The organism is Anaerovibrio lipolyticus DSM 3074, from assembly GCF_900141865.1.
Classification (GTDB): Bacteria; Bacillota; Negativicutes; order Selenomonadales; family Selenomonadaceae; genus Anaerovibrio; species Anaerovibrio lipolyticus.
This window is the reverse complement of sequence record NZ_FQYW01000008.1, coordinates 115,344-164,029: the sequence shown is the minus strand read 5'-3', so window position 1 is coordinate 164,029 and position 48,686 is coordinate 115,344. Positions and strand designations below refer to the sequence as shown.

At 44.1% G+C, this 48,686-nt stretch carries 71 protein-coding genes and 1 pseudogene (1 of these 72 only partly in view); 71 read left to right on the top strand and 1 reads right to left on the bottom strand.

Going from position 1 to position 48,686, the window contains the following annotated elements; genetic code table 11:
- The 66 genes and pseudogenes from B6K08_RS14260 to B6K08_RS05505 form a co-directional block, all read left to right on the top strand.
- Positions 1-231, top strand: a pseudogene (locus tag B6K08_RS14260) (transposase domain-containing protein); the annotation flags it as partial.
- Positions 232-353: 122 nt separating this feature from the next.
- Positions 354-1,163, top strand: coding sequence for a PcfJ domain-containing protein (locus B6K08_RS05810; RefSeq protein ID WP_080325665.1), 810 nt, complete (start codon positions 354-356; stop codon positions 1,161-1,163).
- 36 nt (positions 1,164-1,199) lie between these two features.
- Entirely contained in the window at positions 1,200-1,994 is a 795-nt protein-coding gene (locus B6K08_RS05805; RefSeq protein ID WP_080325664.1) for a hypothetical protein, read from the top strand.
- Positions 1,995-2,019: 25 nt separating this feature from the next.
- Positions 2,020-2,268, top strand: coding sequence for a hypothetical protein (locus tag B6K08_RS05800; protein WP_080325663.1), 249 nt, complete (start codon positions 2,020-2,022; stop codon positions 2,266-2,268).
- Complete coding sequence (locus B6K08_RS05795) at positions 2,265-2,501, top strand: RNA polymerase sigma factor (RefSeq protein WP_080325662.1); 237 nt, start codon at positions 2,265-2,267, stop codon at positions 2,499-2,501. The genes B6K08_RS05800 and B6K08_RS05795 overlap by 4 nt, the downstream gene beginning before the upstream one ends.
- Positions 2,502-2,727: 226 nt before the next feature.
- On the top strand, positions 2,728-3,216 hold the full coding sequence (locus tag B6K08_RS05790; RefSeq protein ID WP_159446714.1) for a hypothetical protein: 489 nt from the start codon (positions 2,728-2,730) through the stop codon (positions 3,214-3,216).
- 311 nt (positions 3,217-3,527) lie between these two features.
- On the top strand, positions 3,528-4,826 hold the full coding sequence (locus B6K08_RS05785) for a putative antirestriction adenine methyltransferase (protein ID WP_080325660.1): 1,299 nt from the start codon (positions 3,528-3,530) through the stop codon (positions 4,824-4,826).
- A complete protein-coding gene (locus tag B6K08_RS05780) occupies positions 4,793-5,740 on the top strand; it encodes a ParB/RepB/Spo0J family partition protein (RefSeq protein ID WP_080325659.1) in 948 nt (315 codons plus the stop codon). Before B6K08_RS05785 ends, B6K08_RS05780 begins: the two co-directional genes overlap by 34 nt.
- Entirely contained in the window at positions 5,730-6,191 is a 462-nt protein-coding gene (locus tag B6K08_RS05775) for a hypothetical protein (protein WP_080325658.1), read from the top strand. The genes B6K08_RS05780 and B6K08_RS05775 overlap by 11 nt, the downstream gene beginning before the upstream one ends.
- A complete protein-coding gene (gene terL, locus B6K08_RS05770) occupies positions 6,188-7,549 on the top strand; it encodes a phage terminase large subunit (RefSeq protein WP_080325657.1) in 1,362 nt (453 codons plus the stop codon). Before B6K08_RS05775 ends, terL begins: the two co-directional genes overlap by 4 nt.
- An 8-nt stretch (positions 7,550-7,557) precedes the next feature.
- Positions 7,558-8,940, top strand: coding sequence for a phage portal protein (locus B6K08_RS05765; protein ID WP_080325656.1), 1,383 nt, complete (start codon positions 7,558-7,560; stop codon positions 8,938-8,940).
- The gene (locus tag B6K08_RS05760; protein WP_080325655.1) at positions 8,858-10,243 is read left to right on the top strand and encodes a minor capsid protein; all 1,386 of its coding nucleotides are present in this window, start codon (positions 8,858-8,860) and stop codon (positions 10,241-10,243) included. The genes B6K08_RS05765 and B6K08_RS05760 overlap by 83 nt, the downstream gene beginning before the upstream one ends.
- A gap of 3 nt (positions 10,244-10,246) precedes the next feature.
- On the top strand, positions 10,247-10,459 hold the full coding sequence (locus tag B6K08_RS05755; RefSeq protein ID WP_080325654.1) for a hypothetical protein: 213 nt from the start codon (positions 10,247-10,249) through the stop codon (positions 10,457-10,459).
- 62 nt (positions 10,460-10,521) lie between these two features.
- Positions 10,522-11,601 carry a DUF2213 domain-containing protein gene (locus B6K08_RS05750; protein WP_159446713.1) on the top strand — a complete coding sequence of 360 codons (1,080 nt, stop codon included), beginning with the start codon at positions 10,522-10,524 and terminating at the stop codon, positions 11,599-11,601.
- A gap of 1 nt (position 11,602) precedes the next feature.
- Positions 11,603-12,073: a structural cement protein Gp24 gene (locus B6K08_RS05745; RefSeq protein ID WP_080325652.1), complete on the top strand. Its 471-nt coding sequence runs from the start codon at positions 11,603-11,605 to the stop codon at positions 12,071-12,073.
- Between the two features lie 21 nt (positions 12,074-12,094).
- The gene (locus B6K08_RS05740; protein WP_080325651.1) at positions 12,095-13,054 is read left to right on the top strand and encodes a DUF2184 domain-containing protein; all 960 of its coding nucleotides are present in this window, start codon (positions 12,095-12,097) and stop codon (positions 13,052-13,054) included.
- Positions 13,055-13,069: 15 nt separating this feature from the next.
- Complete coding sequence (locus B6K08_RS05735; protein WP_080325650.1) at positions 13,070-13,363, top strand: hypothetical protein; 294 nt, start codon at positions 13,070-13,072, stop codon at positions 13,361-13,363.
- Between the two features lie 6 nt (positions 13,364-13,369).
- Positions 13,370-13,747 (top strand): DUF4054 domain-containing protein, encoded by a 378-nt coding sequence (locus B6K08_RS05730; protein ID WP_080325649.1) that lies wholly within the window; start codon positions 13,370-13,372, stop codon positions 13,745-13,747.
- Positions 13,747-14,205, top strand: coding sequence for a hypothetical protein (locus tag B6K08_RS05725; protein WP_080325648.1), 459 nt, complete (start codon positions 13,747-13,749; stop codon positions 14,203-14,205). The genes B6K08_RS05730 and B6K08_RS05725 overlap by 1 nt, the downstream gene beginning before the upstream one ends.
- Positions 14,202-14,663, top strand: a complete 462-nt coding sequence (locus tag B6K08_RS05720) for a hypothetical protein (RefSeq protein WP_143254843.1) — start codon at positions 14,202-14,204, stop codon at positions 14,661-14,663. The genes B6K08_RS05725 and B6K08_RS05720 overlap by 4 nt, the downstream gene beginning before the upstream one ends.
- Positions 14,566-15,210: a phage neck terminator protein gene (locus B6K08_RS05715; protein WP_159446712.1), complete on the top strand. Its 645-nt coding sequence runs from the start codon at positions 14,566-14,568 to the stop codon at positions 15,208-15,210. Before B6K08_RS05720 ends, B6K08_RS05715 begins: the two co-directional genes overlap by 98 nt.
- A 64-nt stretch (positions 15,211-15,274) precedes the next feature.
- Positions 15,275-16,639: a DUF3383 family protein gene (locus B6K08_RS05710; protein WP_080325645.1), complete on the top strand. Its 1,365-nt coding sequence runs from the start codon at positions 15,275-15,277 to the stop codon at positions 16,637-16,639.
- A gap of 14 nt (positions 16,640-16,653) precedes the next feature.
- On the top strand, positions 16,654-17,076 hold the full coding sequence (locus tag B6K08_RS05705) for a phage structural protein (protein WP_080325644.1): 423 nt from the start codon (positions 16,654-16,656) through the stop codon (positions 17,074-17,076).
- Positions 17,076-17,564: a phage tail assembly chaperone gene (locus tag B6K08_RS05700; protein WP_080325643.1), complete on the top strand. Its 489-nt coding sequence runs from the start codon at positions 17,076-17,078 to the stop codon at positions 17,562-17,564. The genes B6K08_RS05705 and B6K08_RS05700 overlap by 1 nt, the downstream gene beginning before the upstream one ends.
- Positions 17,561-17,746, top strand: coding sequence for a hypothetical protein (locus B6K08_RS05695; protein ID WP_080325642.1), 186 nt, complete (start codon positions 17,561-17,563; stop codon positions 17,744-17,746). The genes B6K08_RS05700 and B6K08_RS05695 overlap by 4 nt, the downstream gene beginning before the upstream one ends.
- Complete coding sequence (locus B6K08_RS05690; RefSeq protein WP_080325641.1) at positions 17,746-19,440, top strand: tape measure protein; 1,695 nt, start codon at positions 17,746-17,748, stop codon at positions 19,438-19,440. The genes B6K08_RS05695 and B6K08_RS05690 overlap by 1 nt, the downstream gene beginning before the upstream one ends.
- A gap of 5 nt (positions 19,441-19,445) precedes the next feature.
- Entirely contained in the window at positions 19,446-20,105 is a 660-nt protein-coding gene (locus B6K08_RS05685; protein ID WP_080325640.1) for a phage baseplate protein, read from the top strand.
- Positions 20,106-20,471, top strand: coding sequence for a phage baseplate plug family protein (locus B6K08_RS05680; RefSeq protein ID WP_080325639.1), 366 nt, complete (start codon positions 20,106-20,108; stop codon positions 20,469-20,471).
- Positions 20,431-21,318: a phage protein gene (locus B6K08_RS05675; protein WP_080325638.1), complete on the top strand. Its 888-nt coding sequence runs from the start codon at positions 20,431-20,433 to the stop codon at positions 21,316-21,318. Before B6K08_RS05680 ends, B6K08_RS05675 begins: the two co-directional genes overlap by 41 nt.
- A complete protein-coding gene (locus B6K08_RS05670) occupies positions 21,318-21,914 on the top strand; it encodes a Gp138 family membrane-puncturing spike protein (protein WP_080325637.1) in 597 nt (198 codons plus the stop codon). Before B6K08_RS05675 ends, B6K08_RS05670 begins: the two co-directional genes overlap by 1 nt.
- Positions 21,915-22,393: 479 nt before the next feature.
- Positions 22,394-22,765 (top strand): contractile injection system sheath initiator, encoded by a 372-nt coding sequence (locus tag B6K08_RS05665; RefSeq protein ID WP_080325636.1) that lies wholly within the window; start codon positions 22,394-22,396, stop codon positions 22,763-22,765.
- Positions 22,752-24,188, top strand: coding sequence for a baseplate J/gp47 family protein (locus B6K08_RS05660; protein WP_080325635.1), 1,437 nt, complete (start codon positions 22,752-22,754; stop codon positions 24,186-24,188). The genes B6K08_RS05665 and B6K08_RS05660 overlap by 14 nt, the downstream gene beginning before the upstream one ends.
- Before the next feature lie 10 nt (positions 24,189-24,198).
- On the top strand, positions 24,199-24,624 hold the full coding sequence (locus tag B6K08_RS05655; RefSeq protein WP_080325634.1) for a hypothetical protein: 426 nt from the start codon (positions 24,199-24,201) through the stop codon (positions 24,622-24,624).
- A 12-nt stretch (positions 24,625-24,636) separates the two neighbouring features.
- Complete coding sequence (locus B6K08_RS05650; RefSeq protein ID WP_080325633.1) at positions 24,637-25,491, top strand: baseplate wedge 1 family protein; 855 nt, start codon at positions 24,637-24,639, stop codon at positions 25,489-25,491.
- Between the two features lie 15 nt (positions 25,492-25,506).
- Positions 25,507-26,532 carry a glycine-rich domain-containing protein gene (locus B6K08_RS05645; RefSeq protein WP_080325632.1) on the top strand — a complete coding sequence of 342 codons (1,026 nt, stop codon included), beginning with the start codon at positions 25,507-25,509 and terminating at the stop codon, positions 26,530-26,532.
- A gap of 12 nt (positions 26,533-26,544) precedes the next feature.
- Positions 26,545-26,853, top strand: coding sequence for a hypothetical protein (locus tag B6K08_RS05640; protein WP_080325631.1), 309 nt, complete (start codon positions 26,545-26,547; stop codon positions 26,851-26,853).
- Positions 26,853-27,011, top strand: coding sequence for a hypothetical protein (locus B6K08_RS13745; RefSeq protein ID WP_159446711.1), 159 nt, complete (start codon positions 26,853-26,855; stop codon positions 27,009-27,011). The genes B6K08_RS05640 and B6K08_RS13745 overlap by 1 nt, the downstream gene beginning before the upstream one ends.
- A 32-nt stretch (positions 27,012-27,043) precedes the next feature.
- Positions 27,044-27,286 (top strand): hypothetical protein, encoded by a 243-nt coding sequence (locus B6K08_RS05635; RefSeq protein WP_080325630.1) that lies wholly within the window; start codon positions 27,044-27,046, stop codon positions 27,284-27,286.
- A gap of 326 nt (positions 27,287-27,612) precedes the next feature.
- Positions 27,613-28,332, top strand: coding sequence for a peptidoglycan recognition protein family protein (locus B6K08_RS05630; RefSeq protein ID WP_234985247.1), 720 nt, complete (start codon positions 27,613-27,615; stop codon positions 28,330-28,332).
- 12 nt (positions 28,333-28,344) lie between these two features.
- The gene (locus tag B6K08_RS05625) at positions 28,345-28,626 is read left to right on the top strand and encodes a hypothetical protein (RefSeq protein ID WP_080325629.1); all 282 of its coding nucleotides are present in this window, start codon (positions 28,345-28,347) and stop codon (positions 28,624-28,626) included.
- Between the two features lie 60 nt (positions 28,627-28,686).
- Positions 28,687-28,932 (top strand): hypothetical protein, encoded by a 246-nt coding sequence (locus B6K08_RS05620; protein WP_080325628.1) that lies wholly within the window; start codon positions 28,687-28,689, stop codon positions 28,930-28,932.
- Between the two features lie 197 nt (positions 28,933-29,129).
- Positions 29,130-29,564, top strand: coding sequence for a hypothetical protein (locus B6K08_RS05615; RefSeq protein WP_200810391.1), 435 nt, complete (start codon positions 29,130-29,132; stop codon positions 29,562-29,564).
- Positions 29,510-29,920, top strand: a complete 411-nt coding sequence (locus B6K08_RS05610) for a hypothetical protein (protein WP_143254842.1) — start codon at positions 29,510-29,512, stop codon at positions 29,918-29,920. The genes B6K08_RS05615 and B6K08_RS05610 overlap by 55 nt, the downstream gene beginning before the upstream one ends.
- Positions 29,917-30,102: a hypothetical protein gene (locus tag B6K08_RS05605; protein WP_080325626.1), complete on the top strand. Its 186-nt coding sequence runs from the start codon at positions 29,917-29,919 to the stop codon at positions 30,100-30,102. The genes B6K08_RS05610 and B6K08_RS05605 overlap by 4 nt, the downstream gene beginning before the upstream one ends.
- Before the next feature lie 48 nt (positions 30,103-30,150).
- Positions 30,151-31,014 (top strand): hypothetical protein, encoded by an 864-nt coding sequence (locus B6K08_RS05600; protein ID WP_080325625.1) that lies wholly within the window; start codon positions 30,151-30,153, stop codon positions 31,012-31,014.
- Between the two features lie 16 nt (positions 31,015-31,030).
- A complete protein-coding gene (locus B6K08_RS05595; protein WP_080325624.1) occupies positions 31,031-31,498 on the top strand; it encodes a hypothetical protein in 468 nt (155 codons plus the stop codon).
- 14 nt (positions 31,499-31,512) lie between these two features.
- Positions 31,513-31,875: a hypothetical protein gene (locus B6K08_RS05590; protein WP_080325623.1), complete on the top strand. Its 363-nt coding sequence runs from the start codon at positions 31,513-31,515 to the stop codon at positions 31,873-31,875.
- A 315-nt stretch (positions 31,876-32,190) separates the two neighbouring features.
- On the top strand, positions 32,191-32,370 hold the full coding sequence (locus B6K08_RS05585; RefSeq protein ID WP_080325622.1) for a hypothetical protein: 180 nt from the start codon (positions 32,191-32,193) through the stop codon (positions 32,368-32,370).
- Positions 32,371-32,375: 5 nt separating this feature from the next.
- The gene (locus B6K08_RS05580) at positions 32,376-32,660 is read left to right on the top strand and encodes a hypothetical protein (RefSeq protein WP_080325621.1); all 285 of its coding nucleotides are present in this window, start codon (positions 32,376-32,378) and stop codon (positions 32,658-32,660) included.
- 145 nt (positions 32,661-32,805) lie between these two features.
- Entirely contained in the window at positions 32,806-32,970 is a 165-nt protein-coding gene (locus B6K08_RS13740) for a hypothetical protein (protein ID WP_159446710.1), read from the top strand.
- Positions 32,967-33,167: a hypothetical protein gene (locus tag B6K08_RS05575; protein ID WP_080325620.1), complete on the top strand. Its 201-nt coding sequence runs from the start codon at positions 32,967-32,969 to the stop codon at positions 33,165-33,167. The genes B6K08_RS13740 and B6K08_RS05575 overlap by 4 nt, the downstream gene beginning before the upstream one ends.
- 5 nt (positions 33,168-33,172) lie before the next feature.
- Positions 33,173-33,346, top strand: a complete 174-nt coding sequence (locus B6K08_RS13735; protein ID WP_159446709.1) for a hypothetical protein — start codon at positions 33,173-33,175, stop codon at positions 33,344-33,346.
- A gap of 22 nt (positions 33,347-33,368) precedes the next feature.
- Positions 33,369-33,671 carry a hypothetical protein gene (locus B6K08_RS05570; RefSeq protein WP_080325619.1) on the top strand — a complete coding sequence of 101 codons (303 nt, stop codon included), beginning with the start codon at positions 33,369-33,371 and terminating at the stop codon, positions 33,669-33,671.
- Positions 33,664-34,089 (top strand): DUF7659 family protein, encoded by a 426-nt coding sequence (locus tag B6K08_RS05565; RefSeq protein ID WP_080325618.1) that lies wholly within the window; start codon positions 33,664-33,666, stop codon positions 34,087-34,089. Before B6K08_RS05570 ends, B6K08_RS05565 begins: the two co-directional genes overlap by 8 nt.
- Positions 34,090-34,107: 18 nt before the next feature.
- Positions 34,108-34,824: a hypothetical protein gene (locus B6K08_RS05560; RefSeq protein WP_080325617.1), complete on the top strand. Its 717-nt coding sequence runs from the start codon at positions 34,108-34,110 to the stop codon at positions 34,822-34,824.
- Between the two features lie 3 nt (positions 34,825-34,827).
- Positions 34,828-35,442 (top strand): JAB domain-containing protein, encoded by a 615-nt coding sequence (locus B6K08_RS05555; RefSeq protein ID WP_080325616.1) that lies wholly within the window; start codon positions 34,828-34,830, stop codon positions 35,440-35,442.
- Positions 35,443-35,495: 53 nt separating this feature from the next.
- A complete protein-coding gene (locus tag B6K08_RS05550) occupies positions 35,496-35,729 on the top strand; it encodes a hypothetical protein (protein ID WP_080325615.1) in 234 nt (77 codons plus the stop codon).
- A gap of 148 nt (positions 35,730-35,877) precedes the next feature.
- Positions 35,878-36,066, top strand: a complete 189-nt coding sequence (locus tag B6K08_RS05545; RefSeq protein WP_080325614.1) for a hypothetical protein — start codon at positions 35,878-35,880, stop codon at positions 36,064-36,066.
- A 90-nt stretch (positions 36,067-36,156) separates the two neighbouring features.
- A complete protein-coding gene (locus tag B6K08_RS05540; protein ID WP_159446708.1) occupies positions 36,157-36,348 on the top strand; it encodes a hypothetical protein in 192 nt (63 codons plus the stop codon).
- Positions 36,349-36,350: 2 nt separating this feature from the next.
- Positions 36,351-36,602: a hypothetical protein gene (locus B6K08_RS05535; protein WP_080325612.1), complete on the top strand. Its 252-nt coding sequence runs from the start codon at positions 36,351-36,353 to the stop codon at positions 36,600-36,602.
- A gap of 13 nt (positions 36,603-36,615) precedes the next feature.
- Complete coding sequence (locus B6K08_RS05530; RefSeq protein ID WP_080325611.1) at positions 36,616-36,807, top strand: hypothetical protein; 192 nt, start codon at positions 36,616-36,618, stop codon at positions 36,805-36,807.
- The gene (locus B6K08_RS05525; protein WP_080325610.1) at positions 36,808-37,131 is read left to right on the top strand and encodes a hypothetical protein; all 324 of its coding nucleotides are present in this window, start codon (positions 36,808-36,810) and stop codon (positions 37,129-37,131) included.
- Between the two features lie 16 nt (positions 37,132-37,147).
- Entirely contained in the window at positions 37,148-37,369 is a 222-nt protein-coding gene (locus tag B6K08_RS05520) for a YdbC family protein (protein WP_080325609.1), read from the top strand.
- 522 nt (positions 37,370-37,891) lie between these two features.
- Positions 37,892-39,172 carry an O-acetylhomoserine aminocarboxypropyltransferase/cysteine synthase family protein gene (locus B6K08_RS05515; protein WP_080325608.1) on the top strand — a complete coding sequence of 427 codons (1,281 nt, stop codon included), beginning with the start codon at positions 37,892-37,894 and terminating at the stop codon, positions 39,170-39,172.
- Between the two features lie 170 nt (positions 39,173-39,342).
- The gene (locus tag B6K08_RS05510; protein WP_080325607.1) at positions 39,343-39,768 is read left to right on the top strand and encodes a PaaI family thioesterase; all 426 of its coding nucleotides are present in this window, start codon (positions 39,343-39,345) and stop codon (positions 39,766-39,768) included.
- A gap of 120 nt (positions 39,769-39,888) precedes the next feature.
- Positions 39,889-40,743, top strand: coding sequence for an FKBP-type peptidyl-prolyl cis-trans isomerase (locus B6K08_RS05505; RefSeq protein WP_080325606.1), 855 nt, complete (start codon positions 39,889-39,891; stop codon positions 40,741-40,743).
- A gap of 78 nt (positions 40,744-40,821) precedes the next feature.
- Here B6K08_RS05505 and B6K08_RS05500 read toward each other — a convergent pair whose 3' ends face one another.
- Positions 40,822-41,955, bottom strand: a complete 1,134-nt coding sequence (locus tag B6K08_RS05500; RefSeq protein ID WP_080325605.1) for an acyltransferase family protein — start codon at positions 41,953-41,955, stop codon at positions 40,822-40,824.
- A gap of 173 nt (positions 41,956-42,128) precedes the next feature.
- On the opposite strand from B6K08_RS05500, the gene B6K08_RS05495 reads away from it, so the two are divergent.
- The 5 genes from B6K08_RS05495 to B6K08_RS05475 all read left to right on the top strand — a co-directional run.
- Positions 42,129-42,329: a hypothetical protein gene (locus B6K08_RS05495; protein ID WP_027396556.1), complete on the top strand. Its 201-nt coding sequence runs from the start codon at positions 42,129-42,131 to the stop codon at positions 42,327-42,329.
- A 145-nt stretch (positions 42,330-42,474) separates the two neighbouring features.
- Positions 42,475-44,457, top strand: a complete 1,983-nt coding sequence (locus B6K08_RS05490; RefSeq protein WP_080325604.1) for an alkyl/aryl-sulfatase — start codon at positions 42,475-42,477, stop codon at positions 44,455-44,457.
- Positions 44,458-44,618: 161 nt separating this feature from the next.
- Positions 44,619-45,407, top strand: coding sequence for a response regulator (locus B6K08_RS05485; protein ID WP_159446707.1), 789 nt, complete (start codon positions 44,619-44,621; stop codon positions 45,405-45,407).
- A gap of 14 nt (positions 45,408-45,421) precedes the next feature.
- A complete protein-coding gene (locus B6K08_RS05480) occupies positions 45,422-47,137 on the top strand; it encodes an ATP-binding protein (RefSeq protein WP_080325602.1) in 1,716 nt (571 codons plus the stop codon).
- A gap of 16 nt (positions 47,138-47,153) precedes the next feature.
- On the top strand, positions 47,154-48,686 hold the 5' portion of the coding sequence (locus B6K08_RS05475; RefSeq protein WP_080325601.1) for an Hpt domain-containing protein. Its footprint extends 483 nt past the window's final position; the window shows 1,533 of its 2,016 coding nt (coding positions 1-1,533); the start codon lies at positions 47,154-47,156; its stop codon lies off the right edge, out of view.

Genomic DNA, 48,686 nt, shown 5'->3' with positions numbered 1-48,686 from the left:
CCATTCACCATCGGTCGAAAAAACTGGGTATTTTCCGGCTCTCCGACTGGTGCCGAGGCCAGTGCCGCAGCATACAGTTTAATAGAGACATGCATAGCCAACAAAGTTGATACCAAAGAATATCTGGAATACATCTTTACAAACATGTCCCAGGAAGAATCCTTAAAGGACGATTCAGTTTTGGAAAAGTATCTCCCGTGGAATGTGAACCTGCCAACTGAAGATTCATAACACTATACTATGACGCAGCCTACGGGCTGCTTTTTATTTGTTGTTGAGGCATACTATATTTTGACGCTTACTTTGCAAATCTTGATGGAACACGAAAAGCAAAGGACTATCTGCAGTATTTGATGGAGTCGTATGGGCTGCCTAACATCAAATCAGTAAGGCGAATAGTACAGAGGGATATGTTCTCAGTAGCCATGTTGGGTGAAATTGGCAAAATTGTTAGTGACCCTAACCACATCCTGGCTATATACAGGTATGTTGATAAGGTTGTGACAAGGGTGTTGCCACAGTGGAGTTTCTATTCAGTATCAGCGGCAGAACTGATAAGACGGATACAAGTAACCACAGAAGGCAGGAGCGGAGCCGAAATACGAAGGTTCCTTAAGTACATTGGGACTGATAACCTCGCAGAGCTAAGAGATATTGAGTCCATGTATTTGATGGTTCCCAAAGAGGTGCAGGAAGAATCCAAGAAGGTAAAGCTGAAAGACTTGCATAACTGGTTGGTTGAGCAGAGAGCCTTAATGCGAGAAAGAGGTTTTGAGCTTAAAGTGCCACAGCATATTGTGAGAAGACTGACAATGCAGCTTGATAGCGTGAAGTTTTACCTGCCACATCACAGTAAGGAGCTTGTAACTGGCAGTAATGCTTTCCACAATTGCGTGAAAACATACGCAGATAGGGTGTTAGGCGGTGAGTGTCAGATAGCTTATATGACGGATGACAAGGGAAAACTGGTTGCATGTTTGGAGGTAAAGAAGAACAGACTGGTACAGGCGAAGTTGAAGTTTAATAAGCCAGTTAAACAGGACAGAGTGGTTAATGCTTCTATCGTTGAATGGTGCGAGAAGGCGAAACTGGAAATATGTACCTGTGATATAGATCCGACATTGATAAAAGTGGATTTAGTATTAGAGCAAAAGGGAGCATAATTTAAGCGTTTTTAATAATAGAAAGGATGTTTAGACATGAAGATTATTTTTGAGTCAATGGATATTGCAAATGCAAACGAGAAGGATATGCAGACTTTGTTGAGTGTTATGCGGAGCATTGCATCCACAAGAATGGAGAAAACTGCGGAAGAACCTGTGAAGGTGGAAACCCCTAAGAAGGAAGCACCAAAGCAGGAGGAAAAGAAGCCACAGCCTGCACCTAAGAAGGCAGAGGAGCCAAAGAAGGTTGAAGAACCTGCCAAGAAGGTTGAGCCTAAGAAAGAAGAAGCCAAGAAGGAAACTCCAGTAAAGGTGGAGGAGAAAAAGGAAGTGAAGTCTGTTGAACCTGCAAAGGTTGAGGAAAAGAAAGCTGAGAAGCCAGTAGAGCCAGTGAAGACAGATGACAAAAAGCCCATCCAAGGAACAGTGGCTGAAGTCAAGGCAACAAACACAGGAAAGCCTGACGAAACTAAATCAACAGATAATGGAAGGCCTGACGAAACTAAATCAGCAGATAATGGAAATATGGCAAAGGGCGTTGCTCCCGAAAAGGCAGTAGACAAGGTTGAGGTTACTAAGAAGGATGAGGTCAAAGAACAGAAGGAAGAAACTCCGAAGGATAAGGTATCCGAACCTGTACAGCAGGAAAATGTCACACCAAAGGTTACAAGGGATGAGGTGCTTACTTTAGGTCGACAACTCATGGCAAGCGGTAAGGGTGAGCAGGTATCTATTATCATGAAAAGCAAGTATAACGCAACAAAATTCAGTGAGATAAGGGACAGCCAGTTAGAGGAAGTATATGCAACTTTCAAGAGGTTAATGGCATGATGAAAATTGGTAAAGGAGAAGGTTTATGGTAGTATGTAATGATTATATGAATCTGACAAAGGACTACTTGCGGAATATTCCGTACTACAAGGTAGCTGTGAACAACATGGTTGATGACATTAGGGACATGGAGGAGAGTCTTAAGGATGTGTCAGTAAAGATAGCTCCGTATGATGCAATGCCGGGCGGTCACAGTGACATGAATGAAACTGAGATAAAGGCGGCAAGTCGTGAAAAGAAGCTGAGTCAGTATAAAAAAAGGCGCATGATGTGAGAAAGCTACAGCTTAAAATTGATAAAATTGAGCGGTGTATTGATAACCTGCCTGATGAGGAAAAGGAAGCCATTATCTTGTACTATATCGAGAAGAAGAAGTATGAGAGAATTTCGCAGGACATGAATATCAGCTACAGCACAATTAGGAGAAGGGTAGTAACTGGCACAAGGGCTATTGCGGTTATGCTTTTCGGTGAGATAGCTGCAAGGAAGATTCATTTTATCAACTAGTCGTGACTAAATTTTGAACAAATTTTGAACAAAAATTGACTAAAAATTGAACACCTTTTTTGGAAATCCGTGGTATACTATTAGTGTCAATCCTCCACATTATAGCGTGGAGCTGTTGGTGAAGGGGCGCCCTATGATGAGGGGGAGCCCCTACCAACACATAAAAATGCAACACATAGTAAGCCACGGAATGGCAAAGGAAATTAATTAATCACTTTACAAATAAGTGGCAAAATACTATAATAAAAGAAAGGCGTTATGCTTTTTCGGGAGGATTAGAATGATATATGTCAGCAGGTATGCAAACCCCGAACTTAGGAAGGGACTTTATACTCCAGTAAGAATCTCAATAGGAACCCCAAAGTGGCCTCTTGGCTATATACTGGCAGGAGAGATAAAAGAACTCATGCCATTTGGTTTGAAGGATATAGGAGATATCGAAGAATTTAAGCAGAGATATTTCAACAGGTTGGACCGATATGGGGTAGACCTAATCCAAAACAGACTGGACTGTTTCACCCAGTATGGCAGGGATGTTGTTCTCCTGTGTTATGAGGATATAAGAAAGGGTCCCGCTGACTGGTGTCACAGAACCATGTTTGCTGAGTGGTGGAAACTCAGAACAGGAGAGCTTATCGGAGAGCTGAAGGACGAATCAAAATTCAAGAAGGCACAGCCCAAAGAGAGTAACTGGGTAGAGTTGCCGTTGTTTTAAATGCGAATCTAGTTTAAAGTAAAACACCTGGTGTCCAGTCAGGAGATTGTGGGTCACTCCATGGGTTCGCTCCAAAAAATAATTAAGGGTTATGGCTGAAGCCATAGCCCTTTTTGTATGCAGTAGATGGACAAAATAAGACCTGCGTAAAAGCCGTATAAGAGGTTTTATTTTGAACCCAATATATTTATACCTTTGATTTTAGGGGACAACGAAAACCCAATAAAATCAATACTTAGAACGACTGAGGATAGAAGCGGATAAAAAATATGAGAGCGTACAGAGAGCGTATGAGATTGGAAGTGTTTTAGGTGTTTATAGGGTCGATAAATCAGGATATGAGAGCCATTGTGAGTGAGATGTGTTCTCAATGGAAAGACATCCCAGTATATGTGGGGTGCAGTGGAAACTTCACAGTAGAGCGAATTTTGGCAAAAAAAGGACTGACCAACATCCACAGCAATGATGTGTCTTTGTATTCGTGTGCGGTAGGTAATTATCTTGTGGGCAAGCCTACAAGAATTGAGGTAGCTGATGAGCGGTTTGCTTGGCTAAATGATTATCTGACAACGGGAGAGGATGTAATTGCGACACTGCTTATGTGCAGTGAGTATTTTAAGTATGTTGACAGGGAGTTGCCATACTACAAGAGAATTGCCGAAGCGTACCGAGATCAGTTTGACAGGATGCAGAAGGAAACCGTTGAGGTTGTTAAGCGGGCCTTGGAAGATGTCTATATAGCAGGGTTCCATCCACAGGATGTTATTGATTATATGCGTGAAGCACCTGAGGAGTGTGTGGCAATTAGCTTTCCACCAACTTACAAGGGTGGGTATGAGAAGCTGTATGCGAAAATCAATGAGGTATTTGACTGGGATGTTCCTGAGTATGTGGTTTTTGATGATGAGCGGTTTACTGAGTTCAATGAGTTAATCATGGGCAAGAAATACTGGGTTACTCTTAGGGACTACGATGTTGAGGACTTAAGGCCATTCCTTAGGGGTGTTGTTCAGACCAGTGCAAGAAGCAAGCCTGTATATGTTTACAGCAATTGTGAGAGCAAGTGCAGAATCACAATGCCACATCAGAAGACAGAAAAGGTAAACATAAAAAGAGCAACTGGTGAACTTAAAGGTGATTTGAGATTTGTGAAAATCACACAGGCTCAGCTGAACACACTGCGGAGTGAGTACCTGGCAAAAAGTATTATTCCGGCAACAGCAACAGCCAGTTATGGAGTGCTTGTTGGTGATGAGCTTATTGGTGCCATTGCCATGAGCAGGAGCAGTTATTTGGGAGGCTGGGTAGATGCCTATATGATGAGTGATTTTTGTATTAGGCCATCCATACACAAGAGATTGGCGAAGTTAGTGTTGGTAGCAGCATTGTCAACGGAAATGAGGGACACACTGGAGCAGGCACTGGCCATGAAGGTAAATACCATAGGGACAACAGTATTCACAAAGAAAAATGTCAGCATGAAGTACCGTGGGATGTTTGAGGTGTACTCGAAGAAGGATGGTGCGATAAATTATGTTGCAAAGGCAGGAAGATGGACATTGAAGGAGGGCTATGAATGGTGGAGGAAAAATCACAGCTTGAAGTGGTAAATGACAAATTAAAGGATTTTCCATACAAGCTGGATGTGATTGACACTAAGGATTTGGAGTTTCTTGATAAGAATGCAAGGTATATGACAAATGAAATGTTCAGAAATCTTGTGGACAATATCAAGAAGGATGGGCAGTTATCATCCGTTCCTCTTTGTTGGAAGCATGGTGATAAGTACAGGGTGCTGTCAGGCAACCACAGGTGCCAGGCTGCCATTGAGGCAGGTATCACAGAGGTATTAGTGCTTTATACTGACAAGGAGCTGTCAAAGCAGGAACAGATCGCCATAGAGATTAGTCATAATGCCATTGATGGTAAGGATGATATGACTATTCTCAAAGAGCTGTGGGATGAGATAGATGATGTTGGTCTGAAATATTACGCAGGTCTTGATGATAAGACACTGGAGGAAATGGAAAAGGCGGCGATATCGGCACTGGCAGAGGTAAAGCTGGACTATAGGACGCTAACCTTTATGTTCTTGCCTAATGAGTTGGATAAACTTGACAAGGCATTTGAACACGCCATAGAGCATGGTGGAATACAGGACACTGTGTATATAAACAGACTGGAGGACTTCAAGCGGTTATTGGATGCCCAGTCAAAAACACAGGCTGCCTATGACATAAAGAACAGTGCGACATCCCTTATGATGATTCTTGATATTTTCAGAAGCCATGAAGAAGATTTATACAATGGCTATGCTGATGAAGAAGGAGAGCTTAAACACAAGGGCAGTGTGCCAGTATCAAGTGTACTGGGTAAGGATTACATACCTGCAGAAACAGCAGTTCTGTTAAAGAAGGCCGTAGACAGAATGTGTGATAAAGGTGAGATAGATGGCAAGCAGAAGACAGACTTCTTGAAGGTTATGGCGGAAAGATATCTGAGTGGTGAGTCAAATGGCTCGTAAAGGACAGTACCACGAATGGATAGAAGGAAAAGGACTGGAGAACATATGCAAGTGGGCAAAACTGGGTTTAACAGACATACAGATATGCCACAATATGGGAATAGCAGTTCAGACTTATTATGAATGGCAAAGGCGCTTTCCTTCATTCGCAGAGGCCATAAAAGAGGCCAAGGCTATACCTGACTTAGAGGTTGAAAACAGCTTGTTTAATCAAGCGACAGGAAATGTGTATGTCGAAGAAACGAAGTCCATACTAGACCCGAACACTGGAAAGGTAATAAGGATTGAGAGGACTAAAAAACAACAGGCCCCGAGTGCAACGGCGACTATCTTTTGGTTAAAGAACAGGATGCCCGATAAGTACAGAGAGAGAAACAGGCTGGATGATGAGAAAGATTCGGAGTCAAATGTACATATTTATCTGCCGGATAATGGGAGAAATGAAGAATGATACTAAAACCACAGAGCGGACCTCAGGAGAAGTTTTTGAGCAGTCCTGCTGACATAGTGATATATGGAGGAGCCGCAGGTGGTGGTAAGACTTACAGCCTGTTATTGGAATGTTTAAGGCATGTAGACAACCAAGGATTCGGTGCGGTGATATTCCGTAGGCAGTCTAATCAGATAACCAATGAAGGTGGTCTTTGGGATACTGCCGTAGATATGTATGTGTCTGTAGGAGCAACCCCGAAGGTTAGTCCGCATCCACAAGCAGTGTTTAGTTCGGGAGCCAAGGTGTCATTCAACCACCTACAGATGGAAAGGGATGTGTATGGATGGCAGGGTGCTCAGATACCGTTAATAGCATTTGATGAGCTGACTCACTTCACGGAGAGCCAGTTTTTTTATATGTTGTCCCGTAATCGTAGTACCTGTGGGGTAAAGCCGTACATCAGAGCAACCACGAACCCTGATGCGGATTCATGGGTAGCAGAGTTTATTTCATGGTGGATTGACCAAGAAACAGGTTATCCTATTCCCGAAAGGTCGGGAGTAATCAGATATTTTTACAGGCTTGATGGTGAGATTCTTTGGGGTGACTCCCTAGAGGAACTGGCAGAGAAGTATGCGGCTGACCCGATGTTATGTAAGTCGGTAACCTTTATTGCTTCAAGTGTGTATGATAACAAGATTCTACTGGATGCAGACCCAAGCTATTTGGCAAATTTGAATGGTCTAAATGTGGTAGAAAAGGAAAGACTGCTGAGAGGTAACTGGAAAATCAGACCGTCAGCAGGTCTGTATTTCAAACGAGAGAACATCCGTATTGTTCACAGTATTCCTGACAAGATAGTGAGCATTTGCAGGTCTTGGGACTTGGCAGCAACGGAAATTACACTGGATAACAAGAACCCCGACAGGACAGCAGGTGTGCTTATGGCAAGGCTGAAAAATGGCTCGTTCATTGTATTGGATGTAATCAGAAGGGCAGAAAACGCCGCTGATGTAAAGAGGACAATACAGCAGACAGCCATGATGGATAAGGCTGAGTATGGCATGCACGCTATAACAATTCCGCAGGACCCAGGACAGGCAGGTAAAGACCAAGCGGCTGCTTATATAAGAGCACTTGCCGGGTACAATGTGAAGTCGGGGCCAGTAACAGGTGACAAGGTGGTAAGAGCGGTTCCGTTCTCATCACAGTGGCAAGGGAAGAATGTCATGCTGTTAGCAGGTGAATGGAATAAAGAATACCTGCAGGAGTTAGAAGGATTCCCTGATGCGGTGCATGATGATATGGTGGATGCAAGCTCAGATGCTTTTAAGCAGGTTTCCACCGCAACTGACTGGACCGAGTTAGCAAGGTAAGAGGTGAAATGATGATAAGGCAGGATGGTTATCTAAATGCCGTTCTAGGCCACGGCAGTAGACGGTTTGACCCGTTTGCATCATATGTATTTAAGAACAGTCGGCCTATGTCATGGGCAGAGTGTGACACACTGTTCACATACAATGGAATAGCGGCGAAGGTTATTGAAGCTCCTGCCAACGAGGCTGTAAAAGAGGGCTTTGAGCTAAAGGATGGACAAGAGGTAATAGATCAGAATGATGATGTGCAGTCTATCTTGGAGGATTTGAAAGCCAAGTCGGTATTCTCAGAAGCACTAAGTTGGGACAGACTGTATGGTGGGTGTGTAATCCTCATGTTGGCTGATGATGGGTTCACGCTCGAAGACCCTTTGAACCTAAAAGGAATAAAAAAGATTGAGCAGTTATTGGTGTATGACCCGCAGGACATTTCCGTGGTGGATACTTACTACTACACAGACCCACGGGACCCAAGATATGGTGAACCTCAGTGGTACACGATAACTGGCTATAATGGTGGCTCATTCTTGGTACACGAGTCACGCATTATAAAGTTTGAGGGTGGAGTGGTAAGCAACCGCATCCGTAAAGGCCGTAATGGATGGGGTGGTAAGGTTTTTGACAGGATAGCCAATGACCTTATGAGATTTGACAGCAGTCTGTCTTTAGGGCTTATGGCATTGTCAAGGATGTCACAAGGTATCTTAAAACTGGAAGGACTGACTAACACCTTATCCGCTGATGGTGGAGAGGAAATGGTGCAGAAAAGGTTGCATCTTATCGACATGGGGCGGCATTTAATGAACACAATAGCCATTGATGGTACAGATGATTATGACCAAAAGAACATCACCCTAAGTGGTGTTAAGGAAATCATCCAAGAGTTTGAGCAGGCCCTGTCAACGGTAACGGATATTCCGGTAACAATTCTCTTTGGTCGCTCACCTGCTGGGCAGAACGCAACAGGAGAAGCAGACTTTGAGAGTTACTACAATATGGTAAGTCGTATTCAGCAGAGAAAGTTAAAGCCAAAACTTACACGATTATTAGAGGTCATTTCCTCATGTTCTGATTATGGGCTGAATCTTCCTGCTGAATACACTATTGAGTTTAAGCCACTGTGGAACGCTTCGGAGAAGGAAGTTGCAGAGACCGAGAAGCTAAAGGCAGAAGCAAGGGCCAGTGAAGCAAATGCTATGAACACACTGGTACAAATGCAAGCCTTGGATGCTTCGGAAGTCCGTAACACCTTGAAGGAAAATGGTGGGTATGAGATAGATGACAGCTTGGATGGGCAGGTAGGTAACGATGAAGGTAATACCGAAACGGACTTGGAAATATCCGGCAGCCTTGGAGCGGGAGTACAGCAAGTACCTGGTCAAATTCGTTAAAGAGAATATGAAAATCGTAGAGCAGTTCATTCCGCAAATGGAAGAACTGCTTTTAATTTACGGTTTAAACATGGATGCTGAGAGTCCTGCACTGACTCAGTTGGATATTCTGTTAGACCGCATCCACATGGCAATGAAAAATCCGAGTCAGATGTTGCCAGTAATCAACAGTATGGCAATTAAGGTTGACCGCTATAACAGGTTGGAACTGGAGGCCATCACAAAGAGTGTTCTTGGGGTACCATTGCGGGAGATTCCTTTTGACAGGATTATGAAACAGGATGCAACGGCTGATGATACCCTAAGGGAAATGTGGGTAGCAGAGAACCTTGATTATCTGAAAAATGTGGATGAACAGACCATGCAGAAAATCAAGCTGATGCTGACTGGCAAAATAACTGGAACTGTTAACCGCAGAGAACTGACAAGGGATTTGGTTAAGGAGATAGAGGATATAACAGGCTTTGAGAAAAACAGAGCTATCCTCATAGCCCGTGACCAAGTAGGGAAGCTAAACGGACAGTTGACCGAGTACAGACAGCGACACGCAGGAATAACCCAGTATAAATGGAGTACCAGTAAGGACAGCAGGGTAAGACCTGCACATAAGGAATTAGAAGGCAAGATATTTGACTGGGATAATCCACCGCCTGAGGGTAACCCAGGCATGCCGATAAGGTGCCGTTGTGTTGCTATCCCTGTAATTGACTTGGATAAGATCGTCACACAGCCAGTAAAAGGAAGCTATAAAGGGTTGAGTAGTGGTAAAGTTACAAGTGCAGATGAAGATAAGACCACTATTGTTGAGACCATGCCAATAGACTTTAATGATGATAAGGCTGTTCAAGCAATGTTCAAGCAATTCACAGATAATGTGGTTGCGAATGCAAAAAAGGAATATGCTATTGTAGTGTCTAAGTCTAACCGCTCTTTTTGGCTAGAAGGTGGAAATAGCACTGTCGATATCACTAGAGCAGGAAAGGAACTTTATGGAGCAAAGGTAATACACAACCATCCCGATTATCTTGGTCTGCCTGCAGACAGCTTTAGCATTGATGATGTTGAGTATTTAATAGAGTACAATTTAGAATATTTAGAAGTGGCTACTAATTTAGGTAGATTTAGGGTAAGATATGTAGGAAAGCCTATAACTGTTCAAGATATGTATCTTGCATATAAAGAGGCCTATAACCAAGTGATGAATAGGTGTAGAGTTAGTCATACGGTGAGTGAGTATAATCAGCTTGACACCATGAGGCAGTTACCTAAGGTGTTAGAGGGCGTTATTTTTGAGGAGCTATAGAGGATGGATAATAACAGTGATTATGTTAAAGAAATAAATAAATTGGTTGACGAGGTTGAAGAAAAAGCGGAGAAACTGTTTGAGAAGTATGAGAAAGTCCCTTCTCATGGTTTAGATAAGCCGGGCATGAATAATGAGTTTGTTATATTGCATAGGGATTTCGCAAACAGAAAAAGAGACCTTATGAAAAAGTATGGTATTAAAGAGGAAAAATAAATTATTAAGCACTTTGCAGAAATGTGAGGTGTTTTTTTATTGCCTTGAAAGGGGGTGAGAAAGTGGCTGTTAGATACGACACATTCCATATAAAAGCTGAAAAGACGGACGAGGGGTTTATTCGGGATTCTCCTGTTATTGGCAGGACTGGGATACTGAAATACAGAAACCCTGACGGAACGACAAGAAATGAGTACAGACCGCCTGAGGAGGCCTTTAATGCTGATTCGTTGGCAACCCTTAACGGCAAGCCTATCACAGTCGGGCATCATGGCATGGTGAACGACAAGAACTGGAATAGGTCAGCACCTGTTGGAACTGTTATGGGAGCAGGAAAAGAGGATGGGAATAACATCCGAGCTGATGTGGTGATTTATAACCTGCCTACCAACGCAAGGGAGCTGTCATGTGGTTATACCTGTGATTTGGATATGACATCCGGCACAACGCCTGACGGACAGCATTATGACGCAATTCAGCGGAATATCAAGTACAACCATTTAGCTATCGTAAACCGAGCCAGGGCAGGTTCAGTGGCCCGCCTAAATATGGACGGTGACGAAATATTCGAAACAGAAAAGGAGAATAACAACATGGCGAAGATCAGACTTGACAGCGGTATCGAATACGAAGCCGCACCCGAGGTCATTGTAGCCTATGAAAAGGCACAGACAGACCTCAAAGAAAATCAGACCAAGATGGACAGCTTGCAGGCTAAGTATGATACACTGCTTGCTGATTCTGAAAAGGCCAAGAAGGAACATGAGGACGAGCTGGAAAAGGCAAAGGAAACCTTTGATGAAGCTGTTAAGTCCCGTGTTGAAATGCTGGCAACTGCCAAGAAATTCGACATTGAGAAGGCAGATGAAATGTCTGATAAGGACATCAAGACTGCTATTATCAAGAAGGTGCATGGTGACAGTCTGAACCTTGAAGGCAAGAGTGATGAGTACATCAATGCTTGCTTTGACATGGCGAAGGACAAGGAAATCAAGCACGAGGATTCCATGGCAGAGCAGAGAAAGACCATCCATAAAGAGGATGAGAGTGATAAGAAGGAAGAAAAGCAGTTGAGTGTTCGAGAACTCGAAGAAAAACTTCGGGCTGACGAAGCAGAGCTGTGGATGAAGGAGGTAAAGTAATATGGCACAGGACAAGGTTTTTGATTGGTATGGTGGTAACGCCCCTGCCCTTGAAGGTATGAAGGCTGATTCCACTGTTGACACCGTGGACAGCTATGCTGCAGAGGGCAATATTGATGCAGGTGACCCAGTAATTTTGGGTACCAACCCTGCAGAGCAGGTAAAGAAGGCGGCACAGGCTTCTGATGCGTCTACTGTTATCGGTGTGGCACTGCATGAGCATGTGGACCCTAAGGACGGTCACACTTACCCTGACGGTAAGGCTGTTTCCGTTATGACTAGCGGTGATGTATATGTAAAGACCGCAGAGGATGTAACTGCCGGGGATGCTGTAGGTTTGGGCGCAGTAGAGGGAACATTGAGTTATATCAAGTCCCCGTCTACTCTGACCACTGCGGTATCTATTCCAAATGCGAAGTTCCTTGGAAGCGGTGTTGCGGGCGACATTGTGAGTATCCGTATCCGCAATTAATGAGAAGGAGGACTAAGAATTATGCCTAATAAAGAAATGCACTATGACGAGAATGAGGCACGCTATTTACAGACTGTAGCCAAGATGGACGAAGCAACTTCCATTTTCCTGGCCCGTCAGCTTGAATATGTGCGTGCCCGTACCCTTGAAGTAAAGAAGGCACCATTGGAGGCCTTCTCTGTATTCCCTGTTCAGACTGACATCCCTGTTGGTGCTGAGAGTGCAGTAACTCGTACCTATGACTCTGTAGGCACAGCGAAGATTATCAGCAACTACGCAGACGACCTTCCTCGTGTAGATGTTGCTGCAACCGAGGACTCTGTAAAGGTTCACAGCCTTGGTGATTCCTATGGTTACAATTTCCGTGAGATTCAGAATGCCCAGTTTGCGAATACAAATCTCTCCACTCGTAAGGCTGAGATGGCACGTAGAGCTATTGATATCGAACTGAACCGTATTGCATGGAGTGGTGACACTAGCCACAAGATTACAGGATTTATTGGCAACCCTAACATTAGCGAGTATACGGTTCCTACCAATGCTGCGGGCACTACTAAGATTGAGGATATGACTGCAGATGAGTTAATCGACTTCTTTAATGAATTCTTGGAGGCTGTATCAGATGCAACTAATGGTGTTGAGTCTGTCAACACTGTGTTGCTCTATCCTGAGGCATATAACCGACTGACCAAGACAAGGATTCCGAATACTACCGATTCTGTTATGAAATATCTGCAGGAAGTTAATCCGCAGATTCTTCGTTGGATTAAGGTTTACCGTCTTAAGGGTGCCGGAGACAGCGGTAAGGACTTGCTGTATGCAGGATATTTTGACCCGAACTATGTACGCCTTGAAATTCCTGAGAGATTCCACCAGCACGAGGTAGAGAAGCGCAACCTTGAATATGTTGTGGACTGTACTGCATCCACTGTAGGTGTTACTGTTGACATCCCATACGCCTTTATTAAGGCTCAGTGCTAACGGGAGGTAATGGACATGAAATTGCTCAATAAGACAGCTAGAGTGATTTTTGCAGGGGGCTACATGTTAGTCCCTTCACGTCCTGCCGAAGTACGCAATTATGACGACCTTGTAAAAGTCTTTCCTCGTATTGCTGAAATGGTGAAAAGTGGCGAAATCGTGAAAATCTCCGAAGCAAAGGCCAAGGAAATTGAGCGTAATTTCGAGAAAGAAAACCTCGATACACTCAAAAAGGCGGCAAAGGAGAAGGGACTTGATACAAGCAAGGCCCGTACAAAGCAGGATTATATTAACCTTTTGAAAGGTTGATGTGGTATGACTATCCTAGAAATATTCCGTGTGATAGCCCCTGAGTTCAAGGATGTGCCTGATGCAACAGTACAGGCCAATATTGACATATACGCCGATATGATAAGTCGTGCTAATTTTGGCAAGTATTATGAGAGGGCGGTTGCATTTTATACCGCCCACAACATGGCACTGTCAAATATCATGACAGCATCCGGCTCCAGTTCGACTGATGTAACTGGTGGTGCCATTATCCGTGAAAAGGAAGGCGACTTGGAACATCAATTTGCAGAGGGTAGGACTTCCAGTGATCTGCTGAATAAAACAGTCTACGGAAAGCAGTATCTTGACCTTATGAGGTTGTGCATTGTGCCAGTAACCATTAGGAAAAGAGGGTGTTTCTGATGGCTGTAAATGTGTCTATCACTGAAAAGGGTGTAAGTCTGCAGGACCTTAAGCGGTTCACAGAGCGACTGTCAGACAAGGAGCTTGCTGCAGGAGTTCTCCGTACCGCAGGAAAGGAAAAGAAAACAGGTGCAGACCTTGTTGATGTGGCTACATGGAATGAATATGGAACAAAGAATATCCCTAAGAGACCATTTATGCGGAAGGCCGCAAGCAAGAATGGTAAGAAATGGGGAGAACTCTCAGAAGCTGTTGCCGAAAGAGTCATTGATGGCATGGGTGTTGAACAGGCGGTGGAGGTTCTTGGAAATCAGATGGTTGGTGACATCCAAAATGTTATCGGTGATAGGACCCTGTTGAGAGCTAATGCCCCTAGCACAATAAGGCAGAAGGGTTCAGATGCTCCGTTAATCGACACAGGACTGCTGAGAGGGTCCATAGACTTTGAGGTGAGATGATGGGATTCAGACATTTACAGACAATTTATCGGGCAGAAGGTGACAGTGAAATTGTGGATGGAATGGTTGTCAATCCGTCATACAAAACACTGGAAATTATGGCATCAGTACAGCCATTGAACAACAGTGAGGCTGCCCAATACACCAAGGCAAATGGTAATGGCGAGTTTACTGCCAGTATAGTGAAGCTGTACACGGATGAACCTCTGCTCACATCAAAGCAGGTGACTGAACAGGGCAACGCCTGTTGGCCAGATTATGTATGGTGGCAGGGCAGGTACTGGAAAGTCATTATGTGCAGTGCTTATCAGTCGGGAGTTATTTCACACTACAAATCTATAGCACAGGAGGTGGATTTTGATGGCGGTATCGGACCTGAGGAAGTTCCTGCTGAACCTAATACAGACGGAACTGGGAGTGACAGTGATATGGGCGAATCAGAATCTGCCGAAACTTAAAAGACCATTTGCAACCCTGTGGCTGTATGGCTCCAGGGAAGAAGCATACACGGAGTCAAGACCGTCAGCTAATCCGCAGGATTTGAACAGGATTTTGGTGACACCAACAGAAGCAGTGCTTGAAGTACAGCTTTTCGGTGAAAAGGGCACATTTCCTTATGACGACTTGGAGCATCTTGTGGGTAGACTGGCGGTTGATTCTGTGGTCAATAAGTGCTATTTGGCAGGAGTGTCATTTTTCGACTCAGAAGCTGTGCAGGACATAAGCGGTCTGCTAGATGATAGACAGACCTATGAATGTAGAGCGGCAGTAGACCTTCATGTTAGATTTATGAAGGTTATTGCTGATGATAATACCATTATTGAGCAGGTTGAGGGTATAACGATACCTGCAAGTGGAAATGGTGATGGTACTGGTGGAGATAATATTGATGGTGTTGTTACTGTAGGCCAGTTAATCTATGGAAAAATCGGTGAGGATGGAACCATTGAAGATGGTGGGTACAGCATTCCAGTAAATATCTCAACTGAATTTAAAGGAACTTAAATCAGGAAGTGAAATGATTTGAGTTCCTTTTTAGTTTTAAAGAATTTAAAGGAGGAATGAAAACATGGCAAATTTAGACCGTGTTGTTAATGTTCAGATAGCACTTAATACCACTGGTATTACCGCTGCTGGATTTTCGACAATGATAGTAATCGGCCCACATATTCACAGCCTGTCCCGTGTACTTTCATACACCGATGCTGATGAAATGATTGCCGATGGCTTTTCTACTGACGACCCGCTGTATTTGGCAGTGGCTGACGGTTTCAGTCAGATACCTAGACCATCTGTTATCAAGGTAGGTCGCAGACTGGCAGATTCTGTTGGCGTGAGCGTGAAGAAGGTACTGCCTACTGGTACCTACAAACTGACGGTCAAGACCAAAAACTCCTCAGGTGAGGTGCATACAGACGAGTACAGCTATACCAATTCAAGCGGTACAGCTTCTGCAATTCTGACAGGCCTTGCAACGGCTATCAGTGATGATATCGGTGCTGTGGTTACCGGTACAGTATCAGGCGAGGTGCTTACTATTGCGCCAAGCAGTGGGCAGGACTTCTCCTTGGAAGTAACAAGCAATCTTTCTATGGCAACTGCCGTATCTACGGAAACTGTTGCCGATATGATGACAGCCATTACCAAGGCTGATAATGACTTCTATGGTATCTGCTTCACTTCCCGTGCAGATGCCGACGTACTGGCCATGGCGGAATGGGTTGAGGCTCATACTAAGTTGTATGGTATGTCCACCGCTGCAGCTGGGGCGAAGGACCAGGATGTGTCTACGGACATTTTGAGTCAGCTTATGGACAATAATTACTATCGTTCCTTTGGTTTTTACCATGAAAAGGCGGCTACTGACTTCCCTGAGTGTGCTGTCATGGCCCGCTGTTTTGCCATTGAGCCAGGCGGTGAGACCTGGGCATTGAAGAAGCTGGCAGGAGTTACCACTGATGGCCTTACTGAAACTGAATACAATGCCATTACAAAGAAGAATGGTAATACTTTTGAGCGTTTTCGCAATGTAAGCATCACTCAGAACGGCAAGGTTGCTGCTGGTGAATGGATTGACGTTATCCGTTTCCGTGACTGGTTACAGGAAGAAATTACCCTCAACGTATTCAATGCCCTTATTAATACCGATAAAGTACCTTATACTGACGGCGGTATCGCTCTTATTGAGTCCAAGATTCGTGCAGCTCTTACCCTCGGTCAGCGCAGGGGCGGAATTGCACCTGATGAATACACTGAGGACGGTGAAACCAATCTTGGCTTTACTGTTTCAGTTCCTAATGCTGCAACCATTTCAGCAAACACCAAGGCAAGCCGAATTTTGCAGGATGTGAAATTCACGGCCCGTCTTGCAGGTGCTATTCATGTTGTAATAATCAAGGGTTCCCTTACTTACGAGAACCTTATTGAAGCATAAGGAGGTAATTTTAGATGCTTACTTATGACCCTAAAAAAGTAATCATCATCTTTGGGAATAAACAGCTTACTGGCATGGCAGAGGATGACATGGTAACAGTGAAGCCTTTGGGTGATGGTGCTACTCAGTATGTAGGTGCTGATGGTGAAGTGGCCCGCTCTATGGACCCTAATCAGACCTATGAGGTAACTGTAAACCTTGCAAGCACATCCAAGTCTAATGACTATCTGAGTAAGATTTATAATCTTGATCGTGTGACTGGGAAGGGTTGTCTGCCACTCATGGTAAAGGATTTGTCGGGTACACTTTTGCTAAGTGCGGCAGAAGCGTATATCCAAAATCTCCCCGAAACTGGCAGAAACCGTCAGATTAGTTCCCAGTCTTGGGTGTTTAACACTGGCAAAGTAGACAATGTGGTTATTGGAGGTAATAACTGATGAACAAGCCAGCGGAGTATCGACAGGGAGAATCACTGTTTTTGATTAGACAGTTTGAGCCTTTTGAATCTTTATCTATCTTGGCAGACTTGCAGAAAATTCTCGGTCCTGTTATCAGCGGTGCGGCAAAGGCCGTTGAGGAAAGAAACCTCGACAGAGAAATCAATATGGTATTTATGGCGAAGTTGTTTGGTGGTATTTTCGAGGAATTGCCTTCCAAACTCAATGGTGAACAGTTTGAACATATTGCGAGGACTTTACTGAAAGCCGATTATATTAGCTTTTCGCATGATGGGGCTGAGAAAAATCTTGTTAAGTTTACTGAAACAGTAATTGATGAGTATTACACAGGTCGCCCGCTTGACCTTATAGCCCTTATGATACAGGTAGCAAAGGTTAATTATTTGGATTTTACAAAGCTCTCGGCAATCCCGGCTGGTTGGCGAGAGATATTGGAAGGCCTCGGATTGATATACCAGGCGAAATGACGGAGCAGTTTAAGGCTGAACTGTTTATTTATCAAGTTATAGACAGTGGCATGGTATCTTATCTTGATGTGAAGAATGGTGCTGTGTCACTGGCTGAACTTCTGAATATGTTGTGGTATTTAGAAATGAAAAGTGATGTTGAATATACAGCTATAAAGAAAGCTGAGAAAGGGGGTAAGTAATGGGTACTGTAAGAGAGTTAATCACCAAAATAGTTTGGAGAGCTGACACAAGCGGAATTAAGCAGGCACAGAAGGCAGAAGAAAATTTTGGAAGCAGTGCCAGGAAGGCGGGTAATACTGCACAGCAGTCAATGAGTAACGCTACACGGTCACAAAACAATTTAAAGAGGGCTGTGTCTAATACATCCAGTAGTATGGCAAAATTGTCAGCTACAAGTGCGATGACTGGTGCGAATATCCAACGGTCAATGAGTGGAGCCACGAATTCCATTTCGTTGCTTACATCCAAACTTGGTGCTATGGCAGCAGCCATGACAGCCGCCTTTTCTGTAGGGAAAGTTAAGAGCATGGCTGATGAAGTTATGGGCTTAGATAATAGATTAAGGACCATTGAGGCAGATGCTGACAAGCGGAAAGCACTCCGTGGGCAACTGTTTGATATGTCCCAAAATGCTAGAACTGATTATATGGCGGCTAGTGACCTGTTCTTTGGTATTAACCGTGGTATAAAGAACGACCCTGAGTTTACAAGAGAGGATGCAATAAGGGCAACAGAAATTGTTTCAAAGGCACTCACATTGGAGGGAGCTAGTGAAGCACAGGCCCAGGGAGCTATCCTACAGTTAAAACAAGGTTTAGGTTCGGGTGTTTTGCAGGGTGACGAATTGCACTCACTGAATGAGAGCGCTTCTCTGTTAATGCAGGAAATGGCAAGGTCCATGGGTGTAGAACAGGGACAGCTCAAAGAAATGGGCGCAAAAGGGTTGCTTACTAGAAGCACTGTATTGAGGGCTATATTGGCATCAGGAAAGACCATAGATGAACAGTTTGGAATGTCCACTCAGACCATTGGGCAGAGCATGCAGAAAATCAGCAATTCTTTTTATAAAGGAGTAGAGGGAATCGAAGAAAGGACTCATGTTTTTGCGAGGATAGCCCAGTTTATTGAGGACACCTTTAATGGAATAACCAAGATCGTATCAGATGCGGTGGCAATTTGGGATGGCGACACTGAGAAAATGGCTGAGAACCCAAAATTAACGAGGTTTATTAAGTATCTGAAGAAAATTGAAAAGACTTTTGATGACATACGCACTGGTTTTAAGGTTGATTTCGATTTTGGCAAGTTTGACTTTAGTCCATTGGAAATGCTAATGGACTTATTGGAAAAAGGGCAACAAATTAATGCTGCCTTTTGGAAAGGCCTTGAACAAGGATGGCTTCTTGTCCAAGAGTTTATGGGTGACGGCTTAGATGACCTTGCAGAAGCATGGGAAAATATTATGAATGCGATAGAGCCGTTTATGCCACTTTTGGAAAAACTTGCAGAGTGGCTTGGAACAGGAATTATGACAGTTGGCGTGTTGGCGTTCAGAACTATTGCATGGAATATCAAAAAGGCCAGCGAGGTACTTGAAGCAATGGGTAATATCGTCCGTGATGTTGCAGGTGAGTTGTCAAAGCTGATTAATCTGACAATAGACGCATTGACTTGGCTTGGCTTAGTTGAAAAAAGAAGTTCAGGCTTCTCAAATGCAGGCTGGGAAAGAGCCATGCAGAGCATGGGAGTCAGCCAGCCAGGTATCAGTTATGGTGATAGAATACAGACCAATACCTTTAATGTAGGCAATCCTATGGATGCGTATAAGATACAGCAGAATAATAATTCCTTCTTTGCTTATAATGGTGGGTGATACAGATGGAAGAAAAGTCTAAAATAGGTGACCTTGAGGTGGACGCTATTATTGAGCGGACAACGAACCTTAACAGTGATGTGACAGAATATCCTGTTGAGGACGGTTTTCCGGTATCTGAACACGTCACAAGACAGCCTATAACCCTGTCAATGACGGTAGTCTGTACACCAACCCCGGTAAAGGCGGGAGATGCTGATTCTGACAAGTCACAGCCTTGGACAGAAGACGAAGTAAACGCCTTGCAAGGGACAGCAGACAAGCTCCATGAAATCTACAAGAAGGGTGAGCCTATAGAAATAACCACGCCTGACGCTATTTATAAGGACATGGTTATGGTGCAGGCTCCACTTCCAAGGAGTGTACAGGACGGTGTCTGCTACAAAATGGCCCTTGAATTTAAGCATGTCCGCATTGTGAAAGAAAAGACAGAAGATGTGTCAGACGAAGCCAAGGAGTCGGCAGGAGAAACTGAAAAAGATGCAGGCTCAGCTTCACAGACTGAGATCGGTACAGGCATGGAAACAAAGGATAATCAGTCAGTTATCAAGGTACAGACCGATACAGCTGGTTATGAAGCCTCAGGTGTTGAAAACACCGGCTCAGAAATAACAGCTTCAAATGCCGCTGTAAGTTTAAACCAGTCCTTTAAAGGAGGTGATTAGGTGCTGAAAATTGGTATGTACGATGCAAATGATTTTATCGAGTCCGTAAACCTTGAAGGTGAGCGGTACGACCTTCATTTTGCATGGAACCAAAACAACAAGACATGGACAATGGATATCCGAACTTCGCAGAAAGAGGATATCGTCCGTGGTATTGCCATGGTGCCTAATTTTCCTCTCCTTAATCAGCACAGAAGGACGACAGGACTTCCAGCGGGCGAGATCATGGCGGTCGTGAATAATCCTACAGCAGGGCAGACCATTGGAAGATATGATTTTCTCAATGGCAAGTTTTCGCTGGTTTATATCCCTGGAGGTGAACTGAGTGCCATTTTGGAAGCGTCAATACAAGATAACATTTCCTGACCTAGATTATACTTTGGAAGATACGTTGCAGGTGGAATTTGACATACAGAAGGATATGACAGAGGAAACCAACAAGAGTCAGGTATCTATTCTCAACATGACCAAGGAACACAGGGATCAGGTTTCAAAGCCCGATACGAAGGTTGAGATTTACGCAGGATATGAAGGCAACGGCGGGCCAGTGTGTATCTTTAAGGGTACCGTAATACAGGCCAACACCACATACGAGGAACACGATATAAAAACGCAGCTTAAACTGTCTGACGGGCAAGTTGCTGTCCGTGACTCTTATGTGTCGCTTTCCTATCCTGCAGGTACTCCGATAAGTACGGCCTTGAAATCACTGGCTAATAATATGGGGCTGGCCCTTGAATATGGTGATGGTGTGGAGTTTGGTTCGTTCCCGGCTGGTGGGTATGCCTATGTCGGCAATGCGTGGCAGGGTATCTTAAATCTCTGTTATGGTTCGGGTGTTACAGCTTCAATACAAAATAACATCATACAGCTTATTCTTGACGGCGGTACTTTTACCAAGCGTGGTTTTGTCTTTGGTGCTGACAGCGGTTTAATAGGCTATCCTGAAAGAATAAACCAGGCTAACCCTTATGCTGACAAAAAGACACCAAAGAAAGAGCGAAAGCAGAAGCAGAAAAAAGAAAAGAACGAAAAGAAAGCAGGCTGGAAGATAAAAGTTCTGCTCAGCCCTACAATTAACCCAGGTGATGCTATTAAGGTGAAATCCAAGGTTATTGAAGGGTGGTTCCGTGTTGAGTCCCTTCACCACAGAGGTTCATACATTGGTGGCGACTGGGTTTCTGAAATGGATATCGTGGAAGGTGTTGAATAATGGAACAGTCCAATAATGAAATCAAGAGTGTCATAAAAGGTTGGATAGATGGCAAGAACGCTCAGATTCATACAGCCCTTCCAGGGGTGGTGGTGAATTATAACGCAGGAAGCAATAAGGCACAAGTAAGGCCAGTAGGTAGTTACAAGACAGACGACGGGCGGAGCTTTAACTTCCCTATTATCCATGACGTGCCTGTAGTTTTCCCTATGGGTATGGGTGGGAGAGCAGGTATTACTTTTCCTGTTGTAACAGGTGACGGCTGTCTGCTGGTTTTTTCAGAAGACCAAATGGATGATTATTTAAATCCCGGTTACGACAGTGACGACAAGCGGAAACATGACATGAGGGACGCAATATGTATCCCAGGTCTTTATGCTCCGCAGAAATCGGCCTCAGGCGCATCACAATCCTCTGTGAATATCTTCATAGGCGGGACCATGATAACAGTATCTGACGGAACTGTAGCCATCACAGGAGCCAACCTTACTGTTGACGGAAGTATTACAGCGGTTGATGATGTTGTCGGCAGAGGTGTTTCACTTGATGAGCATACTCATACCGGGGTACATGGTGAAACATCAGATGCACATTAGATATCAGATATGGCATTAGATGTGGCACTCAATGTAGCAAATCATATCTAATCGCATGACATATTCGATATGAGATAGCTTATCAGATACATTTTCGAATAGCTTCTAAGCCTTGGTACTACTGGGCTGAGTGGTGATGTATCTGAAAAGGTGTCAAAAAATGGTGCAAACTTTTGTAGATGTTACAGCTATTATGTATCTACTAAAAATAAAAAATGCGTAAACTTTTGTGTGGGTTGCAGTACTCGTTTTTTATTAACGGCTTCCTGTACTCGCATATATTTTTACCCTATTTTTTATACATATATTAGATACATATACTATAAAGCCTTATGTATCAAGGGCTAAGGCGTATCTAGTAATGTATTCGAAAATACATGACATATCAGATATAACTAGATACATTTATGTAAAACCCTTGTATATCAAGGCTTCAGTCGTATTCGATTTTCATATCTGCTTTAGATACGGAGGACTGTATGTATGACTTAGCAATGAATATAAATACCAATGACCTGATTTTGCAGGACAGGGATTTAATGGTTATAGACAATGCGGAGAGGGTGGCGCAGCAGATAGTCATCCAGCTCCGCTTTTTTTATGGTGAGTGGTTCCTTGATACATCAGACGGAGTGCCATATTTTGAGTATGTCCTTGTGAAAAATCCGAACCTTAATCATGTTAGGCAGGTTATCCGTGAAGCCATTGAGAAGGTTCCCGAGGTATCAAAGATAAACTACATCAAACTGAATTTTGACAAGGTAAACCGTGTCCTCTATGTTTCATACGAGGTAGAAACGGAATACGGATTAATTACAAGGAAGGAGGTCTTGGGATATGGCAGAGGTTAGATATGGGCTGTCTGAAAAGGGTTTCAAGCGGAAGCGTCTGCCCGAAATAATCCAGTCACTGAATGACAGGGTGGCAGACAAGCTGGGTATTCAGATTCAGACAGGTCCTAACTCTGTATTCGGACAGATTCATGGCGTGTACGCTTACGAGCTGGCTGATATTTGGGCGTTAGCAGAAGGTACCTATAATTCCATGTATCCATCTACTGCATACGGCGACAGCCTGTCTGACGCTGCAGGCCTGGCAGGTATCAGTCTTATCGGTGCAGAAAAGACCACTCTGATAGCTACATGCTACGGACAGGAAGGTGCTGAGATTCCGTATAATGCACAGATTAGTGATGGGGTAAATACCTTTTCGTGTACTGATGTGTATAACACAATATCAGCAGATAGGGCTTCATATATCGCCCTTGGAATTGATACTGAGCCAGTATCGGGAACAGTGTACAGTCTAACCATTGACGAGGTTACTCACACATACACGGCCTCATCAGGAGAAAGCATAGCCAATATTTTGGTTGAGCTGTATGCCCAGTTCAGTTTCACGGACAGGACAGGAGCCGTGAACAATGATGTGCTGACAATTTATATGAATGACGAAACGGAGACCATGAAGGTTGCTGTGAATAATATTACAGTAAATCAAATAGGTTCTCCGTTTAATTTTGCCTGTGACAAGGCAGGAGCAGTTGAACCGACTCTTGGCAAGGTAAATCAGATACCTCTTTCCTACACAGGATGGGAGGCCGTTGAGAACAATGTTCCTGCTGTTGTGGGCCGTGAAGCTGAAACGGATATAGAACTCCGTCAGCGATGGAACAGTTCAGTATACAGCAGGGCACAGGCAATGACAGAAGCCATACAGGCGGCTATCTATCAGAATGTGGATGGTGTCACTGTTGCCAAGGTGTACGAAAATGACACAGACTCCACGGACTCAGCGGGTAGACCACCTCACAGTGTGGAATGTGTTGTGGCAGGTGGTAGCAAGGTGGACATAGCCAAGCAGATATGGGAAAGAAAGGCCCCCGGTATCTCTACCTATGGCAGTGTGTCGCAGGACATATACGACTCGCAGGGCGTGGTTCACACAATGCACTTTAACAGGCCTGAGGAAATCAAGGTATGGCTTAAGGTGATTATTGCTGAAAATCCCGAAGTGGAATTACCTGCAGCGGCCCCAGGTGCTGTCAAAAAGGCATTACTGGAAAAGGGTGCAGAGCAGAAGGTTGGCGAGGATGTTATCTTACAGAAGTATTTTGCATCCATATTCAACGCAACTCCGGGTATAGGGTATATTAATCTGACAGCATGTTATGGTGACACAGAAAGCACCTACACCACGGATAATATTGAGATATCCGCTAGACAGGTTGCGGTGTTTGATGCAAGCCGTATTACAGTAACAGTTCAGACTTAAGGGGGTGACAATGTTGAGTGAAGGAATGATTAGGATGTATTCAGATAACCCCACAAGAGGACTGACTGACGGGGTTGAAATCTCTGAAAGCACGCAGGAATTTCCGTTGTCTGTTATCGTGAATACGAAAGAAGCGAATCATACAATTGTCAAGGTGGCTCTTAGGTGTGACAGCGGTTTTAGGACGACAGGGAATACCGAAATATCAATTAGCGGTTTAAATGCCGGGAAATGGACGGTGGCTGATGATGACCATTATTTATCAGAAGAAAACGCAGACCAACTGGCAACCTTTACCTCAGGGCTTACGATATCCGACAGTATCGGAGACACCAACCACATTGTATGGTTTAAGGTATCTACTGATGGTGAGGAACCTGCGCAGGTCGATACCACCGTAAAAATCCATGTCTACGGAAACACTGTACCGTCATAAGGGGGCATAGCAATGGATAATAATATGTTCTTGGGCTTTGATGGACAGCTTACGGCTATGGCCTTTGAAGATGGGCGGCTCCGTGATTATGGCGAGAGTTACCATGTGTACGACACGGAGAGAAATGTGGCCCATAAAACGGAATATGATGTGGGGACAAGAAGAATTGTACTTGTGGCTGATGAAGAACCTGCTCCGCTCCCTGACCGCATTGAGAATATGCGTAACCACCTTATTGCGGAGTTCCAGTGGGAAGGTGAAGACAAGCCTGTGCTTAGAGCCATAATTGAAGCCCTTGGTGAGGAATTAAATGAACTTCAGCAGGTACTGTATGACCTTAACAAAGAACGAACCAAGGAAAGAGCTGTGGGAAAACAGCTTGACGGCATAGGTGAAATCGTTGGGATAGGAAGAACTATTGATGAGGCTATTGCCATAAAGTTTTTTGGATTCAGCGGACAGCCAAATGTAGGGACTTTTGACGAAGCCCGATTCCGTGATATGGATGAGGAAAATCTGACATCCTACACCATGGTAGACCCCGAGTACAGGATGATAATTGACCAAAAGATTATCAAGAATACCAGTAAAGGCACAACCGAGGACACAATAAGGAGTTTAAAGGCGGCGTTTAATGCACCGCTTGTGGTCCTTGAAGAACTTGGTAATGCTAATATCGGTATAGGAATAGGCAGAAAGCTGACAGACAATGAGATGATGTTGGTGAATGCCGCAAACCTCATAGTACGGCCTGGCGGTGTGGGGCTTAAATACAAGGTAAGCTATAATGCCAATAATTATTTTGGATTCCTAGATCAGCCCTATGCACTGGGATTTGATGAAGGCAAATTTGTAGATATTTTCTAAAGGAGGAATGTATAAATGAGCAGTCCTGATTATAGCAAGGTGTGGTCGAGCGGTTCCAGTTTGACCCCCTATGAGTTTTCAGATGCTGATTATCTGAAAGGGTGGGAAGTAGCAGGTAGTATCCCACCGGCAAGAACACAGTTTGACGCTTTACAGCGGAACAATGATTTAAAGACCAAGGATTTGAACAGCCGTGTGGCATCTATCGAACAGTATGGTGACGCCAGTTTTATGTTGCGTCAGCCATCCACAGCTTACGCATTAGGCACCGTGGTATACCTCCCGTCAATAGGAGCTGCGTTGTACCTGGAATGTACCATCCCAGGAACCACAGACAGCGGTGACTTGGTAATAAGTACTCCAACGCCAAATACTACAGTAAGCGACGGAACTGTGGTGTGGACTATTAAGAAAGTGGGCACAGACCCTAACGCATTAACAAGAGAAATCACGCCAGCTTTCAATACCCGTGACATCATCACAACAAGCGGAACATATACCGCTCCAGTTACGGGCTGGTACAAAATCACCCTTAAAGGCGGTGGCGGTGGCGGTGCAGGTGGCCGTCGTACATCATATCCAGAGAGCAGTGGTGGTGGTGGCGGAGGCGAAGGCGGAACCACCACCGCGTATGTACAAATGACCGCAGGAGATACGGCTACTGTTGTGATAGGTGCAGGTGGCACAGGTGGTGGACAAGCCACAAGCGGAATTGCAGGCGGAAGTACAAACGTAACCATTGCTGGCAACACATATACCGCAGGTGGAGGTGGCGCGGGTTCTTTCAACGCAGGAGGTACTGGTGGGACTGGTGACATCATTGGCTCTGCTGGTGACGGTGGTGACGTAAACACAGGAAGTGGCGCTACCGCGGGCGGTACAGGTGGTGGCGCAGGTGGTGGTTACTGCCAGCGTGATAATAACGGAACCAACGGAACCGCAGGTGGAGGTGGCGCAGGTGGTGCTGGTTCTGTTACTAACTATAATGGTGGTGCAGGTGGCGATGGTTATGTGTGGTTCGAGTATTTCGCCACAATTTAAGGAGGGATAAAAATGCCTAAATATTATAGCCCAGATGGAAACATCGAAGTATGGGAGCAGAAGCCCGAAGGTTATTATACAGTAGAGGAATGGCAGGAATTACATCCTGCCCCTGCTCCACCCGAACCAAGCATCGATGAACAGCTTGCAGAGCTTGACGCACGTTATAACACAAAGAAAACGGAGTACACTACAGCCTATACGGCAGCTGTCATGAGGGGCGACACTGAGACCGCCGAGGCAATAAAAGACTATTTGGATACGCTTGATGATGATTATGACGCAGAGTATGACAGAATTGTCGGAGAGGAGGAAGAATAATGGAGACCTTAGCAATTCTACCAACACTGTGCAACCGCTGTGGCCATGTGATGTGGTACGACGAAATCAAAAAGAAATGGTACTGCACGAACCCAAAATGCAAAAAGTACAAAGAGCCACCTGTAACCCAGGAGACAAGCGACAATGACGGTGAGTAAGCAGGCAATTCATTGTATCAGGAGGCGGGTGTATGGGTGAGTCACAAATGGAGAAGATAATGAGCAAGTTGACAGATATTGGTGAGCGGTTGGTCAAGGTTGAAACCCTTCTGAAAGAGAGAACAGCCGACACCAATATTATTTTTGAGAATCTCCGACAACACGAAAGCCGTATTATTGAGCTTGAGAAGCATAGAACCCAGGTGGTCAATATAAAGGACATTCTGACTTGGGGAGCCATGTTTGCTATAGCGGTATTAGGGGTGATTAAATAATGTTACATGATTTTATTAAGACTGAAAATCTTGTTGCGATAGGGCTTGTGGTAGCGTTGATTATATCGTTATTTACAGGCCCTTATGAGTTATCAATGTCAATAGCCAGTGGCCTTATTGGGTACATAGGCCGTGGCGAAATCAAGAAGTTCAGTGGTGACGGCAAATGATGTCGGGCAGGAAATGGAGCATATTGGCAGATAAGACATTGGCTTTTATCTCGATAGCCACAGAATACGGTTTTTGTCTTGATATGCTTCACGAAATAAGAAGACGGCTCTTTCGTGAGTCGCCTTTTAAAGTACATAAAAAAGGAGGAAAAGGAAATGGTTAAGGTTGTTGAGACGGACCTTGATTTTAGTAGTCTGTCAGAACGGTCTGTTACGGATATGGTGGTCATCCACCATACAGGCTGCAATGATATTGATGCAAGTGCTGAACAGATTCACGGGTGGCATAAAGGCCAGGGTTGGGCTGGTATTGGGTATCATTATGTCATTCGTAAAGACGGTACTATTGAGCGTGGTCGTCCCGAGTGGGCTATTGGTTCCCATGCCTATGGAGAAAACTCACATACTATCGGTATTCATGTCAGCGGAGATTTTGAACAGGCTGAGCCTACAGTAGAACAGGTTGAAAACTGTGCAGAACTTATTGCTGACATCTGTACAAGGTACGGTATCCCTATTGACAGGGCACATATTGTCGGTCATGGTGAACTTATGGCCACCAGCTGTCCGGGAACCAACCTGCAGATGTTGCTTGATAACGGCATAATTACGGGCAAAGCAAATTATTATGCAAATCCATCCGAGGTTAAGCCAGTGGACGGAGCCCAGCAGGAAGGAAACAGACTGACAGAGCGTTTTAATTCATTGGCTTCTGTGCCTGAGTGGGCATATGATACCGTCAAAAAGATGGTTGATAAGGGCTTGCTGACAGGTGGTGGACTGAAAGACGCCGGTGGCTACCCTGCTGACCTTGATTTGTCACTGGATATGCTGAGAATTTTCGTTATTAATGACCGTGCAGGTCTTTATGATTAAGGAGGAAAAATTATGAGTAAATGGACAGAAGTGCGTGACAGTTTGGTTGAAGCTATGAAGTTAGAGGATATCGGCAAGAACCTCAAGGCTGATTTTGTTACTTGGCTCAGTGGCGAAGGCCTTGACTTCGCACAGGAAGTAGTTGACAAGATTATCGAAGAATGCAAGAAAGACGCTCCAACTGAAACAGGTTGGTGCAGAATCCGTGATACTTTCGTGGTGCCGGTAGCCTTGAACATTGTTATGTATGTACTGAGAACGGTACTTGTAAAAGCAGCAGAGGAGAGTAAATAATTGGTAAGTTTGAATGGGCAGGGACTAAGGTTCCTGCCTTTTTTTGTTGGGGGAGTATAAATGAGAGAAGATTTGAAGCAGGCAAGAAATTATTTGAGAGATTGCTTGCGGTCTGAATTTGAAAAAGCTGTATATGAAGCCAAGCTGACTCCAATACAGGAGAAGGTGATCCGTGAGCATATACTGAATGACAAGTCAGTGGTTGCAATAGGTATGGAGCTTAACTGCTCAGATACTGGCATAAGAAGGTCGTTGTCCACGGGTTACATCCGTATAGCAAGGTATTTACATAGAAAGCACTCCTAAGTTATAATATATAAAGAGTTCTTTTATGATTCTGAGATTTGGAGCGTCAACTACATTCTCAGGACAAGCCACCTTCTTTTTGAGGGTGGCTTTTTTATGTTCTTTTATGACCGTTTTTTGGCCTATTTGTGGGCGTTTCCATGTGCTTTTTTCTGCCACAATATAGGTAGATATGAGCGGAAAGGAGCGTTTTGGAAATGTTCGTACATTATCAGCCGAACCTTGACAACGACAGGGCAAGTGATTGCGTTATAAGGGCAATTACAAAAGTCCTCGATATCGACTGGGACACTGCATACCTTGGTGTTGCTATGACAGGATTCACCATGAAGGATATGCCCTCTGTGAATGAGGTGTGGGAAAGATACCTTATCAGCAAGGGTTTTAAGAAACATGCACTGCCTGATGAGTGCCCAAACTGTTATACCATTAAAAAATTTGCCAAGGACCACCCGAAAGGGCAGTACATTGTGGCAACTGGTACTCATGTGGTAGCCGTTGAAAACGGAGATTATTTTGACAATGGTGACAGCGGTGAGGAAATTCCTATCTATTATTTTGTAAGGAGTGACGAAGCATGGCAGGATTCCCAGGTAATTTCGGAGGATACCAAGGAGCAGGACAGCAAGTAAATCAGAGCTCCATGGTAGTGTTTATTAATGATGACAACATAGCGGTAAATTATCCAGTTGCGCCGGGAATGACGGTAGCACTCATAAATCCGTATGACCCCGACAATGGAAAAATGTATATCAAGTCCACTGCGGTAAATGGTATGCCTAACCCCACAAGGGTATTTGAGCTTAGAGAGGTCTTACAGCAGAAACAGGTAAATGATTCTGTATCAAGACAGGAGTTTGAAGCATTTAGCCAGTCTTTGGGACAGCAGATACAAGGTCTGCAAAAGGCCTTGGCGGGTCTGCAGGTGCAGCCTGTTCAGCAGGTGACATCCACCCCACACATGGGCAAAGGGGGTAAAAATAAATGAGTATGATGAACCCACAGCAGATAATTCAGCAAATGATGACTTTTCGTAATCAGATGTTGCAACAAAATCCGAATGCCAACCCACAACAGATGGTTAATCAGTTATTGCAGAGCGGAAAGATTAATCAGCAACAATTCGAGCGTGCTAGGGGTATGCTAGGGATGTTTGGCTTCAAGTTGTAATCAACTTTGCGCAAGGTTGAAATAAAATATTGAAAGGAGTGCTTTGATATGGCACTTGACAACGGCTCCATGAGTCCTGCTGATATGGCGGCAGTCATGGGCAACAACAACGGCTTCGGAAATGATTGTTTCGGGGGCTGGTGGATGATGTGGTTCCTGCTTATCTTGATGATTGGCGGTGGTTGGAACAACTGGGGCGGTGGCTTCGGTGGTAATGGTAATGGTTTCCTTCCATACATGGGTGCTACATCCGATGTGCAGAGAGGCTTTGACCAGTCTGCGATTATTAATGCGATTAACGGCGTGTCCTCTCAGATTGGTAATGGCTTTGCTGATAATGCAGTGGCTCAGTGCCAGGGAAATGCTACTACAGTGGCTGCCATCACAAATGGTCAGTATGCAACAGCAAATGCTATCAATGGTGCGAAGGACAGTATTACCGGCACACTGTATACTAATCAGCTTGCTAATACACAGGCCATGAATGGTATTGCTATGGGCTTGCAGAATAGCTTGGCATCCACACAGGCAGGTTTGGCTGATGTGAAGTATACAGTTGCAACAGAGAATTGTGCAGACCGTCAGGCATTGAGCACTGGTATTCAGAGCCTGCTTGCACAGGGCAACAACAACACCAATGGGATTGTAAATGCTATTACTCAGGGTGTTCAGTCTATTAAAGATGACCTGTGTGCTGACAGAATTGCAGCGAAGGATGCTCAGATTCAGAACCTTCAGAGCCAGTTGAATATGGCTAATCTTGCGGCTTCTCAGACAGCGCAGACAGCACAGCTTCTGACTTATGGCAGTCAGCAGGCACAAAATATTGTAAATACCTGTTGCCCAAAGCCAGTACCTGCGTATGTAGTGTCTAACCCTTCTTGTGGGTGTAATGGCGGATTTGTTGGCTAAGAGGGAGGCGGTTTAAATGGCTGAATACAGCAATGTCAGTCAGCAGACTGTAAACCCTGGCGAGTCCGTTGTTTTTACCAATTCGCCAGTTCCCTGCAACAGAGGTTTGGTAAGACACCGTGACGACACGGGAAGTTTCCTTCTTACAGGATATGTTCCATCCAGTTTTGGTTGTTCATGCAATCGGAGTAATTCGGCTAATTATCTTGTGGATTTTGGTGCTAATATTGGTATTCCCGAAGGTGGTACAGTAGGTGCCATTTCCGTGGCTATTGCCATTGACGGGACAACACTCCCTGCATCCACAATGGAAGTAACACCTGCGGCAGTAGATCAGTTTTTCAATGTGAGTCGGGCGATTAATGCTCCGATTTATCGTGGTTGCTGTCAGACTGTAACTGTCCGCAATACCAGTGACCAGCCAATTTTGGTGGAGAACGCAAATATTATTTTCAGCCGCCCTGACTTGGCGGTAACACGCTAAAGGGTGGTGAGAAAATGGACAGAAAACTTATTGAGAAGGCATCTGACAGCCTGCATGATGCACTGGAAGAAATCATGCTTAAGGGCATTAAGACTGCCAGTGATATTGAGTGTACTAAAAATGCACTGTCGGGTATCAAGAAAGCTGATGAGCTTCTTGAAAATGACTATGACAAGGGTCGGTCAGGAAGGGTTTATCCTCATTATGGCTATGAAGGTAATTTCAGGAGCTATGATAATAGCGGTCGTATGAGCCGTGGCTATGATCGCAGATATAGCGGTCATACCATGAAGGAGCGTATGATGGAAATGATGGATGAAGCAACCCCAACTGAGCGGAGAGCTATCGAAGAAGCCCTTGGCAAGATGGAGAGATAAGACTTTTGAGAGTCGGTAGAGATACCGGCTCTCTTTTTTTGTGGGTAGGGATGCTTTTTGAAAAAACGGGTCCGCTAAATGTCGTGTATTAAGCGTAAAGCATATAACGGATACATTCATATTCGACCTTTTTAATTTGAAGCTATGAGAACGCAGTAAGTCGTGTGATGAAAACGGGATTTTTGATGTTTTTTTCGACCAGGTGGTAAAAAATACCTGCTATTTTTTAAGTAAAATACTTTACAAATAATTAAATTTATGATAGGCTATACATAAAGATAAACCAATAAACACATTACGAAAGGGGCGGTACCCATGAAAGGCATTGAAGACATGAGCCATGAGGAGTTCACCAACTGGTTCTTTGGGACTGTTAAAGAGCTTTACATCAAACATTTTGGGCAGGATGACTGGGATGGTCTTTCACCCCACCAACAGCATGAATTGATTATGAGCTTGGCAAAAGATTTATTGTATGCGAAAACAAGGAGGTAATTGACATGAGAAAGTATGTAAGCTATGACGAACTGAGAAGTGCAATGTTTAAGGCAAATGAGGAAGGCAAGGAGATTTCCGGTGGAATCACCTTCACAGAAGACAGCTTCAATAAGCCGTATGACGAAAGGGGCAGGACTTACCTGTTCACCAGTGACAATAAGGCGTTTCAGCATGGTAAGATTAGCAATTCGATTTGGGCGAACTGCGAGGACGGAACAGATGATGGCGTGAAGTTGAGCAATTATCTGTATGACTGGAAAATTGAAAAGTGTTTCATTGAGAGCTAAAAGGAGGAGTAAAAATGAAAAGACGGAAGAATATTCAACGGTTTGAGGTTCTTAGTTTAAAGTGGCTGGTAAGAATGACTGGAAAGTATTTTTTGAAGTAGTATGTTAGGGGTCTTCGGGCCCCTCTTTTAAAAGGAGCGAGAAAATGACAAGGAATGAAGCATTAGAACTGATTAAAGAGGAACTTGAGGAACTGAAAGCAAAGAGGAGAAAACCTAATAATACTCCATGGGATGACGGACGAATTGTAGGCGAAATTTCCGTATACAAAGCATTTGAGAAGATTATTAAGGAGATGGAACTGTCATGATTAAAGAGATTTATGCAAAAAGCGAAGACATCACCTTTATCATGGTGGAATCAGAACAGCGGCTGCCAAACGGCATGATGGAGCTTAGACAGTCATTGGTTGGATGGTATTATGGCTTTCCGAATGAAGCAAATACTAGGGCTTTCATGGGGAAGTTTGAAGCTGTTTGTGAGTATGAGCTTGAAGATGAGGAGTGAGTATCATGGCAAAAATGAATGAACTGGTAAGGATTTTCATGGAACGGGATAAGATGACCAAGCAGGAAGCAGTGGAATATGTAAAGGATATGCGCAAAAGGGTATGGGAAGGAGAAGACCCTGAGGAAGTTTTGTACGAGGAAGGGCTAGAGCCTGATTATGTTTTTGACTTGATTTAGTGGGTTCGTAGGAGGGTTGACAATGAAGACTTTGAAAGGTTGGCATGAGTCGGATACAAGGACACTAGAAGATTATCTGCAGGTAGGTGATGAGGTGGATGTGGATATGGTTAATTACTTTAGGGACATCCTTCCGCCTAGATCAGATTTGAGTAATTATCTGCAGGTTGGCGAGCCTTATTCCATAGCACAGGCAAAGGACGGGAATTGCTACAGCACATGGACTACATTCCATAGTGAAAGTGGTAAGTGGTATTACAAGGGACATTGTTTTGTGGGTGAGACCACTAATAGAGAAGACTGGGAGTGGATTAAAAATGGCTGAGAAAGAAACCTATAAGCAGATGAAGGACAGACACAGGAAAGAAATTAGTGAGTTCCCTTGCTTTTTTGCCTTCACTCAGAAGCAGTTTGAAAAGGGTATGAAGGAGCTTGGAGTTGAGAACAAAGATGAGTTGCGTGGCGGTTTTTGTGGCATGGTTTATCGTGCATCAGACGAAGATAGACTGGTTGCCATGCTGACAGGACATGCAAAGGAAGTTAAGGACGGATATAAGGATGATGATTTCCTGTATAGTGCTTTTAGGTATGAAATGGAGAATCATGAGTTTTGTATCACCCATGAGCCCGAGGACACCTTGGATGCACTGGGGTTAAGCAGGAGCGAGGTAGAGAGAAGCAAGAGAATGGTTCGTATTTGGAATAAAGCAGAGAAGGCATATTTGGACAGTGTGATTTGGTAATGGAAGGTGGTTTTGAAAATGGGCGATTACGCTTACAGAAAATGTGACGGTCAGGAGATAAAAATTGGCACCTGCGGTGTGAATTATTATCTGACATTTGACCAGTGGGTAAATGGCGAAGTTTGGGGCAAGGATGCACGGCTTATGAATAAAAATTTGGAGCGTCAGTCTTTTAGGTTGCCAATAGAGGAAGAAAAAGACATCCTACCTGGTGACTTTGATTTCCATGGGTTTGACGGTGCGGACCCTGTAAGGGTTTTCTTTAGGAAAGAATATGTTGATGAGGGAAACAGGGACTACCGATATACGCCATTTGTGAAGGAAATAAGGAAGTATTGTTTTGAGAACAAGGGGCAACTGGCTATGACCAAGAAATTAGGCAAATATCGTTTTGGTGACTTTGAAGAAGGAACTGGAATATATGCATATGCTCCATGCTATCATGGTTTTGTTGCAGACAAAGATGAGTTTAAGGGCAAGAATTTTGGATACAACGGGTTTAATCCGCATGTGCTGTGCATAACCAGTGTAGGGTTTAGCAGTACCATGGAGGCGGTTGCAACAGTATCTTGTTATGCTTGTGAAAAACATATATGCATGGTTGGTGTGGATGAAATGTATCAGTTCAGACCGCTTACCAGTAATTATGAGCAGGATTTTTGGAACACTGTAAACCTTTTGCATAGGATGAACAGATGGGCAGTGGAAACAGGAAGGAAAAGACAGGAGGTGTAGGATATGTTGGCGGATAAGGTTGCTGAGTGTGGTGTTGGGTATGGTATGGGTATTTATTCTGATGCAGAATTGTTATCACTGATGACAGGGTTAGACGAAGCTACGGCATCACAGATAGATTTTGGTGATATACTGGCAAGCGGTAACATCCCAGGAGTGGGACCGAAAACTGTAATGAAAATAATGGCGGTTCGTGAGTATGCAGAAAGGATAGCCAAGGTGCCAGTAAAAAAGGTGGATATTATCAGAGGCCCTGATGATGCGTATGACATGGTAAAAACAAGGTTCCTATTTGAACATAGGGAAGTTTTCTGTATCCTTTTAATGAATATTAAAGGCCATGTAATAGGGCTTAAGGATATCTCAATAGGTTCAATGACTGGTTCTGTAGTACATCCAAGGGAGGTATTTTTTGAAGCAATAAAGTTACATGCGGCTGCCATGATTTTGGTGCATAATCATCCGTCAGGAGATCCGACACCGAGCAAGGAAGATATCAAAATAACAAGGCAGTTAGTTGAATGTGGAAAAATTATGGATATTCCAGTTCGGGACCACATTATTGTTGGCAACGAGAAGTATATCAGCTTTATGGAAGAAGGGTTCATGGCATCTTGACTATGAACAGGTGGACAAGTAAAATGTAAAGTAAAAAACTAGGTGGTGATTTTATGCCGGGAAAAGCAACAAGACCCGATGATGGTAGACATAATAACAAAGGTGGTGGCGGTGGCAAAGGCGGTCGCCCAGTAGGTTCTGTGAGTGCCCGTGGACAGCGTGGCATCCATCAGATAAGAGCCTATGATGAGGAATGGGAAGTTATCAAGGATTTTATGAAGCTGACGAGAATTGATGTGGATAAGTGCAGACTGGCTGTGAGAATGATGCAGTCAGAAATTAAATAGTGAGTGCCATTTTGAGCGGTGTGTCCGCTCATTTTTTTTGCAAAAATTTGTGATATTTTAAGTAAAACACTTTACAAATAATTAAAAATATGATAGGATATATATAAAGATAAACAAATAAAAACTTTACAGAAAGGGGGCGGAGAGTATGAAAAAGACAGTTGCGGATTATATCAGTGAGTATGGTATCGATATCAACAATATGGGAATTTATGATGAGTCAATTGGTGATGAGATTTGGAGACCATGGGAAATACGGGAATACTTCAATTCGGTAGTGGTTGATGTTTATGAAAAAGATGGTGTTGGCGGCTTAGTAGTAGCTTGTAAGGAATAAGGAGGGTTAGATATGACTAAAATCACCGAGACGAGACATTGGGACTGGGGTGCAGTAAGAGCGATGTGCGTTAGGCATAGGTTTTACGAGGTGGGCACGATTGATGACTATGATGCGTTGGCAAATGTGGTTAGGTGTAATGCACCTGATGATCTGATGGAGATTTATGGGGTTGCGGAAGACATTTGGGCTCACAGTGGCTGTGCTGAGAGTGTTGAGGACATTATGAGCCTGTTGTGCAAGGAAGCGATTACTTCCTGTTTTAAGGTTGAGGAGGGTTGATTATGAAGACTAGGATGGTTGAGATGGATGGACAGCTTGAAGCCATTATTATGCGTGAATGGGTTGGAAGCATAAAGCTGTTGTGTTTAGCCAGTACGGACCATGAGAAGGAAGTAGCCATGAACAGACTGGACGCGGCTTTCAACATCCTGTCTATGTTGGTTACGGTAGGTACACTGGAAAACGCATTGAAGGCGACTACCAAGAAGTATGGTAAGAGCTATAGCATGGCAGATATTCTCAGTGTTGGATAAAAGGAGGTATATCATGAAGTACGAAGTACCTGTTGAAATTGCCATGATCCGAACCTTCACTGTGGAGGCTGAGTCAGAAGCAGAAGCGGTTAGAAAAGGTGAAAAAGAGGCATTGGATTCATTAGAGCCTATGTGGGCTATGGAGTATTCAGAGGAAACCTGTAGTGTTACTGTTCAAAAAGAAAATGTTAAGGGGGTTATCTAAATGACTATTGAGGAGAAATTGTTGGACGTTTTGGCGGATGCCACATATGCCTGTTCCTACTGGGCAGGGCGTTTGGACTATGAGAAGGAAAAGCTGACTAAGGGCAAGTATGAGTATTTCGAGGAGAGATTAGTAGATTGCCTCATGAATGGTGGTAAGGTTACTTACTACGATATTGAGGATAACGAGCCATACGTTTTAACCCTTGATAAGTTTAAGGAGGGTATAGCTAAACTGGAGAAGGAGCATGACTGGGAATACTGGGAGGACTATTCTGACGAAGTGTTACAGGTTTGCTTGTTTGGTAAGGTAGTTTTTGGATAATGAAGGAGGAAAAATTATGTCAAAGGAGTTTGAATTTTCTATTGAGGTTGTTGGTGCAAAGCTGGGTGAGACAACTGCGAAGGGATGGACTACTGAGATTAATAAGGTGTCATTTTGTGGGCGGCCTGCAAAGTGGGATATCCGTTCCTGGAACGAGGACCATACGAAGATGGGCAAAGGTGTTACCTTGACTGACGGTGAAATGAAGGCCCTTTATCAGTTCTTGGCGATGCCTTGATATTGTCTGCGGTTTGTCTGCATTAAATTTAGGTGCGTGGTGATAAGTCAGAATAAAGTGTTTGCTTTTTGGTAAAAAACCTCGAGTTTTTGTGGTTGTGAAATTACCCTGAGTTAAAGTGGGTGAATGTGCGACAACTTTACCCCAAGGTAAATGGCGTTTTCAAATATAAAAATAATTTTTTGAAAATTTTTATTAAACCTATTGACATAGTAGGCATATAGGTTTAATATATAGACATGGAAATTGAGCAACAAAGATTGAAGATTTAAGAAAGGAGATGAATGTTATGTATGGAGTAAACAACACTTGTAAGACTGCAGCATGGGTATGTCGAATGTGTAACTCCCGGGCAAGTAAGTATGGCCAGGTGCATTCGTCTTCTTTGACATGCGGCTGATTGTGTTGCCATTTGCCCGGGAGCTTGGATAAAGCCCCGGTTTTTTATTAGCTCAGATTTCATTTCATTAAATTTAATAAGAAATTATATCAACATATTTTATAGAAAAAGGAGAAATTATTATGAGCAACTACAAATTTGAAACCCTTCAGCTTCATGTAGGTCAGGAGAACCCAGATCCAGCATCCGATGCAAGAGCAGTGCCAATTTACGCAACTACCTCTTATGTATTCCGTAATTCCCAGCACGCAGCTGACCGCTTTGGTCTTGCTGATGCGGGAAATATATATGGCCGTCTTACCAATTCCACCCAGGGCGTTTTTGAGGAAAGAATCGCAGCACTTGAGGGCGGTGTGGCTGGTCTGGCTCTGGCTTCTGGCGCAGCAGCTATTACCTATACTATTCAGGCTTTGGCAAAGGCCGGTGAACACATTGTAGCCCAGAAGACCATTTATGGCGGTTCTGCAAACCTGTTGGCCCATACTCTGCCACTTTACGGTATTGAGACCACCTTTGTGGATGCTCATAATTTAAAGGAAATTGAGGGCGCTATCCAGGATAATACCAAGGCCATCTACATTGAGACCCTGGGCAATCCAAACTCTGATATTCCAGATATTGATGCCATTGCCAAGCTGGCTCACAAGCATGGGCTGCCTTTGGTAATTGATAACACCTTCGGCACTCCATACCTTATCCGCCCTATTGAGCATGGCGCAGATATTGTTGTTCATTCTGCGACCAAGTTTATTGGCGGTCATGGTACAACTCTTGGCGGTGTTATCGTGGACAGCGGTAACTTTGACTGGGCAAAGAGTGGTAAGTATCCTTGGATTTCCGAGGCAAATCCTAGCTACCACGGCGTAAAGTTTACTGAGGCTGCCGGCAAGGCTGCATTTGCTATCTACATTCGTGCTATTTTGCTCCGTGATCAGGGTGCGACTATTTCTCCTTTTGCGGCCTTCCTGCTGTTGCAGGGCACTGAGACCCTGTCCCTCCGCCTGGAGCGTCACGCAGAAAACACCAAAAAGGTTATTGCTTACCTCGTAAAAAATCCAAAGGTTACCAAGGTTAATCATCCAAGTCTGCCAGAGCATCCGAATCATGCTCTCTATCAGAAGTATTTCCCTAATGGCGGCGGCTCTATCTTCACATTTGAGATTAAGGGCGGTCAGGAGGAGGCCTTCAGGTTCATTGATAATCTGAAGATTTTCTCCCTCCTTGCAAATGTGGCGGATGTGAAGTCCCTGGTCATTCATCCAGCAACCACCACCCATTCCCAGCTTACCGATGAGGAGCTGGCTGATGTAGGTATCAGCCGCAGCACCATTCGCCTCTCCATCGGTACTGAGCATATTGATGACATTATTGCTGATCTGGCTCAGGCCTTTGCAGCAGTGTAATTTCACACAAAGAAAAGCCGTCGGGTCTCATTTGCCCGACGGTTTTTTCGTCGTTATGCCAACTTGCCATAAAACAGTCGGCCAAATCACCGAAAAAAGTTGACAAAGCCTTGTACAATCTATAGTTTATAGGTGGATAGAATTAGTTTGGAACTCATGGAGGTACTGTAATGTCAACAGATGATGAACTTAGAAAAATGGAAGACACAGGCAACTGCTTTGCCTGCGGTCAGAATAATCCTATCGGAATGAAGCTGGATTTTAAGATTATTTCCAATCAATATATCGCTAAAACCACGGTGGACAAGAATTACCAGAGCTTTGGTGGGGTAGTTCATGGCGGCATTGTTTCCACCATGCTGGATGAGGCCATGGGTGGTTATCTTTTTAGGACTGGTGAGCCGGCCTTTACGGGAAAGCTGGAAGTCCGTTATCGCAAGCCTACACCTGTGGGAATGCCTATCACTATCCGTGGCTGGGTGGAAAACCGCAAGCGCAACGTGGTGGAAATGAAGTCGGAGATTATTCTTGAGGATGGCACCATCAGCGCTGAGGGATATGCAAAAATGGTTGTTGTGAAGACGGTGGAAGGATAGGAACAGCGAATCATTATCAGAATACTCAGAAATTTGACTTATTGACTTTTTATGTAGGCTATATTATCATAGGTGAAGATGTGATTGCTTCAAACTACTATTTTGAGAGAGGTGCAATAGATGAAAATTGCTGTAACCTATGATAATGGCAACGTTTTCCAGCATTTTGGCAAAACAGAGAGCTTTAAGGTTTTTGAGGTTGAGGATAATAAGGTAGTATCCAGTGAAATTATTGGGTCAAACGGTAGTGGCCATGGTGCTTTGGCGGGCCTTTTGGCTGATAAATCCATTGATGTGCTTATTTGTGGTGGTATTGGTGGCGGTGCCCAGCAGGCATTGGCTAATGCAGGTATTGAGCTGTGTGCCGGAGCGTTCGGGGACGTTGATTCTGTTGTAGAGGCATATCTTGCTGGCGAGCTGGTAAATTCCGGCGTAAATTGTGACCACCATCATGGTGAAGGGCATGACTGCGGCCATCATGAGGAAGGCGGCTGTGGCGGTCACGAGGGCTGCGGTGGCTGTGGTTCCCATACTGTTCTTGGTATCGAAGGGCCAAATGTGGGCAAGAAGGTTCGTGTTCATTACAAAGGTACTCTTAATGATGGTACTCAGTTTGATTCTTCCTATGATCGTGGCGAACCACTGGAATTTGTCTGCGGTGCCGGCATGATGATTCGTGGTTTTGATGTGGCTGTGGCTGATATGAAGGTGGGGGAGATTAAAGATACCCACATGGAGCCAAAGGATGCCTATGGGGAAACAGACCCTAATGCCATCATGACCGTGGAAATTGACCAGGTTCCAGGAGCTGAGAATCTGGAAATGGGTCAGCGGGTTTACCTTACAAACCCAATGGGCCAGCCTTTCCCTGTTACTGTTACCGAAAAGACAGATACTGAAATTACCTTTGACGCTAATCACGAATTAGCCGGTAAGGAATTAAATTTCCAGATTGAATTAGTGGAAATCCTGTAAATCTTGTAAATTCTGCAAATAAAAAGTCCTCATCTCTTTTACGGGATGAGGATTTTTTTGCCTAACTGGCCCCAAAAATTATATCTTTATAACAATATTCTTACAATTCATTACCTCTGCCAGTATCACAAAGGTCAGGTCCCATAGCAGAGTGTAGGTAAAGGTTGATGTGAATGGCGAGTTATCTGCGAAGAAATAGGTGTGGTATAGCCAGAGGTATAGTGGCTCCCCACTATGTGGGATAGCAAATAGCAGGGCAAGGCCCCACTCTGATAAAAGATAGACGAAAATTGGGTTTTGCCCCAAGACTCTTAATGGATGAAGGATGAATTTGAAAAAGATACTATGGGAGAGACCTTCCAATAGGGACAGAGATATCATGCCAATACCTGCCATGGAAAGAACATAAGGAGCAGTCCAAAGTGGCTTGCTGATGATTTCCCACTGGGCCCAGCCCCAGGATATGAGAAGCAAAACAATGCCGTAGGAAAACAGCGCCTTGGTATTCTTGTTGTCGGCAAAACTGAGGCCCTGCCGGGAGTTTAGTGTTTGCCCCGCAAAACACCCCAGGAGCATTGTGGCAATGGCATTGATGGTGCCATAAAGCCCCTCCGGATCGTATGGAGCCTGCATATAATTGTGGGATATTCCTTGAATATGCTGGTCTATATATAGGCTGATATTATTTGCCTCGCTGTAGGGCTCTGCTGGGTTATAAAGGTAATACCCCAAAGAGGAAATACTCATCAGAAACAGGGAAATGGGAAAAAGTGACCAAGGTCGGGATGCTCCCTGAAAAATAATTGTTCCCACCAAATACACCAGAGCAATGCGCTGCAGCACCCCAAAGGGCCGGAAGGAAGCAAGAAAATCGTTGCCAGCCTGGACAAAGGTATAATCAGAGGAAAAAAGAGCAGTGAACACCAACGGCAGATGATTCACCAGCAGCCCCAATACAAACAGAATAATGGTGCGCTTTACCACCTTTCCCAGCCAGTCGGTGTATTTTAATGAATTGGCGAAAACAGTGGACACACCCATGATAAAGATAAAGCCAGGGAAGGCAAAATCAATGATATTAACCCCTGTCCAGCCACTGTGAAGCAGGGTTGGATAGGTGTACCGGGAATCTGGCGATAAATTTCCCAGAATCATTATAAAAATGGTCAGTCCCCGAAAAATATCTATGGAAATAATTCGTTTGTTGTTCATAAATAGCGACTCCTTCACTACTGGATAAACTAATATTAGCAAGTGAATAACCTTAGCACAAGGATGAAAATAATGTGAAATGGTATTAGTTTTTGCATTTTAGGCAGGATTTTTGGTAAAATGGTAGAAAACATAAGCAGTAAAGACAAAGTACTTATCTGGAGGTGATGAGGATGCGCATAGAAAAGAGCTTTACCAGCAATCACAGACTTCGTGAATGGCTGGAGTCAAAATCCTGGGAATTTGGATCCACAGAAATGTTCTATGTATGGCTGGAGCATTTTTTTGAGGATGGTAACCGCGTGTCCGTAAAGGGAGCAGCCTGTGATTATCATGATTGTATAGATGTTTTTGAAGCAGGAAACGATGAGTAAGTAAAGCTGTCGGCTGAAGGGTCGGCAGTTTTTTGTGTATACTTTTTTGTATGGCAGGAAAAAAAGGCGCATTTGTCGTATATACTCCACATATATGTGGTGATGAATAGGAGAATAAATTATTAATGTGAAAGGGAGTGCGCCTATGAAAAAAAGGGCAAAATATGGTCGTGCCTTAGCTTTGGCAGTAGCCTTGGCTGTTTCGGGAACCTTCATGACATCAGTTATAGGTGAGGCAGCTGAGGGACCAAAGGAAGCATCCAGCTATACGATTCAAGCGAACAATGAGGTTTATAACAAGCTGGATTTTAATGATGAGCAGGAACGGGAATTCGCATCCCGTGGCTTGATTGCTGCCCCTGAAAAGCTGGAAATAAAAAATGCCCAGGGTAAGGTGGTATGGAGCCAGGCAGCCTATGCTTTTCTCGATAAGAGGGCTCCGGATACCGCCAATCCAAGTCTTTGGCGTAATGCCCAGCTGAATCACTATTATGGACTTTTCAAAGTTACTGATGACATTTATCAGGTTCGTGGCTATGATATGTCAAATATTACCTTTGTAAAGGGCAACACCGGATGGATTATCTTCGATCCATTGATGTCAGTGGAATGCAGTAAGGCAGCTAAACAGCTCGTGGATGAGCAGCTGGGAGTATTCCCCGTTAAGGCTATAATTTACAGTCATTCTCATATTGACCATTATGGCGGTGTTCGTGGTATTCTGGACATGGAGAATCCTGAACAGTTTATAAAGGATAATGGCATTTCTATCATTGCTCCGGAGGGCTTTGAGGAAAACGTAGTTTCAGAAAATGTGTATGCAGGTCCTGCTATGGCCCGTCGTGCGGCTTATCAGTACGGTGTATTGTTGGAGCCAGGAGAGAAGGGCCGCCTTTCCATCGGTATTGGTATGGGACAGTCCACAGGGCATACTTCTTATATTTCACCAACAGACATTATTACCACCACTGGTGAAAAACGTATTATTGATGGTGTGACAATGGAATTCCAGATGACGCCTGGCACTGAAGCACCATCGGAGATGAACACATGGTTCCCTGATAAAAAAGCCCTTTGGGTGGCTGAGAACTGCACCGGAACCCTTCATAATCTTTATACCCTGCGCGGAGCACAGGTGAGAGACGGCAATAAATGGGCATATTATATTATGGAGGCCCAGTCCCGTTATGGAAAGGATGCCGAAGTAACCTTCCAGGCCCATAACTGGCCGCATTGGGGAAATAAGGTTATCAAGGAATATATGACCAATACCGCATTGGCCTATAAGTATATTAACGACCAGACCTTGTTCTACATGAATCAGGGCTTGACTCAAAATGAAGTGGCCTACAAGATTAAATTGCCGGATGCCCTGCAGAAGGTTTGGTATACCCGTCAGTATTATGGTACTGTGGCGCATAATTCCAAAGCTGTATATGAAAAGTTTATGGGCTGGTATGATGCAAATCCTGTAAACCTCAATAAATTGCCACCTGTGGATACTGCCAAGAAGACTGTAGAATACATGGGAGGCAGTAAGGCCATTTTAGAAAGGGCAAAGAAGGATTATGAAGCAGGCAAGTACCAGTGGGTAGCAGAGGTTACCAATCAGATTGTCTTTGCTGAGCCTAAGAATCAGGAGGCCCGTAATCTGTGTGCAGATGCCATGGATCAGCTGGCATATCAGGCTGAATCCGGAACCTGGCGTAATGCATACCTTTGTGCTGCTAAGGAGCTGAGAAATGGTTCTGTTCCATTTATTAACAGTGGTGGTGGTGAGGATGTTCGTAAGAAGATGGGCTCTGAGCTTATGCTGGATTATATTGGCATCAGCCTTAACAGCGATGAGGCTCAGGATCTGAATTTCACAGCAAATCTGAATTTGACAGATACCGGTGAAAAGTATCTACTTACAGTTAAATCCGGTATTCTGGTTTATCAGAAGGGAGTCGAATCCCCTGAGGCTGACGCAACCTGGACTATGCCAAAGGAAGGACTGTTTACTATTCTGTCAAAGAACAAGGAAATGCAACAGAAATTCCATCAGGATGGTAATAAGGAGCTTTTAGGAAAGCTGACAGATAAGGTAGTTATCTTTACACCGTTCTTCCCAATAATTGAGCCATAAAAGTAATAAAGCTGTCCTCTGATTTTATTATCAGAGGGCAGTTTTTTAGTTGGGCATAATTATTCTCGTAAAGCAGGAATGACACCTCAAACGTGGAATATTACCATAAAATAGCTGAATAATATGGGGCCGTGGTGCAGTGTCCCATGGGGAGGTGTAGTATGATGAAAAAAGTACAACCTGCAGTTAAAAAGGAAATAGTATTATTTGATTTTGGGCAAACCATCACTGTGCAGGCAATTATCCAAGGCTTGGAGAATATGGGCTATACTGTAAATTCGGCAGTAGCCGGCTCTTGGAATATGTATCAGTATATAAATGACTCGTCGGTGTTTGTGCTCCATTTGGGGGAAGGCGTGCTGTTCAGCGAACGTAAACAGGAGGAATTGGTAAATATCATTAAAAACCTGCGGGCAAAGAGGCGTAAAATTATTATTGTCGGTGAGGTAAGCTTTCATCATGATGTGGTGGAATTCCTGCCTGAGCTGGGCTTTTATCCATGGTTTGATAAGCCGGTTAATATGGATAAATTTGAAAAGGTCGTAGATGCCTTTGAAGAACAAAAAAATGTAAAGGAAAAGATATTGGTGGTGGATGATGACCCGGCGTTTTGCAAGATGATTCGCAGCCATTTGATGGGAATCTTTCAGGTGAGTGTTGTAACCTCGGGGAAACAGGCGATTACGTTTTTACAGCAAAATAAAGTGGATCTTGTGCTGCTTGATTATAATATGCCGGAGATGCCGGGACCGGAGGTCCTAAAGGCATTGCGCTCCAATGAGGAAACCAAAAAAATTCCAGTGGCCTTCCTTACCGGAATAGATAACAAGGAATCCATTAATCAGGTGCTTGCTCTTAAGCCTCAGGGCTATATTTTGAAGTCGGCAACCAAAGAGGCTTTGGTAAATAAAATTGACGACGTATTAAGGGCTAATCCTTCTCAGGCGTGATATGGGGTGATATTATGCCATATTTGACCATTGTGGCGTGTGTGCTGGTTATTGCGGCTATTATTGCTGTATCCTATGTGGCTATAAGGCATAGTAAACGCAAGGATCAGGTATCAAGACAGCTATATCATCAGCTTAGTGCCACCACCAAGCTGTATGTTTTCGTGCAGGAATTTGATATTATCAACGATACCTACATTGATATTGAAGTGGATGAAGAAAATGCCAGTGACACGAAGGTAACTGAGCATAGTGGTGCCCAGGCGGCCTTGATTTTTCGCATGAAGGAGCATCTTGACCCTTCCTGGGAAAATCAGGTAATGGATTTTTTAAATTTTTCCACCTTGGCTGAACGTTTAGGGGATCGCAATGCTATCACTATGGAGTTTTTAAACAATGAAGGTATTTGGTGCCGCTGCAGATTCATCGTTTCCCAGCGTACTTCATTGGGGAAGGTTTCCAGAGTTTTGTGGCTGGTGGAGGAAATTGACGAGGAAAGAAAAGCCAGAGAGGCTCTGCGGGATATTTCCGATCGGGCAATGGCGGCAAGTGAGGCCAAGTCAGCATTTTTGTCTAACATGTCCCATGAGATAAGAACGCCAATTAACGCCATGCTGGGCATGAATGAAATGATTTTGCGGGAATGCGGTCAGGACAGTCCTATTCTTTCCTATGCGGAAAATATTGATGCTGCAGGCCACACCCTGTTGGCCCTTGTGAATGATATTCTTGATTTTTCCAAGATTGAAGCAGGAAAAATGGAAATCATCACGGCAGAATATGATTTGTCCATGGTAATAAACGATTTGGTGCATATGATTTCCTATCGTGCCGAAGGAAAGGGACTGGAGTTTTCTTTGGAAATTGACCCGGAGACTCCGAAGCACCTGAGGGGAGATGACATCCGCCTTAAGCAGATTATTACTAATTTGCTTACCAATGCGGTGAAATACACCAAGGAGGGCAGCGTTGTTTTCAGCATTGATTTTGAAAAGGGCGATGACAGCCATGTACTGCTTAATGTGGCTGTTAAGGACACGGGCAGCGGCATTAAGAAGGAAGACATGGACAAGCTGTTTTCCAAGTTTGATCGAATTGGCGAGGAGAAAAACCGTCATATCGAGGGCACTGGACTGGGGCTCTCCATTACCACCCGCCTGCTGACTATGATGGGGTCAAAGCTGGAAGTAGGCAGTATTTACGGGGTGGGGTCCCGATTCTACTTTACTTTGGAGCAGGAGGTAGTGGATTGGGAGCCATTGGGGAATATGGATGAAGTCCTTGTTGCCCCTACATCCTCCGCTCATCAGTATCACGAGCAGTTTACAGCCCCTGAGGCAGAGGTGCTGGTGGTGGATGATACGGCCATGAATCTGGTGGTATTCAAGAATCTGCTGAAGAAAACAAAGGTGAAGATTGATGCGGCTGAAAGCGGTGACGAAGCCCTGACCTTGACGGATAAGAAAAAGTACGATTTGATTTTCCTCGACCATATGATGCCGGGGAAGAACGGTATTGAAACCCTTCATGAGATTAAGGCTCAGAAATCGGCGATTAATACGGGCACTCCAGTGGTTTGCTTCACTGCCAATGCTGTATCCGGAGCCTGGGAGCTGTATAAAAATGAAGGCTTTGACGATTATTTGACCAAGCCTATAGACTTTATTAAGCTGGAGCAAATGGTGATGAAATTCCTCCCACCTGAAAAGGTTCATCAAATGAGAATTTGAGGCAGAAGGGACGGGGATGGCTATGCATTTCATGGATAATAACAGAACAGCATTTACCGGGGTAATAATTTGTGTTGTGCTGGTTGCCTTGATTTCCGTATGGAGCTTAAATGTCATGCTTACGGATAATATTAAGGTGATTGTCCTTAACCTTGGCCTGTGTTTTGTAATAATAATGGCTATATTTTTCATATTGTTAAAAATACTGGACAAATATAGAGCCAATGAAATGAAGTCCCGCAACCTTAATGAGCGTATGGCTGCAGCGGCGCAGATTTACTATGAATTCAAAGAAGTGGATATTATCAACAACACTATCAGATCTGTCATTGACCGGGAGGATGATGAAGGGGAATTAAAGGATGCTGACGGCACTGAGGCCCAGCAGCATTTCTACGATTATGTAAATAATGAGGTGGAAGAACACTTTAAATTACAAATGAAGGAATTTGTGGATTTTTCCATTTTGGGGGTTCTTTTGGAATACCGGGTGGCAGCTACCACAACCTTTTTAACTAAGGAAGGCAAGTGGCTTCGGGCCCGTGTTGTCCGCTGTCAGCAGACGCAGGCGGGAAAAGTGGCCACCTTTCTTTGGATTTTGGAGGATATTTCCGAGGAAAGACAGCAGCGGGATGCGCTTATTGATGTTTCCAACAGAGTGGTGGCGGCCAGCAAGGCCAAGACAGCATTTTTGTCCACCATTTCCAATGAGCTTCGGGCCCCAATAGATGCGGTTTTAGGCATAAATGATATGATTTTGTCGGAAACCAGTGAGCCCCAGATTGTGCGGTATTCGGAAAGCATTCGGGATGCCAGTGTTGATTTGCTGGGGATGATAAATGATATTCTGGACTTTTCCATTATTGAGGCCGGGAAAATGGAAATTGTGTCCAAGAAATATAATCTTCTTGAATTAATCAATGATTTGGTGCAGACCATAAAGCCTCAGGCTGAGGACAAGGGACTTTCCTTTATTTTGGATATTGATGCCAATACCCCAAAGGATCTTTATGGTGATGGCCTTCGTGTTAAACAGATTATACTCAATCTCCTGACCAATGCGGTGAAATACACAATCAAGGGCCGGATAATACTGACTGTAGCCAGCGAGAAGCTGGATGAACGGCATGTGGGACTGCATGTGTCGGTAAAGGATACGGGCCAGGGAATAAAGGATGAGGACAAATCCAGGCTCTTTGTGGAATTTGAACGGATTGAAGAGGGCAGAAGCTCCACTGTGGGGGGCACGGGCTTAGGGGTAACCATTACCCAGCGGTTGCTGGAGCTGATGGGTTCCAATTTGGAGGTGGAGAGCGTCTATAAGCTGGGGTCAAACTTCTATTTTGTCCTTGAACAGATGGTAGTACACTGGGAACCTATAGGGGATACAGTTATGCCTTCTATCCCTGTTCCGGAGAATGATTCAGTTCTGCCTCATTTTATCTCTGAATTGCCAGAGGTAAATATGGAAAATGGTATTAAAAATAATGGCGATGAGGAATCCTATTTGGAGGCCTTGAAGGTTTATGCCTCCAGTGTAGGTAAATAC

Bases quoted from the DNA above. Each gene is read 5' to 3' on its own strand.
- B6K08_RS13740 (WP_159446710.1), top strand. From the start codon at position 32,806: ATGACAAGGAATGAAGCATTAGAACTGATTAAAGAGGAACTTGAGGAA.
- B6K08_RS05525 (WP_080325610.1), top strand. From the start codon at position 36,808: ATGACTATTGAGGAGAAATTGTTGGACGTTTTGGCGGATGCCACATAT.
- B6K08_RS05520 (WP_080325609.1), top strand. From the start codon at position 37,148: ATGTCAAAGGAGTTTGAATTTTCTATTGAGGTTGTTGGTGCAAAGCTG.
- B6K08_RS05515 (WP_080325608.1), top strand. From the start codon at position 37,892: ATGAGCAACTACAAATTTGAAACCCTTCAGCTTCATGTAGGTCAGGAG.
- B6K08_RS05505 (WP_080325606.1), top strand. From the start codon at position 39,889: ATGAAAATTGCTGTAACCTATGATAATGGCAACGTTTTCCAGCATTTT.
- B6K08_RS05510 (WP_080325607.1), top strand. From the start codon at position 39,343: ATGTCAACAGATGATGAACTTAGAAAAATGGAAGACACAGGCAACTGC.
- B6K08_RS05485 (WP_159446707.1), top strand. From the start codon at position 44,619: ATGATGAAAAAAGTACAACCTGCAGTTAAAAAGGAAATAGTATTATTT.
- terL (WP_080325657.1), top strand. From the start codon at position 6,188: ATGATACTAAAACCACAGAGCGGACCTCAGGAGAAGTTTTTGAGCAGT.
- B6K08_RS05660 (WP_080325635.1), top strand. From the start codon at position 22,752: ATGGCAGAGGTTAGATATGGGCTGTCTGAAAAGGGTTTCAAGCGGAAG.
- B6K08_RS05800 (WP_080325663.1), top strand. From the start codon at position 2,020: ATGGTAGTATGTAATGATTATATGAATCTGACAAAGGACTACTTGCGG.
- B6K08_RS05735 (WP_080325650.1), top strand. From the start codon at position 13,070: ATGAAATTGCTCAATAAGACAGCTAGAGTGATTTTTGCAGGGGGCTAC.
- B6K08_RS05635 (WP_080325630.1), top strand. From the start codon at position 27,044: ATGGGTGAGTCACAAATGGAGAAGATAATGAGCAAGTTGACAGATATT.
- B6K08_RS05645 (WP_080325632.1), top strand. From the start codon at position 25,507: ATGAGCAGTCCTGATTATAGCAAGGTGTGGTCGAGCGGTTCCAGTTTG.
- B6K08_RS05710 (WP_080325645.1), top strand. From the start codon at position 15,275: ATGGCAAATTTAGACCGTGTTGTTAATGTTCAGATAGCACTTAATACC.
- B6K08_RS05530 (WP_080325611.1), top strand. From the start codon at position 36,616: ATGAAGTACGAAGTACCTGTTGAAATTGCCATGATCCGAACCTTCACT.
- B6K08_RS05615 (WP_200810391.1), top strand. From the start codon at position 29,130: ATGTTCGTACATTATCAGCCGAACCTTGACAACGACAGGGCAAGTGAT.
- B6K08_RS05595 (WP_080325624.1), top strand. From the start codon at position 31,031: ATGGCTGAATACAGCAATGTCAGTCAGCAGACTGTAAACCCTGGCGAG.
- B6K08_RS05650 (WP_080325633.1), top strand. From the start codon at position 24,637: ATGGATAATAATATGTTCTTGGGCTTTGATGGACAGCTTACGGCTATG.
- B6K08_RS13735 (WP_159446709.1), top strand. From the start codon at position 33,173: ATGGCAAAAATGAATGAACTGGTAAGGATTTTCATGGAACGGGATAAG.
- B6K08_RS05600 (WP_080325625.1), top strand. From the start codon at position 30,151: ATGGCACTTGACAACGGCTCCATGAGTCCTGCTGATATGGCGGCAGTC.
- B6K08_RS05730 (WP_080325649.1), top strand. From the start codon at position 13,370: ATGACTATCCTAGAAATATTCCGTGTGATAGCCCCTGAGTTCAAGGAT.
- B6K08_RS05605 (WP_080325626.1), top strand. From the start codon at position 29,917: ATGAGTATGATGAACCCACAGCAGATAATTCAGCAAATGATGACTTTT.
- B6K08_RS05690 (WP_080325641.1), top strand. From the start codon at position 17,746: ATGGGTACTGTAAGAGAGTTAATCACCAAAATAGTTTGGAGAGCTGAC.
- B6K08_RS05725 (WP_080325648.1), top strand. From the start codon at position 13,747: ATGGCTGTAAATGTGTCTATCACTGAAAAGGGTGTAAGTCTGCAGGAC.
- B6K08_RS05585 (WP_080325622.1), top strand. From the start codon at position 32,191: ATGAAAGGCATTGAAGACATGAGCCATGAGGAGTTCACCAACTGGTTC.
- B6K08_RS05630 (WP_234985247.1), top strand. From the start codon at position 27,613: ATGGTTAAGGTTGTTGAGACGGACCTTGATTTTAGTAGTCTGTCAGAA.
- B6K08_RS05745 (WP_080325652.1), top strand. From the start codon at position 11,603: ATGGCACAGGACAAGGTTTTTGATTGGTATGGTGGTAACGCCCCTGCC.
- B6K08_RS05775 (WP_080325658.1), top strand. From the start codon at position 5,730: ATGGCTCGTAAAGGACAGTACCACGAATGGATAGAAGGAAAAGGACTG.
- B6K08_RS05620 (WP_080325628.1), top strand. From the start codon at position 28,687: ATGAGAGAAGATTTGAAGCAGGCAAGAAATTATTTGAGAGATTGCTTG.
- B6K08_RS05740 (WP_080325651.1), top strand. From the start codon at position 12,095: ATGCCTAATAAAGAAATGCACTATGACGAGAATGAGGCACGCTATTTA.
- B6K08_RS13745 (WP_159446711.1), top strand. From the start codon at position 26,853: ATGGAGACCTTAGCAATTCTACCAACACTGTGCAACCGCTGTGGCCAT.
- B6K08_RS05495 (WP_027396556.1), top strand. From the start codon at position 42,129: ATGCGCATAGAAAAGAGCTTTACCAGCAATCACAGACTTCGTGAATGG.
- B6K08_RS05655 (WP_080325634.1), top strand. From the start codon at position 24,199: ATGTTGAGTGAAGGAATGATTAGGATGTATTCAGATAACCCCACAAGA.
- B6K08_RS05695 (WP_080325642.1), top strand. From the start codon at position 17,561: ATGACGGAGCAGTTTAAGGCTGAACTGTTTATTTATCAAGTTATAGAC.
- B6K08_RS05500 (WP_080325605.1), bottom strand. From the start codon at position 41,955: ATGAACAACAAACGAATTATTTCCATAGATATTTTTCGGGGACTGACC.
- B6K08_RS05535 (WP_080325612.1), top strand. From the start codon at position 36,351: ATGAAGACTAGGATGGTTGAGATGGATGGACAGCTTGAAGCCATTATT.
- B6K08_RS05805 (WP_080325664.1), top strand. From the start codon at position 1,200: ATGAAGATTATTTTTGAGTCAATGGATATTGCAAATGCAAACGAGAAG.
- B6K08_RS05565 (WP_080325618.1), top strand. From the start codon at position 33,664: ATGGCTGAGAAAGAAACCTATAAGCAGATGAAGGACAGACACAGGAAA.
- B6K08_RS05555 (WP_080325616.1), top strand. From the start codon at position 34,828: ATGTTGGCGGATAAGGTTGCTGAGTGTGGTGTTGGGTATGGTATGGGT.
- B6K08_RS05685 (WP_080325640.1), top strand. From the start codon at position 19,446: ATGGAAGAAAAGTCTAAAATAGGTGACCTTGAGGTGGACGCTATTATT.
- B6K08_RS05560 (WP_080325617.1), top strand. From the start codon at position 34,108: ATGGGCGATTACGCTTACAGAAAATGTGACGGTCAGGAGATAAAAATT.
- B6K08_RS05490 (WP_080325604.1), top strand. From the start codon at position 42,475: ATGAAAAAAAGGGCAAAATATGGTCGTGCCTTAGCTTTGGCAGTAGCC.
- B6K08_RS05755 (WP_080325654.1), top strand. From the start codon at position 10,247: ATGGATAATAACAGTGATTATGTTAAAGAAATAAATAAATTGGTTGAC.
- B6K08_RS05480 (WP_080325602.1), top strand. From the start codon at position 45,422: ATGCCATATTTGACCATTGTGGCGTGTGTGCTGGTTATTGCGGCTATT.
- B6K08_RS05720 (WP_143254843.1), top strand. From the start codon at position 14,202: ATGATGGGATTCAGACATTTACAGACAATTTATCGGGCAGAAGGTGAC.
- B6K08_RS05665 (WP_080325636.1), top strand. From the start codon at position 22,394: ATGTATGACTTAGCAATGAATATAAATACCAATGACCTGATTTTGCAG.
- B6K08_RS05550 (WP_080325615.1), top strand. From the start codon at position 35,496: ATGCCGGGAAAAGCAACAAGACCCGATGATGGTAGACATAATAACAAA.
- B6K08_RS05570 (WP_080325619.1), top strand. From the start codon at position 33,369: ATGAAGACTTTGAAAGGTTGGCATGAGTCGGATACAAGGACACTAGAA.
- B6K08_RS05715 (WP_159446712.1), top strand. From the start codon at position 14,566: ATGGCGGTATCGGACCTGAGGAAGTTCCTGCTGAACCTAATACAGACG.
- B6K08_RS05580 (WP_080325621.1), top strand. From the start codon at position 32,376: ATGAGAAAGTATGTAAGCTATGACGAACTGAGAAGTGCAATGTTTAAG.
- B6K08_RS05625 (WP_080325629.1), top strand. From the start codon at position 28,345: ATGAGTAAATGGACAGAAGTGCGTGACAGTTTGGTTGAAGCTATGAAG.
- B6K08_RS05545 (WP_080325614.1), top strand. From the start codon at position 35,878: ATGAAAAAGACAGTTGCGGATTATATCAGTGAGTATGGTATCGATATC.
- B6K08_RS05780 (WP_080325659.1), top strand. From the start codon at position 4,793: ATGGTGGAGGAAAAATCACAGCTTGAAGTGGTAAATGACAAATTAAAG.
- B6K08_RS05610 (WP_143254842.1), top strand. From the start codon at position 29,510: ATGGCAGGATTCCCAGGTAATTTCGGAGGATACCAAGGAGCAGGACAG.
- B6K08_RS05670 (WP_080325637.1), top strand. From the start codon at position 21,318: ATGGAACAGTCCAATAATGAAATCAAGAGTGTCATAAAAGGTTGGATA.
- B6K08_RS05575 (WP_080325620.1), top strand. From the start codon at position 32,967: ATGATTAAAGAGATTTATGCAAAAAGCGAAGACATCACCTTTATCATG.
- B6K08_RS05700 (WP_080325643.1), top strand. From the start codon at position 17,076: ATGAACAAGCCAGCGGAGTATCGACAGGGAGAATCACTGTTTTTGATT.
- B6K08_RS05760 (WP_080325655.1), top strand. From the start codon at position 8,858: ATGAAGGTAATACCGAAACGGACTTGGAAATATCCGGCAGCCTTGGAG.
- B6K08_RS05590 (WP_080325623.1), top strand. From the start codon at position 31,513: ATGGACAGAAAACTTATTGAGAAGGCATCTGACAGCCTGCATGATGCA.
- B6K08_RS05810 (WP_080325665.1), top strand. From the start codon at position 354: ATGGAGTCGTATGGGCTGCCTAACATCAAATCAGTAAGGCGAATAGTA.
- B6K08_RS05705 (WP_080325644.1), top strand. From the start codon at position 16,654: ATGCTTACTTATGACCCTAAAAAAGTAATCATCATCTTTGGGAATAAA.
- B6K08_RS05640 (WP_080325631.1), top strand. From the start codon at position 26,545: ATGCCTAAATATTATAGCCCAGATGGAAACATCGAAGTATGGGAGCAG.
- B6K08_RS05765 (WP_080325656.1), top strand. From the start codon at position 7,558: ATGATGATAAGGCAGGATGGTTATCTAAATGCCGTTCTAGGCCACGGC.